General features: G+C 53.5%; 49 protein-coding genes and 2 pseudogenes. 17 read left to right on the top strand and 34 right to left on the bottom strand.

Going from position 1 to position 57,671, the window contains the following annotated elements:
- Positions 1-386 precede the first annotated feature (386 nt).
- The 3 genes and pseudogenes from JMI88_RS26280 to JMI88_RS26290 all read left to right on the top strand — a co-directional run.
- Positions 387-1,178 (top strand): annotated as a pseudogene (locus JMI88_RS26280) (outer membrane protein assembly factor BamB family protein); the annotation flags it as partial.
- A gap of 539 nt (positions 1,179-1,717) precedes the next feature.
- The gene (locus tag JMI88_RS26285; RefSeq protein WP_201364930.1) at positions 1,718-2,068 is read left to right on the top strand and encodes an MmcQ/YjbR family DNA-binding protein; all 351 of its coding nucleotides are present in this window, start codon (positions 1,718-1,720) and stop codon (positions 2,066-2,068) included.
- A gap of 50 nt (positions 2,069-2,118) precedes the next feature.
- Positions 2,119-2,682, top strand: a complete 564-nt coding sequence (locus JMI88_RS26290) for a DinB family protein (protein WP_201364931.1) — start codon at positions 2,119-2,121, stop codon at positions 2,680-2,682.
- 105 nt (positions 2,683-2,787) lie between these two features.
- On the opposite strand, the gene JMI88_RS26295 is transcribed toward JMI88_RS26290, so the two are convergent.
- The 7 genes from JMI88_RS26295 to JMI88_RS26325 form a co-directional block, all read right to left on the bottom strand.
- Positions 2,788-3,750: a CPBP family intramembrane glutamic endopeptidase gene (locus JMI88_RS26295; RefSeq protein ID WP_201364932.1), complete on the bottom strand. Its 963-nt coding sequence runs from the start codon at positions 3,748-3,750 to the stop codon at positions 2,788-2,790.
- Positions 3,751-3,804: 54 nt separating this feature from the next.
- Positions 3,805-3,960: a hypothetical protein gene (locus JMI88_RS26300; protein ID WP_201364933.1), complete on the bottom strand. Its 156-nt coding sequence runs from the start codon at positions 3,958-3,960 to the stop codon at positions 3,805-3,807.
- Positions 3,961-4,073: 113 nt separating this feature from the next.
- On the bottom strand, positions 4,074-4,268 hold the full coding sequence (locus tag JMI88_RS26305) for a hypothetical protein (RefSeq protein ID WP_201364934.1): 195 nt from the start codon (positions 4,266-4,268) through the stop codon (positions 4,074-4,076).
- A 173-nt stretch (positions 4,269-4,441) separates the two neighbouring features.
- The gene (locus JMI88_RS26310; protein ID WP_308438867.1) at positions 4,442-4,822 is read right to left on the bottom strand and encodes a sensor histidine kinase; all 381 of its coding nucleotides are present in this window, start codon (positions 4,820-4,822) and stop codon (positions 4,442-4,444) included.
- Complete coding sequence (locus tag JMI88_RS26315) at positions 4,705-5,598, bottom strand: hybrid sensor histidine kinase/response regulator (protein ID WP_201364936.1); 894 nt, start codon at positions 5,596-5,598, stop codon at positions 4,705-4,707. Before JMI88_RS26315 ends, JMI88_RS26310 begins: the two co-directional genes overlap by 118 nt.
- Entirely contained in the window at positions 5,564-6,064 is a 501-nt protein-coding gene (locus JMI88_RS26320) for a response regulator (RefSeq protein ID WP_201364937.1), read from the bottom strand. The genes JMI88_RS26315 and JMI88_RS26320 overlap by 35 nt, the downstream gene beginning before the upstream one ends.
- The gene (locus JMI88_RS26325) at positions 6,051-9,062 is read right to left on the bottom strand and encodes a PAS domain S-box protein (RefSeq protein WP_201364938.1); all 3,012 of its coding nucleotides are present in this window, start codon (positions 9,060-9,062) and stop codon (positions 6,051-6,053) included. The genes JMI88_RS26320 and JMI88_RS26325 overlap by 14 nt, the downstream gene beginning before the upstream one ends.
- A gap of 476 nt (positions 9,063-9,538) precedes the next feature.
- Here JMI88_RS26325 and JMI88_RS26330 point away from each other — a divergent pair, with 476 nt between their 5' ends.
- On the top strand, positions 9,539-12,796 hold the full coding sequence (locus JMI88_RS26330; RefSeq protein ID WP_201364939.1) for an ATP-binding protein: 3,258 nt from the start codon (positions 9,539-9,541) through the stop codon (positions 12,794-12,796).
- A 167-nt stretch (positions 12,797-12,963) separates the two neighbouring features.
- On the opposite strand, the gene JMI88_RS26335 is transcribed toward JMI88_RS26330, so the two are convergent.
- From JMI88_RS26335 to JMI88_RS26345, 3 genes are read right to left on the bottom strand one after another with little or no spacing between them, the layout of a single operon-like run.
- Entirely contained in the window at positions 12,964-14,520 is a 1,557-nt protein-coding gene (locus tag JMI88_RS26335) for a multicopper oxidase family protein (RefSeq protein WP_201364940.1), read from the bottom strand.
- A gap of 44 nt (positions 14,521-14,564) precedes the next feature.
- Positions 14,565-15,407 (bottom strand): cupredoxin domain-containing protein, encoded by an 843-nt coding sequence (locus JMI88_RS26340; protein WP_201364941.1) that lies wholly within the window; start codon positions 15,405-15,407, stop codon positions 14,565-14,567.
- A gap of 44 nt (positions 15,408-15,451) precedes the next feature.
- Complete coding sequence (locus JMI88_RS26345; protein ID WP_201364942.1) at positions 15,452-15,700, bottom strand: hypothetical protein; 249 nt, start codon at positions 15,698-15,700, stop codon at positions 15,452-15,454.
- A 373-nt stretch (positions 15,701-16,073) separates the two neighbouring features.
- On the opposite strand from JMI88_RS26345, the gene JMI88_RS26350 reads away from it, so the two are divergent.
- Positions 16,074-16,703, top strand: coding sequence for a nucleotidyltransferase domain-containing protein (locus tag JMI88_RS26350; RefSeq protein WP_201364943.1), 630 nt, complete (start codon positions 16,074-16,076; stop codon positions 16,701-16,703).
- Here JMI88_RS26350 and JMI88_RS26355 read toward each other — a convergent pair.
- The 4 genes from JMI88_RS26355 to JMI88_RS26370 all read right to left on the bottom strand — a co-directional run bounded on the left by JMI88_RS26355 (position 16,686) and on the right by JMI88_RS26370 (position 21,050).
- Positions 16,686-17,291 carry a hypothetical protein gene (locus tag JMI88_RS26355; RefSeq protein ID WP_201364944.1) on the bottom strand — a complete coding sequence of 202 codons (606 nt, stop codon included), beginning with the start codon at positions 17,289-17,291 and terminating at the stop codon, positions 16,686-16,688. The genes JMI88_RS26350 and JMI88_RS26355 overlap by 18 nt on opposite strands.
- 771 nt (positions 17,292-18,062) lie before the next feature.
- Positions 18,063-18,539 (bottom strand): DinB family protein, encoded by a 477-nt coding sequence (locus JMI88_RS26360; RefSeq protein ID WP_201364945.1) that lies wholly within the window; start codon positions 18,537-18,539, stop codon positions 18,063-18,065.
- Between the two features lie 537 nt (positions 18,540-19,076).
- Positions 19,077-20,027 (bottom strand): NADP-dependent oxidoreductase, encoded by a 951-nt coding sequence (locus tag JMI88_RS26365; RefSeq protein ID WP_201364946.1) that lies wholly within the window; start codon positions 20,025-20,027, stop codon positions 19,077-19,079.
- Between the two features lie 192 nt (positions 20,028-20,219).
- A complete protein-coding gene (locus tag JMI88_RS26370; RefSeq protein ID WP_201364947.1) occupies positions 20,220-21,050 on the bottom strand; it encodes an NAD-dependent epimerase/dehydratase family protein in 831 nt (276 codons plus the stop codon).
- 918 nt (positions 21,051-21,968) lie between these two features.
- Here JMI88_RS26370 and JMI88_RS26375 point away from each other — a divergent pair.
- Entirely contained in the window at positions 21,969-24,818 is a 2,850-nt protein-coding gene (locus JMI88_RS26375) for a helix-turn-helix transcriptional regulator (RefSeq protein ID WP_201364948.1), read from the top strand.
- Here JMI88_RS26375 and JMI88_RS26380 read toward each other — a convergent pair.
- From JMI88_RS26380 to JMI88_RS26400, 5 genes are all read right to left on the bottom strand, one after another.
- Entirely contained in the window at positions 24,803-25,501 is a 699-nt protein-coding gene (locus JMI88_RS26380) for a TMEM175 family protein (protein WP_201364949.1), read from the bottom strand. The genes JMI88_RS26375 and JMI88_RS26380 overlap by 16 nt on opposite strands.
- A complete protein-coding gene (locus tag JMI88_RS26385; protein ID WP_201364950.1) occupies positions 25,498-25,944 on the bottom strand; it encodes a DUF1269 domain-containing protein in 447 nt (148 codons plus the stop codon). The genes JMI88_RS26380 and JMI88_RS26385 overlap by 4 nt, the downstream gene beginning before the upstream one ends.
- A gap of 207 nt (positions 25,945-26,151) precedes the next feature.
- Positions 26,152-26,907 carry an SDR family oxidoreductase gene (locus JMI88_RS26390; protein WP_201364951.1) on the bottom strand — a complete coding sequence of 252 codons (756 nt, stop codon included), beginning with the start codon at positions 26,905-26,907 and terminating at the stop codon, positions 26,152-26,154.
- A 405-nt stretch (positions 26,908-27,312) separates the two neighbouring features.
- On the bottom strand, positions 27,313-27,924 hold the full coding sequence (locus JMI88_RS26395; protein WP_201364952.1) for a helix-turn-helix domain-containing protein: 612 nt from the start codon (positions 27,922-27,924) through the stop codon (positions 27,313-27,315).
- A 207-nt stretch (positions 27,925-28,131) separates the two neighbouring features.
- Entirely contained in the window at positions 28,132-28,962 is an 831-nt protein-coding gene (locus JMI88_RS26400; protein ID WP_201364953.1) for an MBL fold metallo-hydrolase, read from the bottom strand.
- Positions 28,963-29,126: 164 nt separating this feature from the next.
- Between JMI88_RS26400 and JMI88_RS26405 the strand changes: the two genes are divergently transcribed.
- Entirely contained in the window at positions 29,127-29,423 is a 297-nt protein-coding gene (locus JMI88_RS26405; protein WP_201364954.1) for an HAD family hydrolase, read from the top strand.
- Between the two features lie 47 nt (positions 29,424-29,470).
- Here the strand turns inward: JMI88_RS26405 and JMI88_RS26410 are convergent, their stop codons facing one another.
- From JMI88_RS26410 to JMI88_RS40885, 4 genes and pseudogenes are all read right to left on the bottom strand, one after another.
- Complete coding sequence (locus tag JMI88_RS26410) at positions 29,471-30,802, bottom strand: tetratricopeptide repeat protein (protein ID WP_201364955.1); 1,332 nt, start codon at positions 30,800-30,802, stop codon at positions 29,471-29,473.
- 46 nt (positions 30,803-30,848) lie between these two features.
- Complete coding sequence (locus JMI88_RS26415; RefSeq protein ID WP_201364956.1) at positions 30,849-31,094, bottom strand: isochorismatase family protein; 246 nt, start codon at positions 31,092-31,094, stop codon at positions 30,849-30,851.
- 50 nt (positions 31,095-31,144) lie between these two features.
- Complete coding sequence (locus JMI88_RS39665) at positions 31,145-31,753, bottom strand: MFS transporter (RefSeq protein ID WP_236023082.1); 609 nt, start codon at positions 31,751-31,753, stop codon at positions 31,145-31,147.
- Positions 31,753-32,144, bottom strand: a pseudogene (locus JMI88_RS40885) (recombinase family protein). The gene JMI88_RS39665 and the pseudogene JMI88_RS40885 overlap by 1 nt, the downstream one beginning before the upstream one ends.
- 244 nt (positions 32,145-32,388) lie before the next feature.
- On the opposite strand from JMI88_RS40885, the gene JMI88_RS39670 reads away from it, so the two are divergent.
- From JMI88_RS39670 to JMI88_RS26435, 3 genes are all read left to right on the top strand, one after another.
- On the top strand, positions 32,389-33,408 hold the full coding sequence (locus tag JMI88_RS39670; protein ID WP_236023076.1) for a pentapeptide repeat-containing protein: 1,020 nt from the start codon (positions 32,389-32,391) through the stop codon (positions 33,406-33,408).
- A gap of 523 nt (positions 33,409-33,931) precedes the next feature.
- The gene (locus JMI88_RS26430; RefSeq protein WP_201364957.1) at positions 33,932-34,732 is read left to right on the top strand and encodes a Cof-type HAD-IIB family hydrolase; all 801 of its coding nucleotides are present in this window, start codon (positions 33,932-33,934) and stop codon (positions 34,730-34,732) included.
- Positions 34,733-34,969: 237 nt separating this feature from the next.
- Positions 34,970-35,863, top strand: coding sequence for a S1 RNA-binding domain-containing protein (locus JMI88_RS26435; RefSeq protein ID WP_201364958.1), 894 nt, complete (start codon positions 34,970-34,972; stop codon positions 35,861-35,863).
- Here JMI88_RS26435 and JMI88_RS26440 read toward each other — a convergent pair.
- From JMI88_RS26440 to JMI88_RS26455, 4 genes are all read right to left on the bottom strand, one after another.
- Positions 35,850-37,637, bottom strand: coding sequence for an ATP-binding cassette domain-containing protein (locus JMI88_RS26440; protein WP_201364959.1), 1,788 nt, complete (start codon positions 37,635-37,637; stop codon positions 35,850-35,852). The genes JMI88_RS26435 and JMI88_RS26440 overlap by 14 nt on opposite strands.
- Positions 37,634-39,385, bottom strand: coding sequence for an ABC transporter ATP-binding protein (locus tag JMI88_RS26445; protein WP_201364960.1), 1,752 nt, complete (start codon positions 39,383-39,385; stop codon positions 37,634-37,636). The genes JMI88_RS26440 and JMI88_RS26445 overlap by 4 nt, the downstream gene beginning before the upstream one ends.
- Positions 39,386-39,884: 499 nt before the next feature.
- On the bottom strand, positions 39,885-40,145 hold the full coding sequence (locus JMI88_RS26450) for a hypothetical protein (RefSeq protein WP_201364961.1): 261 nt from the start codon (positions 40,143-40,145) through the stop codon (positions 39,885-39,887).
- A gap of 23 nt (positions 40,146-40,168) precedes the next feature.
- Positions 40,169-40,822, bottom strand: coding sequence for a metallophosphoesterase family protein (locus JMI88_RS26455; RefSeq protein WP_201364962.1), 654 nt, complete (start codon positions 40,820-40,822; stop codon positions 40,169-40,171).
- Between the two features lie 408 nt (positions 40,823-41,230).
- Between JMI88_RS26455 and JMI88_RS26460 the strand changes: the two genes are divergently transcribed.
- Complete coding sequence (locus JMI88_RS26460; protein WP_201364963.1) at positions 41,231-41,686, top strand: PLD nuclease N-terminal domain-containing protein; 456 nt, start codon at positions 41,231-41,233, stop codon at positions 41,684-41,686.
- A 66-nt stretch (positions 41,687-41,752) separates the two neighbouring features.
- Here the strand turns inward: JMI88_RS26460 and JMI88_RS26465 are convergent, their stop codons facing one another.
- Positions 41,753-41,911: a hypothetical protein gene (locus JMI88_RS26465; RefSeq protein ID WP_201364964.1), complete on the bottom strand. Its 159-nt coding sequence runs from the start codon at positions 41,909-41,911 to the stop codon at positions 41,753-41,755.
- 208 nt (positions 41,912-42,119) lie between these two features.
- Between JMI88_RS26465 and JMI88_RS26470 the strand changes: the two genes are divergently transcribed.
- Positions 42,120-42,923, top strand: a complete 804-nt coding sequence (locus tag JMI88_RS26470) for an isocitrate lyase/PEP mutase family protein (RefSeq protein WP_201364965.1) — start codon at positions 42,120-42,122, stop codon at positions 42,921-42,923.
- On the opposite strand, the gene pdxR is transcribed toward JMI88_RS26470, so the two are convergent.
- Positions 42,918-44,429, bottom strand: a complete 1,512-nt coding sequence (gene pdxR, locus JMI88_RS26475; protein WP_201364966.1) for a MocR-like pyridoxine biosynthesis transcription factor PdxR — start codon at positions 44,427-44,429, stop codon at positions 42,918-42,920. The genes JMI88_RS26470 and pdxR overlap by 6 nt on opposite strands.
- 177 nt (positions 44,430-44,606) lie before the next feature.
- Here pdxR and JMI88_RS26480 point away from each other — a divergent pair, with 177 nt between their 5' ends.
- On the top strand, positions 44,607-45,065 hold the full coding sequence (locus JMI88_RS26480) for a carboxymuconolactone decarboxylase family protein (protein ID WP_201364967.1): 459 nt from the start codon (positions 44,607-44,609) through the stop codon (positions 45,063-45,065).
- A gap of 103 nt (positions 45,066-45,168) precedes the next feature.
- Here JMI88_RS26480 and JMI88_RS26485 read toward each other — a convergent pair whose 3' ends face one another.
- The 3 genes from JMI88_RS26485 to JMI88_RS26495 all read right to left on the bottom strand — a co-directional run bounded on the left by JMI88_RS26485 (position 45,169) and on the right by JMI88_RS26495 (position 49,691).
- Positions 45,169-47,073, bottom strand: a complete 1,905-nt coding sequence (locus JMI88_RS26485; protein ID WP_201364968.1) for a sensor histidine kinase — start codon at positions 47,071-47,073, stop codon at positions 45,169-45,171.
- Between the two features lie 107 nt (positions 47,074-47,180).
- Positions 47,181-48,026, bottom strand: a complete 846-nt coding sequence (locus JMI88_RS26490) for an LLM class flavin-dependent oxidoreductase (protein WP_201364969.1) — start codon at positions 48,024-48,026, stop codon at positions 47,181-47,183.
- A 360-nt stretch (positions 48,027-48,386) separates the two neighbouring features.
- Positions 48,387-49,691, bottom strand: a complete 1,305-nt coding sequence (locus JMI88_RS26495) for an L-lactate MFS transporter (protein WP_201364970.1) — start codon at positions 49,689-49,691, stop codon at positions 48,387-48,389.
- A gap of 894 nt (positions 49,692-50,585) precedes the next feature.
- Between JMI88_RS26495 and JMI88_RS26500 the strand changes: the two genes are divergently transcribed.
- From JMI88_RS26500 to JMI88_RS26515, 4 genes are all read left to right on the top strand, one after another.
- Positions 50,586-52,163, top strand: coding sequence for an ABC transporter substrate-binding protein (locus JMI88_RS26500; RefSeq protein ID WP_236023077.1), 1,578 nt, complete (start codon positions 50,586-50,588; stop codon positions 52,161-52,163).
- 192 nt (positions 52,164-52,355) lie between these two features.
- Positions 52,356-53,306, top strand: coding sequence for an ABC transporter permease (locus JMI88_RS26505; protein WP_201364971.1), 951 nt, complete (start codon positions 52,356-52,358; stop codon positions 53,304-53,306).
- Between the two features lie 60 nt (positions 53,307-53,366).
- Positions 53,367-54,323, top strand: a complete 957-nt coding sequence (locus JMI88_RS26510) for an ABC transporter permease (RefSeq protein ID WP_201364972.1) — start codon at positions 53,367-53,369, stop codon at positions 54,321-54,323.
- Positions 54,324-54,576: 253 nt separating this feature from the next.
- Positions 54,577-54,834, top strand: coding sequence for a hypothetical protein (locus JMI88_RS26515; RefSeq protein WP_201364973.1), 258 nt, complete (start codon positions 54,577-54,579; stop codon positions 54,832-54,834).
- Positions 54,835-54,954: 120 nt separating this feature from the next.
- On the opposite strand, the gene JMI88_RS26520 is transcribed toward JMI88_RS26515, so the two are convergent.
- Complete coding sequence (locus JMI88_RS26520; protein ID WP_201364974.1) at positions 54,955-55,197, bottom strand: hypothetical protein; 243 nt, start codon at positions 55,195-55,197, stop codon at positions 54,955-54,957.
- 213 nt (positions 55,198-55,410) lie between these two features.
- A complete protein-coding gene (locus JMI88_RS26525; protein ID WP_201364975.1) occupies positions 55,411-57,489 on the bottom strand; it encodes a thiol-activated cytolysin C-terminal domain-containing protein in 2,079 nt (692 codons plus the stop codon).
- Between the last annotated feature and the right edge of the window lie 182 nt (positions 57,490-57,671).

Here is a 57,671-nt window from a genome sequence, read left to right on the forward strand (position 1 = left end):
GTCATCATCCATGACTGGTGCTCCTTTCTATATTGTGTTGCTTGTGGATTCAGGTATGACGCGGTTTGTAACAATCCCTGGCATACTTCTCATCGCGAGTTGATTGGAATCTGACACCTACAAAACAAACTACATAAGAAATATATACACAGGAGTCTGGAAGGATTAAAACAATGATGACTTATTTGTAAATTTATGGCAAATATAGTGTACTATATTGCACACAATGGCATATAAATAAAAGTAAGTCAATATGATCCTGTCTCCATCAGCATCATAGGTGCTGACGAGCATGCCGGGGGCATGACGAGCATGCCGGGGGCATGACGAGCATGCTGGGGGCATGATCTCCTCTACGTGACAATCAGTCGTACCTCTATGCTTTAGCAAGTGCAACGGGTAGTGTACGCTGGTATCTTAATATGCCATCATCATTTACAATTACACTCAGCGCGAATGGAACAGTCTACTGCATCGCCGTTAATTATCTTTACGCAGTCGATGAAGCGACTGGCAAGCTACAGTGGAAGCAACATAGCCTGGAGCTTGCAAGGTTTACACAGCTCTATCTGGTCAATGGTATTATCTATACCGTTACAGGCAATTATATAGGAGATAGTGACTCATCAGGCACAAAGAGCCGCGTGTACGCATTTGCCGCGTCCAATGGGAAGTTACTGTGGACAACTCCAATTGGTCATGGATTGCTCACTGAGAATGTGGACGTTGTTCCTATAGCCTCAACCGCCCTACTATCACAAAACGGCTATCTGTTTGTGAACTCCAACTTGAAAAATGGGCATACGATACAGGCATTGAATATGAAAGATGGAAAAGTTGCCTGGCAGGTGAATGTGCCAATGTCGACCATATATGTGAGTGGAAGAATCGCGAATCATGCCCTCTATCTGACTAACGCGAATGTAGCACTGCCACGTCAATTTGTATCAATAGACCCTCGAACAGGCGAGCTTCTTGCCTCCCGTACATTGACACAATCATACAAATCTACCGGGATTTTGGGTAATGATTCACAGCACATCTATCTCGGTATCGGATCTGAGCCTGGAATCATCCGGGCGATTACTAGCGTGCGCTTATCGGATAGTTCAATGCTCTGGCAAAAGCAGCTCACCACGCCTTCTGATCGGATTTATCAAGTGGTCATGGCTCCATAGTTGATATGTTCGCTTTTGCAAAAGCCTGGCGAGAATAAATATCTTCGCCAGGCTTTTCGTATTTGCGGAACAGTTGCTGCAGAGCTTATAGATAAAGCAAGGAAGCATGGAACTATCGCGCATTTTATTACGTAAAAGCAACAATAAAGGTGGAATCATAGGTTCGGGCCTTGCGCCCGATTGGTTCCTGCACCTGCATCTTCCTCAAACAGGTGATGCTCGCCAACAAACACCTTCGTCGGATGCGCCTGTCCCAAAAATGACGATACCGTACGTAAGGGATGGTCCGCTTTTGGGCACCTCGTGGAGCGAGATGTGATGCTACGAGGTGCCTCGTCGTAGAGATACGGGGTCCCACAAACGGTGGGACAATCGAGGGCAAGCCTCGAACCTATACAATATCGTGTTATTGGTACAATTCCAATGCCAAACACGCGCATCCCCCAATTGTCGCAATGCTTGCATTTTTCTCCTGATTGATGCACAATGAGATAAGAACATTGTTTCTAATTTAGAGCGAATAGAAAGGGATTGACTGCATGGATGAAGAATTGATTGCGCGCCTGCGTACGATCTGCCTGGCGTTGCCGGAGGCGACCGAAGGAGGCGGTGTGGGGAATCCAACGTTTCGGGTGCGCGATAAGATTTTCGCGATGCAGCATCCTGTCGATGGTCGCATGACCGTCTGGTGCAAGGCGCCGGCGGGAGCACAGCAGGTGCTGGTCGGTTCTGACCCAGAGCACTTCTTTGTGCCGCCCTATGTTGGCCATCATGGCTGGATTGGCCTCTGGTTCGATGTCGATCTCGATTGGGAGCTGATCGCCAGCCTGGTTACCGATAGCTACGTGCTGACCGCTCCCAAACGTCTGGCGGCCCGGCTCAAGCGTTGAGTAAGGGCCCCTCTATTTTCTTGAGCGCTGTGCTGTAAGGAGAATCGTTCATGACGTTACCACCCCGTTTAGAGCCCCTCCTCAAGCAATTTGATGATGCGCGGAACCGTCTCATTACGCGTCTGCAGGGGGTAACCGATGATGAGTATCTATGGGAGCCGGTTCCCAATTGCTGGAGTATTCGTCGACGAGATGCTTGCCAGACCGGCATGTCGTTTGGCAAAGGTGCCTGGGTGATGGAGTTTGAAGGACAGGAACCGGTGCCACCGCCAGTGACTACCATTGCCTGGCGTATGTGCCACCTTGCCAACGATTTTCTCCATCGTGCCGATTACACTACAGGCACCAGATCGCTCGCGGTGGATGATTATGAGGTTTTCGGAGGGGCTCTGGATGCGCTCTCATCGCTGGATGTAGCAGCCGAGACGTGGCGAACTGTGCTCATTAATACAACCGATGAACAGCTGGACCAGGTTGGTCGTAGCCAATTGCCCTGGGGATTAGATCCTCGGCTCCCGTTCCTGGATATTATCTGGTGGGTAAATCAGGAATTGCTGAGCCATGGCGCTGAGATTGCGCTTTTGCGCGACCTCTACCGTACGCGTTTGCGCTGAACCCGCTTTGGCAAATCAGCTTGCCTGGCTCTGTAGCTCGAGAAATACAGTAGCCAGAGAGGTCATTATCGGTCCTGATAACAACCTCTCTGGTTTCATGTGCGCCTAAACGGTGGCAGGTGTGGTAAGGGCTGGTTGGACTGCTTGGGCTGGTTGAAGGCGTTTAGTGTAGATGAGCCAGCCGCTAAAGATGAACCAGGGTAGCACTCCGACGATGCCCAGAGGGGCTCCTATGTAGGGGTTGCCCACCGTCATGGCATAGCCTATGACGCTTCCCACGAAATTATTGACGACTGCGTGCGCCAGAACGATTGGCCAGATACTGCCGGTGCGAACGCGTAACCAGGTGAACATAATACTATAGGGAATTGTTGATAGCAGGAAGAAGAAGACGCCCAGGGCGGGATAGAGACCGCTGAATTCGTAGCGATCCAGGACGATCAGCGGCGCGTGCCAGAGGCCCCAGATGACTCCAACGAGCAGGGACGCTCGCACGTTTCCCAACGGCATCAACCTGGGCAGCAGGTAGCCGCGCCAGCCGAATTCTTCGCCAAACGTAGCGCCCATGGTGCGTGGTAAATTGATCGTCAGGGATGCCAGGATGAGCAACAGTCCCAGGCTACTGGGCGATAGAAGTGGTTGGTTGCCTTTTGGCAATATTCTCAGCAAATGGCCCATCTTTTCGGCCAGAACCCATTGCTGCAGATGCAACAGGATTGCCAGGCCGAAGCCGAGCGCCAGCAATATAATCGGTAGCAGGTAGGCGGCGACATAGAACAGCCAGATGCGCCTGTTCCCTTTGTATTCTTTCCCTCGCAAGCGCAGTCCGGCATCTCCAAAGCCCTCATGCCGTAGCCAGCGCACCAGCAGGGCCGCCAGTGTTGGGCCAAACATGCCCAGGACGGTACGCAGCGGAAACGGCACGCCCACCAGTTTCAGCAGTACAAACGCGCTCCAGGAAAAACCAAACGTCAGTACCAGGTACCAACCGATACCTTTCCAGTTGACGGCAGTCGCCGTGTTCGGAGCGTCCGCTGGCAGAGCGTCCATATGACCCCTCGTATCCATGACAATACCTCATAGCTTTCTTTGCTTACCGCTATGTTATTTCTATATGCGAATTTATTTCTCCTCATCATGATTGGTATCTTTTTTTTGTTGTAGATATTGAGCAAAGTCCCCCATCAAGCCTCCCACAAACACCTGGAAAAGATGCATCATATCTTCGCGCGTAGCGCTGGCAAGTTCATCCTTACTCAGAACTGCATTGCCCTTCACTAGTGCATACGTTTTCTTATAGTCTAAAAGTTTCTGCTCGGCTTTTCAAGATACTGTATTGGATCCCACATCTGATTTTTATTTTTGCGCACGTAAAGTTGCGGGTGTTAGGGTTATATTTTTTTGCGCAGCCACGCGACGGCTTGTTCATACTTATCGCAGCCGCTAAAGCGTTGCATATCGCCGTTGTTATTGTTGAGCAAAAGGGTATCATTCGCATATTCATCTGAGGCTGTGATGAATTTAATCTTATAGCCAAGCTCAGATGCCAGCATATTCATCAGCAGAATTGCCAGACCTTTTCGCATCGTGTCCTCTTTTTCCAATTTTCTTTTATTCATTTATCGCTAAAAAATATACGTAGTTTTGCATATAAAAAGTAATCTTGTGGAAGTATGCAGGAGAAACGAGGCCCTTTGGTTAAGCCGCTGCAAGTGAGTGCCCACATTATGCACGGCGCGGCCGCTGTCTGCCAGCGTAGCTAGATAGCGGCTTCAATATCTTTTTCTGATGCATGCGCCCGATCCAGGGGTAGCGAAAAGCAGAAGGTTGCGCCCTGGCCCTCTTCACTCTCCACCCAGATATGCCCCTCCTGGCGCCGAATAATTTCAAAGGCAATATACAGGCCGAGCCCCAGGCCCGAAATCGATGCTTGCTGAGAGTCATCCATGCGGTAGAAAGGATCGAAGATCTTCTGCTGCAGCTGTTTGGGAATGCCGGGCCCAAAGTCCTGGACGCGCAGGGTCACAGATTCACTATCGGAGGTCGTTTTAACCACGATACGATCGCTGTCAGGAGCGTATTTGATGGCGTTCGTGAGCAGGTTGGTAATGACCTGTCCGATGCGCCCGCGATCCCCCAGATTGTTTTGTGGGATTCGCCGTCGCGTAAGATCGTGTGCTTTTCGGTTACCGGTTGAATTTCCTCGATCAGCTCAGATACCAGCTCGTCGAAATCAAAATAACTCTCGCGAAATTGAAGCTTGCCCCCTTCGATCCTGGTGACGTCCTGAAAGTCACTGATCAGCTCGGCGAGCTTATCGATCTGGGTATTCATGCGTGTCGTTGTGCGTAGGACCTGCTCGTCACCGCTGAGCTGGAAGCGTTTACGCAGAATCTGCGCGTGTGCCTTCAAGCTGGTGAGCGGTGTACGCAGTTCATGCACAACCATGCTGATGAACTCATTGCGCTTCTTCTCGAGCTTCTGGGTGGCGAGCTGATCAGCGAGCAGCTTCTCGCGTTCGTGCTCGGCTTTTTTGCGCTCGATGGCATAGCGAATGCTGCGGCGCAGCAGGTCCTCCTGCAGGCCTTCCTTGGAGATATAATCGTCTGCGCCGGCCTGCAGGGCCTGGATATCGATTTCGGATTCGCTGGCACCGGTGAGGAGCACGATCGGCTTCCCATAGCCCTGGCTACGAGCTTTCCTGATCAACTCAATTCCATTCAGCGCGCCCAGGCGATAGTCAAGCAGGCAGAGGTCATGCTGATCCCCCATCATTCGGGCCATGCCCGAAATGGGATCGCTCTCCCATACCAGTTTATAGTGAGCATTGCGCATCTTGGTGAACACTTTTCTGAGGAGAATATAATCCTCCTCGTCGTCCTCAATGAGTAGAATCGTCGTTGGCTGTAGTTCCATACGTATCCTTCTTTGACTTGCCAGGCAAAGTTACCACTTCAAACCAATATTTGCCCAATGCCTGCATGACCTCAATCAGCTTCTCAAAAGTAACAGGCTTGGTAATAAACGAGTTGACGCCCAACTTATAGGAGCGATAAATGTCCTCTTCCGCTTTTGATGTTGTAAAGACCACAATCGGAATGTCCCGTAATTCCGGATGGTTCTTGATCTCCCTGAGTGCTTCACGCCCATCTTTTTTGGGCATGTTCAGATCGAGGAGAATCAGCCCGGGCAGCGGCGCGGTCGAGGCGTCGGCATCGGCATATTTATTGCGATGAAGCAGGTAGTCGAGCAGCTCTTCTCCATCGCTGACGCTATAGAGTGTATTGAGCAATTTGCCTTTTTTTAATGCTTTTTGAGTGAGCAGAATATCGTCTTCATCATCATCCGCCATTAAAATGACGATGGAGCTAGAATTCATCATAGCGTTTATCCATATCTTTCGTTTGGTGATGTACTGGTAAGGTCACGATAAAGGTAGAGCCCTCGCCAACCTTACTGGTAGCGGTAATGGTACCGTCATGTCGTTCTACAATTTTGCGCACGACCGCTAAACCAATACCGGTGCCTTCATACTCATTTCTGCCATGCAGGCGTTGGAAGACGGTAAAGATGCGGTCCAGATATTTTTCATCGAAGCCAATACCGTTATCCTGGATGGTCAGAACGCACCTGGGTTCGTTCTTGAATTCACTTTCGGTCGAGGCATCCTGGATGATGGCTGCAACCTTAATGACTGGTGGCACATTAGGTCGATGAAATTTCAAGGCGTTGCCCAGCAGATTTTGCAGGACCTGATAGATTTGCCGTGAGTCGGCATCAATGGTAGGTAATTCTCCTATCTCTATCGTGCCATGTGTTTCCTGGATGCGCGTCTCCAGGTCGTCTATGACATCGCGGGCAATCATTTCCAGGTTGGTGGGTGTAAATGGCAGGGTTTTGGTGGCGACCCGGGAGAATGTGAGCAGGTCGTCGATCAGGACACGCATGCGACCGGCCGCGTTGCGCATCCGATCCAGGTATTCTTTGCCATCATCAATCTGCTCGCCATATTCATCTTCGAGCAGATTGCCAAAGGCTTGAATTTTGCGCAGTGGCTCCTGCAGGTCGTGCGAGGCCACATAGGCGAATTCTTGTAGCTCCTGGTTGCTGCGCTCCAGATCAGCATTAAGCTGGCGCAGTTCTTCGGTGCGCTGGGCGACGCGGCTCTCCAGGTTGGCGTTCAGGTCCTGCAGGTTATGATAGATGCGCGCACGCTCAATGGCCATGATGACGCGGCTGGCCAACTCTTCAGCGATATTGAGATCGGCCACGGTATAGGGTCCGCGCTCGGCGGAGGCGACCAGAATGACTGTGCCTTCAATCGTGTCTTCTATTACTAAAGGAACCACCATCGCCGAACCGGCATGGAATTTTTTCAGCACTTTCTGCTCGCCCTTATCTATGGTCAGGGTCCTATAAGCTTCCTGATCGAGATGAGTGATGATCTCCGATTTTTTCTGCTGCCGTACCGTGCCCAGCGCTGATGGTGTAACATCGATGACGCGGCTGATCTGCTCGAAGCTGAGCTCGCGCATGCCCTCCACCGAGTCGGGATAAGAGATACTCAAAGGTTGGATGTCTGGCTCTTCACTATGCAGGTCAATGCGACACCAGTCGCCGATGGCCGGGATGGCGTTTTTGATCACATGGACCAATACTTCCCGATAGTCGATCGAGGCAACCAGCAGCTTACTGGTGGCGGCGATAAAGCCGACCTGCTCCAGGGTTCGGGCTAGCTGTAATTCCGTCTCTTTTCGCTCGGTGATGTCGATGTGGACGCCGATGACACGTAGGGCCTGCCCATGTTCATCATAGTGTGTATCGCCTTTGCCCAGCATCCAGCGGATACTCCCATCAGGGCGTATGATGCGGAATTCAATATGATAAGGGGCACCACCCTGGATGGAGCGCTGAAGATTACTTTCGACGCGTTCCAGGTCTTCTGGATGGATGCGCTGGACCCAGCTTTCGTATTTACCCTCAAAACCTCCGGCAGGTAGACCATATAAAGCCTCTAGCTCGGGGGTCCAGATGATATCATTGGTGGGCACGAGCCACTCAAAGGTTCCGATCTGCCCGGCTTGCTGCGCCATCTCCAGGCGCTGCTGACTGGATCTGGTGATTTCACGGTTACGGATCTGCTCGGTGACCTCGACGGCATGTACCATGACGCCCTCGACAGCGCCTTCAATGTTGCGCGCAGGCTGGTAGACAACGTTGAAGTAGCCTTCTTCCTTGTGCCCATTGAGTTTACGATCGATCATGACTGGTAGCTCACTGCCGATGAATGGCTTGCCTGTCTGATAGACATTATCGAGCAGTTCATAAAGGCCCTGACCCGCTAGTTCAGGCTGTGCCTCGCGGATAGTTCTGCCGATCAGGTCGCGATTACCGACGAGCTGTAGATAGCGTTCGTTGGCAAATTCAAACCTGTGCTCGGGGCCGCGTAAGAGACAGATGAGTGCCGGGACCTGCATAAAAAGATCGTAGAGTCGCTGGCGTTCAACTTCGGCCTCGGCCCGGGCTTGCTGCTCGCTCTCCAGCAGGCGCACGCGCTCTTCTTCGATAAGTTTCTGTTCGGTGATGTCGCGTGCGATGCTGAGCACAGACACCATGTTGCCGGCCGCGTCGAACTCGGGCGATAGGCGAGCCTGATAATAGCGCAGGCCTGTAGAGCCGTCAAATTTAAGCTCGATCTCTAATGGTTGTCGCGTCTCAAATGCCTTCTGCAGTCCAGCCTGCCAGTTGGTGACATGCTCGGCAGGTAAGCCCAGATCCGCGTGAGTTTTGCCAATAAATTCAGTCTGTGGAATGCCCGAAGTTCTAGCCCCCACCGGGTTGACATAGATGAAACGAAAGTTAGAATCAAAGCGGCTAATGATGTCCTGCGCGTTTTCAGCTAGCGTCTGGAAGGCCTGCTGCTGACGATAAAGATCCTCTTCCATTTTCTTGCGCGCATCGATTTCCTGGATGACCGTGATCAAATAGATAGGCGTGCCATCTTCATTTCGTGCCAGGCTGGCTGTTAATTGTACCCAGGTCAACTGACCGTCCTTACGTACGTAGCGCTTCTCGCCGCGATAGTTTGTGATCTCGTCGGCAATCAGTTGCTGGAGCGCGGTCATGCCATCAGCCAGGTCTTCCTGGTAGGTGGTTTGCTGGAAGGTAAGGCTTTGCAATTCTTCTCGACTATACCCTAAGATATCGCACAATTTCTGGTTCACCTGTAGCCAGCGGCCATCGAGTGCCACGTGTGCCATACCGACTGCCGCCTGCTCAAAAGTTGCCCGGAACCGTCGTTCGGTTTGTCTGACTTCGGAGCGCAGTTGTGAGATAGTACTTATCTCTTCCTGCGGAGTGGGATCAGGTCGTTTCGCCATGCATTGTCTCTTTTCTTATATTTCCAGCCTTCCCGAGATGTCATCTGCCGCTTAGTGCAGGCATACTGTAACTTTGACCGAATACATTCGCACCTTCACTGCAGATCAGCCAGGGCGACTCCTTTTTTCCGCACGACATATCTCTATCTGGTTATATGTCGCCTGTCTGAAGCCAACTCTGCACTATTCTGCGAAGTCATATTAACATAAATTGTTTAACCCCTGCAAGATAAAACCGCCCGCTTCGCCATGCAAACCAGCGTCGCGGCCTGTTTATTGCATTGCCGGCCCTTGTTTTAGTACTTTTTTGCTAGTTTTTTCCCTGCTGCTGATTGCTCCCGATCAAGATTACCTCTAGCTTTTCGCGCTTCTAGCGCGTAATATTGGAACAGACAGTGGCTATGCATATGTAGCTATTTATATCGCCATTGCCAGCAACCTGCGGCCCATTTGAAATAGGAAGGTTTGTCGTGGCTGTGACCTTGCAGATATCTTTGTTTGGTGAGGCTCGTTTTTTGTGGGAAGGAGCGCCAATCGTGCTGGCGCACGCGCCGCGCGTGCAGTCTGTTCTGGTATATTTGTTGTTGCACCGAGACATGCCTCAGTCGCGCTCTCAACTGGCTTTTCTGCTCTGGCCTGATACCAGTGAGGTCCAGGCCTACTCGAATTTACGTAAGGTGTTGCACCAGTTGCGCCAGCTCTTGCCCGCGGCTGATCGATTGCTGGTGGTAGATCGCCACAGTGTACAGTGGCGGCCGCAGGCAGAGCTATCCTGGATGCTGGATGTGCAGGATTTTGAGCAGATGCTGACGCAGGCCGAACAGGCTGCTGTCACGGTGGATAAGCAGCAGGCGCTGACGCATGCCGTCCAGCTCTATCGTGGCGATTTTTTTGCTGGCTCCTATGAGGAATGGGTCTTGCAGGAGCGAGATCGCTTGCGCCAGCTCTACCTGGAGGCTGTCGGGCGTCTGACAACCTTGTTGGAGGAGGGGCGCGATTATGCTGCGGCCCTGAAGCTGTGCCAGCGCTTGCAACGCTATGATCCTTTACGGGAGGCTACGTATCGCCAGTTGATGCGCCTGTATGCGTTGCAAGGAGATCGCGCGGCCGCCCTGCGCACTTACCATACTTGTGCGACGACCCTGGAGCATGAGCTGGGCGTTGAGCCAGCCGAGAGCACCCGGCATATATATGAATCACTGCTGCAGATGGAGACACCTGCCCCTACCAGAACGTCGGCCCTGGCTGGTCGCAGCGGTGAGGCTCCGCTGCTGGGCCGTAAGCGTGAGTGGGGACAGTTGCAGGCGGCCTGGCATCAAGCTCTCAAGGGCCGGCCACAGATCGTGATTGTATCGGGGGAGGCCGGCATTGGTAAGACGCGCCTGGCCGATGAAATGCTGGCCTGGGTGAGCCGACAGGGGATGTCCACGGTCCGCGCGGCTTGCTATGCGACCGATGGTGAGATGGCTTATGCTCCGGTGGCCACGTGGCTGCGCTCCGAGCATGTCCAGGTACAGCTGGAGACGCTGGATGAGCTCTGGCTAACAGAGATTGCGCGCTTGTTGCCCGATATTTTGACGCGCCATGCCGCTTTGCGGCGCCCCGGACTGATGCGCGAGGGCTGGCAGCGCCAGCAGTTTTTTGAGTCCTTGCTCCATGCCATCATTCAACCTGGGGAGCAGGCGCGCCCCTTGCTTTTATTGCTCGACGACCTGCAATGGTGTGATCATGAGACCCTGGAGTGGTTGCATTATGTGCTCCGCTTCCAGTATGCGCAGCCTGCCAGCTTTCTGCTGCTCGGCACTGTCCGCGCCGAAGAAGTCCAGGTCGGGCATCCATTGACCACTTTTCTGGCCGCTTTGCAGCGCGACGGTCTGGTGACCGAGCTTCCTCTGGGTCCTCTGGAGGATAGCGAGATTGCCGCCCTGGCGGGGCACATCGCGGGACAGCAACTGGCCGCTCCGCTCTTTAACGATCTGTTACAGCAGACGGAGGGTAATCCGCTGTTTGTGGTTGAGATGGTACGGGCCGGCCTGCTGGCAGCGACCAGGGATAGCAGCGCGGCAACTCCCGGGCCGAGGGTCCTACCGTTGCTGGCCCATACTGCCTCCAGCCTGCCCCAAAAGGTCCAGACCATTTTGAGCATGCGGCTGGAGCAACTCTCATCTACGGCCCGTGAACTGGCGTCCCTGGCCGCTGTCATCGGCCGCAAGTTTGATTTTGATATTCTGGCCCAGGCCAGTAACCAGGACGAAGATGCGGTTGTCACCAGCCTGGATGAGCTCTGGCAGCGGCGCATTGTGCGTGAGCAGGCAGATGAGAGCTATGATTTTAGCCATGAGAAGCTGCGCCAGCAGGCCTATGACTCGCTCAGCGCAATCCATCGTCGCCAGCTGCATCGGCGTGTCGCTGAAGCCTTTGTGACCCTCTATGCAGACGACCTGGATAGCGTCAGCCAGCATATTGCTGCCCACTACGAGCGGGCCGGCCAACCTGCCAGAGCCATTCCTTATTATATGAGGGCCGGTAATATAGCTGCCAGTATGTATGCCAATGAGGATGCGATCGTGCTCTATCAGCAGGCCATCGACTTATATGAACAAACCAATGGGAAGCGCTCTGGCGCGGATCAGTCGTGGGAGTTGCTGGCTACATTGCTGGAGCGGCAAGGTAATCTGCTGGGTACCCTGGGACGACCGGAGGAGGAGCGCGCGGCCTATCAGCGGGCCCTGCTCGCTGTGCCTGAGCAGGCTATGCGCCTGCGCGCTCGCCTCCAACGCAGCATCGCTAAGACCTGGCAATATCCTGCGCAGCGCCAGCAATTACTGGCTGACTTTAATGCAGCTGAGCGCCTGCTGGAGCAGGACCCCGATCAGTCTAGCCTGGAATGGCAGCGTGAGTGGATCTCATTTCAGCTCGATAAGCTCTTGCCGCTGCAGGTTCATCCTCTGTCAGGTAGTGAGATGGCGGCCTTGATCACGCGTATGCGTCCAGTTGTAGAACAGGCAGGCGCCGAGGAGCAGCGGGCGCAGTTTGAGCTCAGCGCCGCCACTACTCAATTAGTGCAGGAACACTACCAGGCTTCCGCTGCTACCTTGACTCTCTTTCGCCAGGCCGTCCAGGCTGTGGAACAGGCCAACCTATCGCGCCTGTTGGGCTTCGCCCAATTTGGGTTTGGGACCAGCCTGCTCTACGCTGGACAACTGGACGAGGCCGAACAGCAATTGCAGGCGGCTATGCGGTCCTCGCAGAAAGTGGTAAATGCGCGGCTCTACCACCGTTGTCGTTTATTTCTGGCCTATGTAGCCCGCCAGCGTGGTCAGGTAGAGGTGGTGCGCGAACTGGTGTCCTCCGCCCAGGAGGTCTCGGGTATTGCTTTTGCGCGTATGCATACAGCCCACCAGGCGTGGCTGGCCTGGCGCGATGGCGATCTGGAGCAGGCTGAGTCCTCTGCGCGCAGCGCGCTGGAACAATGGCGGCAGATGCATCCCATCAATCCTTTTCAATGGACCGCCCTGGGCCCCCTGCTAGGGATCTATCTGCAGCAGGAGCGTCTGCCCGAGGCGATCGTCTGTGTGCAGGCCATGCTGGAGCCGACGCAACAGCAGCCACCAGCCGCCCTGCGCGACCTGTTTGCGGACGCCGTTCGATCCTGGCAGGAGCAACAACCTGAGCGGGCCCGCGAACTCCTCCAACAATCCCTTCCCCTCGCCCGCCAGCAAGGATATGTATGAGACGCGGAAACACGACGCGTATAGGTTCGGAGCTTGCCTCCGATTGTCGCCCTCCGCAGGAGCGGCGACCGGTACCCACACGCTATCTTCCCTTCTATACGGTATCGTATTCAAAGGAACGTTATAATGGGGCGAGGGGTAATCGGAGGCAAGCTCCGAATCTATTGTTAATCGGGAAAATTTCCTGTTGCGCGCCCGATACTGTAGGGGGTTGAGATGTCATACATGACCATCATGTCCATGCCCCAGTTGGCGTGCAGCAGATTATGGCAGTGTAGCATCCAGATGCCAGGATTGTTGGCGAGAAAGGCGATATCGTAACTGTCGTGCGGCTGGATATTGATCGTATCCAGGTGTATCGGACTGCCGGTCAGGGCGTGCCCGTTATGGGTCAGGACCGTAAAGACGTGGCCATGCAGGTGGATGGGATGGATGAGGTCACTCTGGTTGTCCAGATGCATCTTAACCAGTTGCCCCTCCTTGAGCATGATCATGCCAGTCTGCGGAAACACCTTTCCATTCAGTGTGTACACCATTCCCATGCGCCCCAGGGAGTCGCCCATATGATTATTTAAGGTGATGCCATAGTTGACATCGAAATGGCTTTTAGTCGTAATGGGATCAGGGGCTGGTTGCCCATACGTATCCAGGTTGAACCAGTGTGTGCTGACCGCTGGCAACTTTCCCGGGACCGTTCCCTGTCCAAGGACCACAGCGGGAGCTGACTGATATTGCCGGTTGTTGGCCGAGGTGACCAGGGTTACCGCGCCGGTTCTGGGCATCTGGAAGCGCAGATCGTAGCGCTGGGCCGCTCCAATTGGCAGCGGGGTCTGGTTCAGCCACTGGGGCGCATTCACATCATGCCCATCCAGAGCCGCTACCATAAAGGGAGCGCCCAGGAGCGTCACCGTATGCTGGTCGCTAGACGAGTTCAGCACCCGCAGGCGCACCCATTGTCCCGCTCGGGCGTTAGTCTTCACGGTCCCGGTCGTCGTATTGATGGCCAGCAGCGTCTGATTGTTGGCCCCATTCCAATCGTGCAATGTTACGCTGCTATCCACATCATCATGCACCTGCGGGCTGGCTGGATCAACGATCAACATGCCATACAGGCCTCCCGTGGTTTCGGTATAACTAAACTGGTGCGAGTGATACCAGTATGTACCGGCATCCTTAGCCAGGAAGCGATAGGTGTAGGACTGGCCCGGCTTGACCGCATTCTGGGTTACGCCAGCCACGCCATCGTCGGCATTCGGTACACTGACGCCATGCCAATGGATCGTCACGCCAAACGAGAGATGATTGATCAGCGTCACCACCACCATGTCCCCTTGCCGTACCCGTAGCGTTGGTCCGGGCGCGCTCCCATTAAAGGTCCAGGCCTGCACCGGCGCGCCATGGTCCAGCGCCAGACTGGCCGCTTCAGCTGTGAGCGTAAAATGCTTCTCTGGCGCTGTCGAGTGGGTTGCCTGCAGATCGGTCACCGAGATTGGCGCACCCGGCATTCCCATATTCAGCGCCTGCGGCACCTCTGCACCAGTCGGTAGCTCAGGAGCCTTCAGAGGTACACTGGCTGCTGGTGGATTGGGCGGACCGGCCTCAGGACGTTTCAGCACAAAGGTGTCCAGGAAGCCCATCAAGACCAGCAAGCAGGCAATTGCGACAAAGACACAGATGACTGGAATATTTCTTTTCTTCTTTTCCTCTAATAGAGTACGTTGCATTTTTCTATATCTTTCATCATTATGTCGTATAGCTATTGCAGTATTTATTTTACTGTGATCGTGAGCACCATGCCGGAATGCAGCGAACAATAGATGTGGTATGTGCCGGCCGTATTGAATGGTCCTATCTCAACGCTATTGCCGGTAATGTCCAGATTATTGACTGTAGGCGCCCCTGCGACCTTCTCGCTCTGGGGTTGACCATTAACCCAGCTACCATTGGAGAGGGTGTGGTGGAACGAGCCATCATCGACCAGTTTCAGCTTGCTGCCTTTGCTCACAGTGATCGTTGCTGGCGAGAAGTTACTGATGCCCATATGTGCGGTCGCTTCGCCGTTGGTTGTGGTACTGCTGCTCGCAGCGGCGGGGGGCTGGACCAGTGCTCCGCACAGCAACATACCTGCCAGAATGCCTAGCGCTCCGGTCAGGGTGGCAGGGAACCAGGGCAGGGAGCGCCGTGGGCGCTGCACGTAGTTCTGGACCAGAGCCGCGCTGCTGGCTGCACAGGCCAATAGTGTATTGCCAACCATCAATACTATAACTACAAACAATATATAAGAGATCCACGGCTGGGTCGTTCCCTCAGCATCTTTGGGGTGCATAAGATGGAAGACCGGGAACGGCACGTTTATCAGCAGGACATACAGGAAGACGCCGCTGATCAGGGCCGACAGCGCGGGTGCCCAGCGAATGCCAGTTGTCAGAAAGGCCGCGATGAGCAGCAGAAGCGCCGCGATAAACAGCAGGGAGATCGATAGCAACGACATCAAGCCGCATACCACGGTCAGAATGAGCAGCGTCGTCACCGCTGTCTTACCCAGAGGCGATAGTGGCTGACGCAAGAACAGACGTTTCCAGATAGCCGTCTGGTGAACCATCGTATCCATAAAAATCCTCATCATTTTTAGCAAGCACATGACTGCTTGTGTCCTTACAGACCAGGTTCCTGTCGGTCAGGTAGTTCAGCTTCCACCAGTTTTTCAAGGTTAGATAGAGCCGCGGCATCCTGCAGCATACTTTGCAGTAGCGGGGCCAGCGCCTGCCACTGGCGAAAGTAGCGCACATCGTTTCCCGTCACTAGCTGCACCTTGCCGCGCCACTCTACCTGTCCACCTCCCACCTCCTCCTGCCACACACGCAGCGTAAACAAATGCGACCTGAATTGCTGAGAAGGCTCCATCGATCTCCATCCTCTCTCCTGGCAGAAACCACCAGCACCAACAAGATCCACTCATTGATCTCATGCTATTCATTTGGATGAGCGCAGCCGCCTGGGTGGCCATTCCTTTCCCTGGAAACTGAGCCATTTCAACCGATAAACTGTGGCGGCGGAGCTAGCCGCGTCCAGGCGGCGTTTCCAAATGCTTTTTATAGCATGTCAGGATTGTAATTCAACGTGCGTTTCTCAAACGTTCCTCCAGACGTTCCTCCGGCTGACGATAGATCTCCGTACTGCCGAAGAAGCGTTCCTCCATCAGGATTGAAACAGGTGTGAGAATTGTATAATTGTCGTATAGAGAATGTGCTTGAATTTGCTTTAAAAGGAGAAAAAAATGGCTGACGAGGCAAATCAGTTTGGGCGCTGGCAACCATGGGGACCGCATGAAGTGGCGCAACTCTTTGCCGCTGTGACGGTTCCCTGGTGGATTGCCGGGGGATGGGCGTTAGATCTTTTTGTGGGAGAGCAGACGCGTGAGCATGACGATATCGATGTGCAGTTCTTGCGTCGTGATCAACAGGCTGTGCGCTCTATTTTTGGGGATTGGGATATGCAGGAGGCGCATCCGGGGTCTTCGCTTACCTGGCCGTTTCGTACGTGGGAGCTGACCAGACCTTTGCCCCGGGAGGTGCACGATATCTGGTGTCGTCCTACTCCTACTGCTCCCTGGGCTTTGCAGTTGATGGTGGCGGATAGCGCCACCGGGCGCTGGCTATTCCGGCGTGACGAGCGTATTCATCGTCCACTTACCATTATCGGGTGTCGTAGCGCTGATGGCTTTCCTTATATTGCGCCAGAAATCCAACTATTATATAAAGCTAAAGCTCTACGTTCCAAAGATGAAGCGGATTTCGATAGAGTGCTGCCATATCTGGATACTGCTCGTCGTCACTGGCTGCAACAGGCCCTGCAAATGGTGCAGCCTGGCCATCCCTGGCTGGGCAGATTAGAAGCTGGTATGTAATTGATTTATTGCATTCTTCTGACCCAAAAAAAGAAAAAATGTCTGTTGCATATAGCCTATGCTGTACCAATAAGTGAACGAGTCACGGTACATCATTTTTTCATTGATGGCAATACCTGGATGGCGGAAGAAGCGTCCAGCAGCAATATTTCCGCGTTCCCAGATCAGCGAAAAAGGTTCGTAATGACCCATGTTTTTCATATAGCGCTGATAGTCTTCTTGTCCTTGCTGGCGAGCAGTTGTATAAATAGCTTGTAGCGGAAACGCCAGGTCTTGTTCTGGTTTGAATAGCTCCTGTACTGCTTGTAGCCATTGTTCATTGCAATGCTGATAATATGATGGAGAGCAATGTGTCAAGCTCTTATAAATTTCTAGTAGTGCAACATAGCGTTTCTTGCGATGTCTCCGGTGTCTTTGTTCGATAACTTGCAAACAGTGCTGCGCACAAATTGTAGAGCTCCAGTGCTCTGGATAGGCAATATTGGGATGAATATAGGGCCAGCACCAGGCGCATTGTTCTTGTGGAGCAGCTACCGGACTATACATACTAAAATCTATATAAATAGATTGCGGATCACATTCCGCCATTTATTGCCTCCTTTCAATTTGACTTTCAATTCATTTCCTGGCAAAAAAGTCAGGCGAGCTGTTTTAATATTATATCTATTTCTTTTATAGTGTGTCAATCTAATTGATTATTACTTTGTCTTGTAACGAAGGTTATTGAAGCGAGTTACAGGCAAACTCAACTTAAGGTTAAGAATGCTAGAATACAAAGTAATAGCCAGTGCAGGATGAGCCGCAGACTACCTCATCCACCCATCAGAAAAACACATATTTTCTACACAGAGTTTCTCTGATTAGTATACGAGAAGTGGGCAGGAATGGACACGCCGCTTATTGAATAGATTGATTGGTTGAGCAATAGTATAGTTGACTTAGCCATCAAAAGTCAATCGTTCTGCTGGCAGAGCTTTTATCTTTAGTAAAGATGCTCTGCCATAAGCTAGGAAAATTTATCGTTTAACGATAAATCGTGTCATCATGAGGGGGTTGCACAGACAGAATTTGTGCAATTTATATAATATATGTATGATGCCAGGCCCCATGTATTCAATCGGACTACTCTGAGCGTTTAATACTTCTGCCGAGCACAAGAGGGGCGCACTGGCCAGGACGATATCACATACCCCGGCACTGCGAAAGAGATCAACCCCGGATTCACTGGCTGCGTAGCGACAAAACGCAAGTGGTTTGTCGCTACGTGGGAGCCGCTCCTGTGGAGCTCAAAAGAGGTTTTTTTATATTGGTGCAAAACATGCACAATGCGCATGTTTTGCACCAATATATTCTCAATCTTTAGTACATGGAATCATTATAGCCCCATGCATCGAGGGCGGGTAGCTCGATGCCCTGCTGGCTGAGTAGAGTGGCTATCTGCGAGCGATGGTCAATGCCGTGATTGATAGCCTGGATCGCTACGATGTAGGCCTGGCACTCATAGGTTCCCCCGTCAAGGTAAAAGGTCTGACTGAGATCCCTCTCCTTCGAGATGGTAATCAGTGCTTTCCCCGACAGCTCCGCGCGCCTCCGCAGTTCGTCGAAGCCTACAAACGTGGTGAGTTCCTTCAGTGGTGGGGTAGGGGTAGTTCCAGTAAAAGACCGCACATAGCCTTCTTCAGAAGCGAACAGGTGCATGAGGGTCTCGCGTACACTGCCAAATGTCCCGATCATGGTAGCGTCTAGCTGTTCATCGGTCAGCTGTTCACATGCGTCGAGCAGACGCAGGTTTGCCCAGAGGTTATATTCAAAAAAGTTGGGAAGTCCAGTGGTCATTGTCATAACTCCTTCATAATCGATCTTCTAACAATGCGCAAGAAAACGCTGGAAGCCGAAGCTCCCATATCTTGCTGCTGGCTTTCTCATCCATTACATCGCTGACCAGAGCAGAGGAAACAGCGCGCAAAATCATGCCACGCCGCACTTCCAGGCAACAAACAGCTCAACGTTCGTCGCCGCTGAGAGACACGCGATAGGTGGATGTAAGCATGGTGATATGTGTTTCCCTGTCGAAACAGGAAACAGCATGGAGTTAGCGACACACTGGCGTAGCCATCGAAACCTCCCAAAAAGTGTCAATATTTCCTTTAGGAGTATACGGGTTACCGGTAAATCCTGTCAAGAAGGGCGCCAATGATTATTCGTTCGGTTCTGTTCATTGGTACAGGTGGAAAGCTGTCCACCTGCCGGGAGCGGCAGTCCTCTGCATGCCTTTGTGATCACCATGGTTGTGATCATGGTGATTAGCCTTGGTCTCTGGCTCTCTGTGCGCCCGATTAAATAAAAAGCAAGCGCCATGCTTTCAGGTGAGGCTCAGGGAGCGACCTGTAGTACGATGCGCCCACGTCCATGTCCTATCTCGCTGAGGGCGTGGGCGTGGCTTGCCTCGGATAGCGGAAAAGTTCTGGCAACCGTGGTTTTGATCTGACCCTCAGCCATCAGCCGGGCGATGTTCTGCAGGAGGCTGTTGGAGGGGAAGGGAAATGTCGGCGCGTTTTGCATGGCACGAATGCCAAGGCGGTTGGCTTCCTGCTGGGATGGCTCCTCTCCAAGGAGTGAGATGAGGATGCCACCGCGTTTGACGACCTGCATGGAGCGCGCCAGAACCTCACCTCCTATCGTGTCCAGCACCACATCTATATCCTGTACCAACTCCTCAAATGGGGTTCTGGTGTAATCGATGACCATGTCAGCGCCCAGAGAGCGCACGAACTCTGTATTGGCCGCTGATGCCGTTCCGATGACCTGCGCGCCTCGCCACCTGGCGAACTGGACCGCGAACAGGCCGACCCCACCAGCGGCAGCATGAATGAGGATGCGCTGGCCCGGCTGGAGGTTCGCGTTTTCAAACAGTGCTGACCAGGCCACGGTGGCCCCTCCCGAAATCGTCGCCGCCTCCTCAAAACTGAGCTGCTCTGGCTTGAGGGCGAGCGTCTCCACTGCACCAGTTGTATACTCGGCGTAGGCTCCGTTGTTGGTGCGACCAAAGACCGCTTGCCCGACGTTGAACGCAGTCACGCCGGGGCCAACCTCGGCAATGACGCCGGCGAGCGCGCTACCCGGAATATAGGGAAACGTGGCGGGACGAACGCTTTTAAACAGGCCCTGGCGCATCTTCCACTCTATCGGCAAGACGCCGACGGTATGAACGCGCACCAGCACCTCGCCCGCTTGCGGCCGTGGACAGGGGATCGACTCCAACACAAGCTGTTCCGGACCACCGTACCGCTGCACCTGTATGGCCTGCATCATCTTTTCTGACATGACATGCTTCCTTCCCAATACAATTATGGCCGATTATGTTGTGCACAATTGTATTGCTGCAAAAAATTTCTTCGTATTACTAAGCAGTATAGGAGGGAGCATATCTGCTGGTCGCTGTCCAAAAGGAGAGATGTCGCCTGAACAATAGGGCAGCTCGAAAGCTGTCCCATCGTATCGAAGCATCGCAGTCGCTCAGGCGTTGCGCCAGGAGTATTCGGGCTGATAGCCCAGGAGCTTGCGGGCCTTCTTGATTGAGAGGAGCGTCTCAAACTCTTCTATCTCGCCCTTCAGGGGCACGCCGGGGAAGACCTCTGCCAGGAGTTCGCGGCTCGGGCGCTTCATGACGGTATCGGCGGCCGCGATAATAAAGGCTTCGGCCCCTCTGATGTCGGCTTCGATGCCCAGGCGACAGCTTTGGGCGACATCGCGGGCATCGACATAGCCCCACAGATTCCATTTGCGCAGCGTGGCATCCTCAGAGAAAGCCGGGAAGCGCTTATAGTCATGGGGTTCCATGATATTGGAAAAGCGCAGCCCCACAAAAGGGATGCCGCTCCAGCGACTGAACTGGCGAGCCATCTCTTCTGAGATGACTTTGGAGAGCGCGTAGCTGGACTCTGGATACAGAGGATGTTCCTCATCGATCGGCGCGTAGACAGGTTTCTCGCGCTCAAATGGCAGTCCCAGCGTGGTTTCGCTGGATGCCCAGACCACTCGCTGCAACTTTAACGTCGTGGCTGCGCTGAAGATATTATAAGTACTGAGTGTATTGTTGCGAAATGTCGCCTCCTCTGGCTGAATACCAGGGGCGGGAATCGCGCCCAGATGGACGACCGCATCGCTTCCATGCAGCACCTCAAATACCTGTCCTAGATCGGTGAGATCCGTTTTAATAAAAGGACACAGCCGCTCCTGGGGTGGCAGCAGATCTACGCTCAGAACCTCATAGTTATGCGCCAGCAGATCCTTGATCACTGCTCGCCCGGCCTTGCCACTTCCACCAGTAACAACAACTTTTTTCATTACTATTCCCTCCAAGAACGCGAACCTATTAATAATAATAATCTACATTCTTTCATGCGCAACTATTCGCATTTATCGATCAATGGCAATTCTGCAGTCATCATATTCTATCATGTTTTATGGCACAGATGCTTTTTATCGTCCCCCTTACTGAACTTTTTGCTCATCACTTGAATATATATTAATCTAGCTAATCTTTCGTATGCATTAGCAACTGTCCCCGTATCGTATTGAGTATAAATTGACGCATATCCATCTGTGCGATAATTCAAGTGGCGTCGTCATTGTGCAATTTTTCCCTCGTGGATGCTTATATATTCATTCTGTCATATTCCTCTGAAGCACATTGAGAGAGAGGTGATCGACATCTTGTCGGTCAAGTTGTCCTCTCCTAAAAGGGACTGGGGCCGTGAGTGTATGCATGGTGCGGTCTTTCCTTTTTCTTAGACGTGATTTTGAGTTCCTTCATATAGTATGTGAGACCAGAACACAGCTCTGAAACAGAATTGAACACCCCTTCCTCGTGAACACAGGGAGTTTCCTGCTGCCCGGTAGACGAGACAAGCGGGCGTCAACTCTGCCTTCCTCACTTACTTTTGCACTCTAGAACTGCTCAGCCAATCCTCGAAAGACTCGTCGTTGAGGGGCAAATCTGTTATTATAGTGGCGTTTAGACGAATGCTTGCAAAAGTGTCTACATGTCAAATTATGCAGGCATGAGTGCACAGAGACGAAAAAAAAGAAATAGAGGGAAGAAACCGTTTTGCAGCCGCTTTCTTCCCTCTGTGGCAAGCGCTACCCAAGAGGACGCCCGACAGACACCAGTATAGAGGAATTGTAGAGAAAAGCACTGTCCATCGGTTGCCATCTCACCTTCCATGGCTGTTCCTGGTCGCGTCGTGGGGAGGGAAAAAAGCTATGACGAAAACGTCGTATCGAGAGCAAGATCACACTTTCGGTCAGCAGATGTTGGCCCTGCGAATGGCGACCGGACTGACCCAGGCAGAGCTGGGAAAGATCCTCGGCGTCTCCCGACATACCGTAGGTGCCTGGGAGGCCGGGGAGAGTTATCCCAAGGCCGAGCACCTCAAGGCCTTTATCAGGCTGCTCTTTGAGCAACAAGGGTTTCAAGCAGGGAGTGAGGAGGAGCAGATCAGAGCCTTGTGGCGTTCGGCTCATCAGAAGGTGCTGCTGGATGAGCCATGGCTGAAATCGCTCCTTGAGCAGCAGGTTGTTCCCCTGGTATCAACTCTTACTGAAGAGAAGGACCCTCCTCCCGCCATCGCGGAGCAACTGCGCCTCTGGACCGTCCCCTATGCTCGCAATCCTCACTTCACCGGTCGAGAAGAGCTTCTCGACCAGCTTACACAGCACTTTCAGTCTCAGGATATGGAGACACGCACCCTGCGCCACGTTGCCTTGACTCAGACTCAGGTCCTCAAAGGCCTGGGAGGTATTGGGAAGACGCAGACTGCCATCGAGTATGCCTATAGATCACGTGAACAGGAACGCTATACGCATACGCTATGGATCGCGGCGGCGAGCGAAGAAGTGATGATCGCCAGCTTTACCTCGCTGGCTGCGCGCTTGCCCGAACTCGCGGCGCAATCTGAGACCGATCCGTATAAGCTGATGCTCAGCGTCAAGCGTTGGCTAGAACAATGCCATGATTCCTGGTTGCTGATTGTGGATAACGCCGATGATCTGGCCCTGGTACAACCCTATTTGCCGATAGAGGGCAACGGCTGCTTGCTCTTTACCACGCGCGCCAGTGCTGTCGGGAACCTGGCCTCTGCCATCGACGTTGAGACAATGGGCCTGCTGGAAGGTGCGCATCTGCTATTACGGCGTGCGCATCTGCTGGAAGGTGCCTCCGACGATCTCATGAATGATGCCTCTAGCGTGGTCGCTGAGTTGGGTCAATTTCCCCTGGCTATCGACCAGGCGGGGGCATATATCGAAGAGACGCGATGCAGTATCAATGACTACCTGTTGCTGTATCGGCAGCATCGCCATCGCCTGCTTGCTCGTCGTGGCCTCCAAATGACGGGCTATCCCGATTCGGTCGCTACGACCTGGGAACTCTCGTTTCGGCAAGTGGAGCGGATGAATTCGGCATCCGCTGAACTGCTGCATCTCTGCGCCTTGCTCGCTCCTGACCGCATTCCCGAAGAGTTGCTTGAGCAAGGAAGCCCATACTGGCCGCCTGCGCTTCAGGAGGCCACGGCTGACCTCTTTAGTTTCAATCAGCTTATTGAACCGCTCCTGGCCTTTTCCCTGGTGAAGCGTCTTTCGACCGACCGTCAGTTAAGTATCCATCGACTGGTACAGGCAGTACAGTTGGGGGGAATGTCGCCCCAGGAGCAGCGCCAGTGGAGCGAGCGATTGGTGCGCGCGCTGAATGCGAGCTTTCCCGAGCATTCAGACGAGCCCAACACATGGCCCCAATGCATGCGCTATCTGGAACAGGTGCAGGTCTGCGATGTCTTGATTGAGCATCACCACCTCCAGTTTCCCGAAGCGGCCGATCTGCTCGACCGGGCTGGCAGCTATTTCCTTGAGCATTTTATGCCTGGCCAGGCGGAACCTCTCTACCGGCGGGCGTTAGCCATACGTGAGCAGCAGTGGGGAGGCGAGCATCCTCAGACGGCCAGCAGTCTGTACCACCTGGCCACCCTGTACCGGGCGAACAGCGACTTTGCGCAGGCCGAGCCGTTGTTTGAGCGGGCGCTGGCGATTCGCCAGCAGCAGTTGGGGGCAGAGCATCTGGAGACAGCGGCCTGCTTACATGGCCTGGCGAGCCTCTATGAGTCGCAACGGCGCACAGAGAAAGGCGAAGTCCTGGCCCGACGGGCTCTCGACATTTACGAGCAGCAGTTGGGGGCAGACGACTTGGAAACAACCCCGGTCAGAAGAACACTGGCTCTCCTGTATATGCGCCAGGAACGCCTCGAGGTAGCTGAGGCGTTGTTCCAGCACAATCTGGCCATTTGTGAGCGCCAGCTGGGGCCAGAGCATCCGCAGACCGCCACGACTCTGAATGGTCTCGCATTTATCTATGTACCTCAGGGACGCTACCAGGAGGCGGAACGATACTATCGGCGCGTCCTTGCCATCCGTGAGAAGTACTTTGGTCCAACCCATTATCAGACCGCACTGGTGATTTACAACCTGGGAAATCTGTATCGAGAGCAAGGCCGTTATGAGGAGGCAGAGCCATTGGCGCAACAAGCTCTGGCGCTCTATGAGCAGCACCTTGGTCCGCAGCATGTGTATCTGGCAGATAGCTTCATTGCGCTGGCTGACATCTTGTGGCATCTCGGGAAGTACCCCCAGGCGGAAGAGCTGGCCCGGCAAGCCCTGGACCTGCATGAAGCACATCTTAGTCCTGTTCATGAATACATTGCGAAAGATCTGACCATCCTGGGCGCCATCTATCGGGAGCAGGGCCGGTACGTTGAGGCCGAGCCGCTCTTTCAACGCGCCCTGCAGATAAATGTGCGACGTTTATTAGGTTCCATCATCATCCTCTATGAGTTTGCGCTCTTGCGGGAGGCGCAGGGCCAGGACGAGCAAGCCTATGCGCTCCATCAACAAGCGCTCGCAGCATGTCAGCAGGTCGGGCGAACAGAGACCCATCCCGAGATGCTGGCCATTCGCCAGCATCTAGCGACCTTGCAGCGTCGCCTGGGGCGTCCCGAAGATGCAGCCAGTCGGGGAGGGATGCAAACCTTGAGCGCCTACGATGGAGCTCAGGCAGGATCGTGACTTTCTTTTTTCTCTCGTTCAAACCTTTGTTTCTGGTATGCTTTTCTTGTGGGTCTACGTTCATAGGTGGTAAACACCCAGAAAAGCCAGAGGGCAGAGCAAATTCCTATGCTTACCCCAGGACTCCAGAACGCGAGTAGCAGCGCGAGCAGATAACAGGGAGCGCCCAGGGCGTAGTCGCGGCTCCTGGTATGTATTAACTTTGGCGAAACAGAGTCTTTAAGGAGGTGAGACTGATGAGCGGCTAACCACCAGAGCAGGTTATACACGAGGTTGGTCATCAGGAAAAGACCCGCATAGATAACACAGACCACCCCTGCGACTGGTGTGGTGAGGTACGTTGCAACCAGCTGAGTCGGAAAGGGCACGGTTGTCACTAATAAGAGTAAGAAGCCATTGGCGAGCATGAAGAGTGTATCGGACTTATCAATCAGCTTGAACATGACGTGATGGCTTATCCACATGATGAGGATGGTGGCGAAACTAATAAAGAAGGCCAGATAGGAAGGCCAGCGCAGCAGGAGCATCTTCACCAGATGCTCCGAGGTAGGAGGATTGTCGAGTGCCGGGACTTGCAAACTGAAGACCAGTAAGGTGATAGCGACAGCAAAGACGCCATCGCTGAATGCTTCGATTCTGCTCGTTTCTTTCTCACCACGTGTTTCGTGTCGCTCTTCAATCATACTCTCTCCCCTGCACTGGCTGCTGCTTTCAATTGGACTTTCTGTTCTTCTGTAAACCCGGCGTAGATGAGAGTGCCACGAAACTGTCTGAATTGAATAAGTATTTCCCTACTGGCAGATGGCTCTATCAGGCAGAATAAGGCCGAACTGCCAGATTGAAACACTTGTTTGAACTTCTCGATGAACCAATCATCAATGTGATATTCCAGGCCCGAGAGCAACGTCTTGATCACGAACGTCCAAAGCTCAGAAGTGAATCCGTTCTCGCTGAGTGGATGAGACCACTGCTTGACGAGCAACTCGCCTGTCTGCTTGTAGGTAACCACCGCAGCATCATCGATCGGGAAGGATTCATCTTTCAGCGTCTCCTCAAACTCATCAAACAGGCGTTCAGCTCCCCTCTCATCGTCAAAGAGGAGAACGATCATCGTACTATCTGCCATACTGCTATTCCTCTTCTTTCTTCTCAATGGTCGCAGAAAAATACTCTTCCTATATCTTCAACATGTATACATTTCAAAGCCATACCAATGCCCAGAACACAGCTTTGAAACAGAGTTGAACGCCCTTGCTCGTGAACACAGACCATTTCTTACTGAGCTGGTAGACAAGACAACCTGAGCGCCAACTCTGCTTATTTCCTTATTTTCTTACTTTTGCACGATGTTGTTGCTGAGCCAATCCTCGAAACGGGTCGGGGCGATACGCGCATGCTCGCCTGGGATGAGGGAGTAATCTTCCAATTCTGTGCCATAGAAGTGTGCATGGACGTCCGTGATCACCTGACGTGTGTCTTTGTTCGCACTCAAAAATCGACGCACGATTTCATCCATCCGTATCTTTTCGGGACCAGCCAGTTCAGTCATGCCATTTACCGGCGCTTCGAGCGCGACATCGGCCAATGCGGTCGCCACGTCATCCGACCAGATCGGCTGCATAAAGGCAGGCGACAGGCGAATCGTACGTCCATCGCTGGCCGCTTCGGCAATGCCACCAATAAACTCGAAGAACTGCGTTGCGCGCAGAATGGTATAGGGTACCTGCGAAGCCTTGATCAGGTGTTCCTGAGCCACCTTTGCTCGGTAGTACCCATTCTCGGGAAGACGGTCGATACCGACAACCGAGAGCGCGACGTGATGTCCCACGCCAGCGACCGCTTCTGCTGCCAGCAGATGGCGAGTTGACGTCTCAAAAAACTCTAACACTGCCCTGTCTTCCCATGAAGGCGCATTCGTCACATCGACGACCACCTGAGCGCCGATAAGCGCTTCGGCCAGTCCTTCCCCCGTAATGGTGTTAACGCCTGTGCTCGGTGATGCCGCCACGACCTCGTGCCCACGCTCACGGAGCTTCTTCACCAGCTTTTTTCCAATAAGCCCGCTCCCACCAATAACGATAATTTTCATATGATCCTCCTACTCATAAGCCCTCAATGTGGGCTTTTTGTATGCAAATATGCATATGCACCTGTTAACTGCTCAGCAGTGCTGATCCCCTCTTTTGTAGAGCTTCTCTTACCAGCATGCTTTGAGCATTTCGCCTTGTCTGCTGCAAGTATAAAAGTTTGTGCAGAAGAAAGCACTCTGCATCACCGACCATCTCACTTGCCATCTCACCCTGCTTTGTTGTAGAGGGAAGGCGTATTCGAGGGAAGTGAAAGACGCATCGTTGAGAGGCCAATCTGTTATTATGAAGGCATGAGTTCAGAGAGACGAAAAAGAAGGCTCTCCGTCTGTATATTCAACAGGACAGGATGGAAGAGGTCAATGTTCTTTTGGCAGGTGCGGACACCGGATAACAGAGTAGCAAGTTTAGAGTATGTGCAGATCCCTCGCGCGCGCTACTGCCTGCGTACGATTCGTCACACCCAGTTTCGAGAAGATGTCGTTCATATGACGCTTGACCGTCGAGGGGGCAATCACCAGTTGCTCAGCGATTGCCGCATTTGTCGCTCCTGTAGCTAGAAGTTGCAGCGCTTCCCGTTCGCGCCCACTGAGAGGATCAAGCAGTGGTTGTGGCCTCGATTGAACGGCCTCAGGTGAGTCGGTGGAGGCAGAACTGGCGGCCAGGGCATGTGCGATCGCCTCTCTCGTCTCGCCCTGCTGTTCATACCATAGGCTGGCTCGCGTGTGAATTTCGGCAATCCTGGTTGGATGCAGCAGGGCGAGACGAGCCTGGAGCGCCTGGGCAAAGAGGTGATGGTAGCGATACCAACGGCGCTGATGGTCGAGCGGAATGAGAAAGAGGTTTCTGTGCTCGAGATCTTCAAGCATCTCTTGCGCATAACGACTGGCAACTTCCGAGGCAAGAGAGGAGTCTTGTTGAGACTGCTCCTCCTGTGGCAGATAACCACAAAGTATGCTCGCGCACAATGGAGCGCACAAGCGATCAAGGAATGCTGTGGAGAAAAGGAAAGTCTGCATCAATCCTCCGGAAACACTAAGAGATCAGCCATGGCTTCCTTCAACGGGAAGCGGTCGGCTAAACGGAGCTGGATGCCGCCTCCGATGGGAACGTTCTCGTATTGGGGAACATTCCCACCCATGATGGAACTTCTTCGTGTTTACGAGACGTTTCCATCATATTCTCATCTTTTCTTAACAACCATATGTCCCGTTCGCGTGCCTCTTTTATCCCTGTCGGATGGGAAGGACGGTCTGCAGGGCCTCGATGTAGCGGTCGGCCGAGCGCATGACGGCGTCATGGGCATCTTCTGGGACGATGGTGTCGAACCAGGCGGCGTAGATGCGGTCGAAGGCGTAGGGCTTGATGGTGTCGCGGATGCGGGCGACCTCGGCGGCTGGTAGCGGGATCAGGTTGGGATAACTATACATAAAGCTGACCCAGCGGCGATCGGCAACCACAGTGATGATGTCTCCGGTGAGCAGGGCACCCTTGCCGCTGGCGCCCTGAGGCCAGTGCAGTACGGTCCCGCCTGGGAAGTGGCCGCCCAGGCGTACCAGAGTGAGGTCACCGGGCAGTTGTTGCGTCTCGCCGGTCCAGAAGACGATGCGTGGATCTGGTCGCATCACCCACTGCTGATCGTCCGCGTGCAGGTAGATGGTGGCGTCGAAGCGCACCGCCCATTCAATCATGGCTGAATAGTAGTGTGGGTGGGAGATAGCGATGGCCGAGATGCCGCCGAGCTTCTTTACGGCCTCATAGGTCTCGTCGTCCAGGTAGGTGATGCAGTCCCATAAGACGTTGCCCTGCTCACTACGCACCAGCAGGCCACGCTGCCCGATGGCGAACTTCGGCGTAGTCCCGATCCCCACCAGGTGCGGTTCATGCTGCTTGATGGTATTGCTATATTCACCTTGCCGCATCTCCTCCAGCGTCGTCCATTGTTGCCCCTGGTGCCCGACATACTGACGCTGGTCCTGGCAGATTGGGCAGGATTCTGGCTTGTTCTCACTGGCGGCAAACTGCGTGCCGCATGTTACACAGATCCAATGTTGCATATGTAAAATTCCCTTCACTAAATCCTATAAGCGTTTCGTGTAAGAGTTCCGTGCTAACTTTAAACAGGATATTGCAATTTCAATTGGCAGGCAAAAAGGCGCATACTAAGGTTGAGCTAGATCAACGTTGTTGTATGTAATCTATCAGGAGTTGTTGATAAAACATGTATCGTCTCCTTGCTATCGATCTGGATGGAACCCTGCTGAATCCCTCCCATCGTATCACGCCCCGAACCCTGGATGTGTTGCAGCGAGCTATGGACTCAGATGTTCAAGAGGAAGAGCAACCCACTATTGGGAACATTAAAGCGCAGGGCATCATTGCTCGTGCACTCTGCCACACCCGGGTCGCTCTTTTACCTTTTAATAAAAGGCAACATCAACTGTATAGCAGTATAGAGGTTTCATGTCCATCTACGCAAGCTATGCACGAAAGACACAATATGTGTTTCAAACCTTGAAAAATAGTATTGCAGTCTTGTTCGTGATCAGCCTCCAGTGCGGGAATCTATGCGAAGCGTGAACTCTTGACGGGTGAGCTATCCCATAGCATCTGGCGAAGCCCCTTTGTGCTCAATGCTGCTGGTATAGCTGCTCCGTGAGCGGTAGCAGCCGCCTTCGCCAGGGCTTGTAATTTCGGCAAATCCTCTAATGCCTCGTTCTCCACCTGGGCTTGCAGCAGTTCTGCCGCAATACTGGCTGCATCGCGCTCATCTGGTTGGGAATGTACCATCTGCCTGGCATCGTGATCAACTCTCATCTGGCTTTCCCAGGGGGCATGGTTAACCTGATAGAAGAAGGTTGTAAAGTCAGCGGTTAAGGGAAAAGCTTCTGTCCAACAGGTTGCATGGCTCCAGAGCACCTGTCCTGGGTGATGCTGACGAAGCGAGACCAGGATTGGGCCTTCCAACAGGTTCAGATCATAAGCGGCGATCAGGCCTGGCTCTGTTTGCCCCTCATTACTCCAATACACAAGCGGAACTTGAAGTTTCAGCGCCAGAGCCTGGGCAAGAATAGTACTGCCACGCTCAGGCAAGGCAAAGACGCGCGGGACAGAGATGCCTATTTCCTTCAAGGCAGCTGCCAGGCGAAGGATGCCCTCCAGGCAGAGGCCTAGTGTATCCTGCACAAAGGCATAGCGTCCATTCATGCCCTCGTCAAAGCCATAAGGCGAGAGATGGAGCAAGAAGGCACCCGTTAAGACATAGTGCCAGCCGCGTAGATCCTGCTGGTCCAGCGAGGAAACGTCTTTGATCGCATCGGCGCGGGCCAGCATGGTAGCAATACGCCCTGCCAGTTCCTCTCGATGGTCATTTGGCTCTTGTTGGAGCGATTCAAGTAGTCTGCGTGGAGTTTCCAGATCACTGCTCATGATCGCGTTAAAGGCTAGCAGATAACGGCTCAGATAATTATGCTGTACCACCTCAGGGCGAGCCTGGAGTAGACGACAGGCCTCTGCGTTCATGCTCATAGCCTCCAGGGCACTTGCCAACTCGTTGAGTATGCCAGGCGAATCAGGAGCCAGGGCATGTGCTCGGGCGAGTGCTGTTGCCGCCAGGTCATGAAGCCTCTGTTCAAACAATTGATACCCTAAATTATACAGAGCTTGCACATCTTCAGGATTACGTATAACTGCATGCACAAAATTGGTAAACTCTTCGCTTGCCAGGTTCGTAGAGATCTCTGCAAAGACGCTCCACGCCTCCACAAAGTCGCTTTGCTCCCAGGTTTTTCCCGAATACCTCAAAACGGGGCGAAAGATCCGAAACGCCTCCTGCGGGTTCCCCTGTTGCAGCGCCTGTCGTGCTTGCTGTAACAGGATCATATCATCATTATGCATACATACTCTCACATAAAAATATTCAATGACTTCTCTATATCAGAGATTATAAACGATTTCTTGCTGCAGAACAAAATAGAGAGAAGGACTTATTCCTCAGGCTTGCTTCCGGATAGCCAGGACGGAAGCCTACAACCACGTAGATTATCGGAATCGCGGCGGCGCGCGCGGCAGCAATCGCGCCGTTTACGGGAGCGAGGAAATCCTCTGTTTGTGAATATCGGCTGACAATTTCCTCCTGCATATCCATGACTAAAAGGGCTGTATGCGAATGGACTTGTGTCTCAGACACTGCTGTTTCCTTTCTCTATACTCTCCGAGTGGGATCGGAGAACACACTATTTACTTGATCTTCAAGGCGTTTATGGACGTGGCAAGGCTTTGTTCCGCTGGTCGGCATCTTATCCAGCCAGCAAGCGCGGCGACCAGGCTGAGCATGCCTCCAATCAAGAGTGAGATCGGTGCTCCAAAGAGCACCGCCAGGCCGCCCGCGAACAGGTTTCCCAGCGGCATGCCCCCCGAGTAGACCAGCAAGTACACACTCATCACCCTGCCGCGCAGGTGAGAGGGCGCAACCGTCTGGATAGTGGTGTTGGCAATGGTTCCCATCACAACTTGCGCGAAGCCTATCCCGGCAATTAAAGGAAGCGAAAGGATATAGAAAGGGGAGAGCGCAAAAGCGATCTCAAGGGCACAAAAGATGAGAGCCGCGATAAGCAGCGCGTGAATATTCGGTTTTTGATTGCCCCAGGCAAGCCATAGCGCTGAGAACAACGCCCCTATCCCAAAGGCCGAGCAGAGAAAGCCGTACCCGATCGATCCCGCATGAAGCACGTCTGTCGCGAAGAGGGGCAGCATGACGTTGAAATTGATCCCAAACAACATGACTGCGCCAAGCACTCCGATTGCCAGTGCAAGGGATGGGACGTGCCAGACGTAAGACAGACCCATTATTCTGGTGATTCGGCTACCTTGACGTAGCGATAGAGTGTCGCGCGCGAAATCCCCCAACGCTGCACAAATTTCTGAGGTGGAATGGCTCTGATCGGCGAACATCTGCTGGGCCAGCGCCACCTTCCCATTAGTTTTGAGCTTTCTGGGCCGCCCTCCAACGCGTCCTCTGGCCCTGGCTGCCGCTAACCCTGCATTCGTGCGCTCGCGAATGAGATCGCGCTCGAATTCTGCCAGTGCGCCCATGAGGTGAAAGATGAGCTTGCCCCGGAGTGGTGGTGTCAATCTGTTCCGTCAAACTCATAAACTCAATTCCTCGCTCTTGAAGACTTCTGAGCAGTTCGATCAGATGCTTCAAGGAGCGTCCTGCCCGATCCAATTTCCACACCATGAGTCGTTTTCTGCGACAGATGGCTCTGTTTTTCTAGGAGTGTGTCGCCATCAGCTCCGCAAGCACAAAACGTCCCCTTGACGAATCTCATAACTCACCTCATAATCTAAATCTCAAAAGGTTGAGCATTCGACGGGAAGCCTGAGGCAAAGGATGCGTTTATGAAATTTGGCTATGTGCGTGTCTCCAAACAAGAGCAACACGAGGCACTCCAGATCACATTTATAATTGGTAAGGAATTGTGATGAAGAAACATTCTTTTAACTTTAGCAAAGTCGTATTTCACCCCTCGACTCTGGCTATTCTCTCAGGCTTGTTCGGTGCAGTCATAGGCTTCCTCATCAACCTTGTGAGCGGAGGAAACGCATCCAATAATATCTGGATCTCGCTCGTTTTTGCCATTATGTTCAGTCTCGGGCTCACAGCATGGCAGGCATCCGAGCAGGCAAAGACCGATAAGCAATGGATGACAATGCTTCAGGAGATGGTCTTCCAAACCTACTTCCTCACGCTTCTCACTGAGAAGCCGGAGGTATCGCAGATTGCCCAGCAACGATTGGGTCAGGTCTTGAAATCTTTAGATGCCGAGCAGCAGCTAAGTATGTTGCATTTTTTCAGCCACAATGGCCTCTCTGTTACATTTATAGGCGATGCGCTGAGAGGGAGCAAAGCCCTTGTAGGAGCGGATCTGCGGAAGATGGAACTGCCGAGCGTGCAACTGAACGATACGGATCTGCGTTCTGTGGATCTCAGCGGTGCCAATCTCAGAGATGCCAATCTCAGTGGTGCGGCGTTGTATCGTGCTAACCTCTCCGGGGCTAATTTACTCCGGGCGAGCATGAAAGACTCTGACATGAGAGGTATAGATTTACAGGGCGCCAATCTCACTGAAGCTGATCTCAGCGGATCTGCTCTGCTTGCAGACGAGGAAACTCCTCATAACGCAAACCTGACACATGCCATACTCACTCATGCGAAGTTACGAGGAGCCAGTCTCATAGGCGCTGATCTCAGTGGCGCCAACTTGCGGAGCGCTGATCTCACGAAAGCGACTTTCAGCGGAGCAAATTTGCAGGGCGCCGATCTCACTGATGCTACCCTTACCGAGGTGACTTTCATCGGAGCAAATTTGCAGGGCGCCAATCTCACTGGTGCGACTCTCACCTACGCACTGCTCGACGATGCTGATCTGCGGAACACCAGAGTGACTGATGAGCAATTGCAAGCGATCAGTACTGGCAAGAACATGAAGAGAGAGGGCTAGAATTCCTCTCGTAATTCGCAGGATGGTGGCAACAGCTTCTTTCTCTGTAAAATCGTTGGAATATGCCTTGACGCGATGACTCCAGCGACTGATTATTACTTTGGTGCTGGTCATTGTCATAGGAGGGGGCTTTCTTTTTGTGCTTTCCACATTCTGGAGAAATTCAAATCCGCAAGTAATTCATGCTGAAGCAATAGCAACAATGCTAATCCAAACTACAACGATAGCTCAGCAGCAGAAAACGATCCGGATTTACTTATCAGCGCCGGGTTGATATACCACTCGTCAACGCTGGTGGATACCAGGAATGCGGACTTGCGCCGCATACATGCAAATCCTTTCCTTCTCAATGTACACTGCCATCAAAAGTACGAAAAAGCTCTTTTCCACCCCCTTAAAAAAGAGCACTGAAAAATCTTACTGAAAAAGCGTTGCGATTTCAATTGCTGCTCAAAAAGGCGTATACTAAGGTCGAGATAAAGAAATATTGTTGTGTAAATTCTACCAGGAGTTACTTATAAATATGTATCGTCTCCTTGCTATCGATCTGGATGGAACCCTGTTAAATCCTCACCATAGTATCACGCCACGGACACTGGATGTTTTGCTGCGAGCTATGGCTTCCGGTATGCATGTTGTGATTGCTACTGGTCGCGTGCCGTATAGCGTTCATTCTGTCCTTGGAGCGCTCACCCTGAATGCTCCGATGATTACCAGCAATGGTGCTACTATTATTGACACTCGCACAAATACTATTATATCTCAGCAATTAGTGCCTGAACAATATATATTATCTGTGTTTGATGCTGCTCGTCGTTTAGATCTACAATTTTGTTATTATACTCATGATTATCTATACGCTGAACAAGTACTTTATACGGGACAAAACTGGTATCTGGCTGATGTGCCTGTCCGTTCGGTGCCTGATATTGCTGCGGTGTATCCTCAGCCCTGCATCAAAATCGGTGCTTATGGTGAGGCGGAGACGCTCCGCGAGAAGCGCCTGAAGCTTGAGCGGCTCTTTGCTGGTCAGCTCTATGTTACACAGACGGCTGCTCGCTGGTTGGAGTTTTTGCATCCCGAGGTCTCCAAGGCCAACGCCCTGCAACATATTGCGCGTCTGCTGGATGTTCAGCCCTCCGAGATCATAGCTTTTGGCGATAACCATAACGATCTGGAAATGTTGCGCTTTGCCGGTCTGGGAGTTGCTATGGGTAATGCTCATGAGGAAGTGAAGGCTGTTGCCGATTATGTTACTTTAACCAATTATGAAGACGGGGTCGCGGATGCACTGGAAAAGTTTGCCCTGGCCTTACCGCGCTAGTGTGTGTTTTCTACATCGTGCTCCATTTCCAATAGAAGAGTTTGAAGAGCTTTCCGCGCTGTTTTTATCCTGGAAACGGTGTATACTTGAATTGGCATGTAGTACAATTATAGTCATATAATATATATGAGAGGATGGAGCAAAGAATCTGGCATCGTGGTGGCGCGTGTATGTTTGTCGGCGAGCTACGTTTCTGAGTGAGTGTGTTTGAGCCACGGCAAGAAAACGAGGTGAACAATGTCTGAAGAGCAGGCAGGAATGAATCCACAGCCAGAAGATACATGGTCGCTGCTGGAAGCGCATTATAAAAATGGTCGACCGCTGGTTGGGCGTATCGTAGAGTTGATAGGGGAACACTTGATTGTTGATATTAACGGCATTCAAGGCACAATTGAGCATGCCACGCTAGGCATTACCTGGCGCGTCGCTGACCTGACGGTTGACGAGCAGCAACTACCGGAGGAGACGCTGGTCTATCGACGCCTGGAGGCACTGCGGGGACAGGAGATTCTGGTCAGGGTGCTGGCGGTTGATCGTGATCTGCATATCCTTGCTCTCTCGCAACAGATTGTGAGCAATGCGAACGATGTTCCTGAGCAGTATCCGCTGCGGCAGCAGTTGATAGAGCGCCTGAGGCTGCGGCAACAGCTGTTGGAGCATTTGCGTCCCGGCGATATCTGTACCGCTAAAGTGACCTCTATCTACGGTCATCATATCCGCGTAGATGTGAACGGCGTCGAAGGCATCGTCTTGCCCCAGCATATTACTATGCAGCAGCGCCTCGTTGATCCCTGGAAGGTCGTGCAGCCAGGCCAGACCATCAAAGTGATGATTCTGGAGAAGGATAATGATCATCTGACACTGTCCCTGACCTATGCTCAGCGGTGCGATGCCGTGCTTAGCAGGCTCGCGCCGGGTGCCACCTGCCAGGCCAGCATCTCCGCCCTGGCCGACGAAGGTATCTATGTCGATCTGGACGGAGCTCTGGCCCTGGTTCCTGTGGATCAGATTGTCTCTGGCTACATTACCCATCCCGCTGATCTCTATCATCGCGGCCAGAAAGTAACGGTGCAGATTCAAGAGATTACGGCGGATAAGCGCGTCACGGCCTCCCTGCTCAAGGCTGACTAATAGTATTATCCTGCTGTGCCTCGGCCCAGAGCAGGCGCATCTCGGCGCTGCTCGCCAGCAGCTCTTTAAGCGTGCCCTGCGCCTCTATCTCGCCCTCTTTGAGCACGATGATCTGGTCGGCGCGCTGCAGGACTGCCTTGCGGTGAGTCACTACCAGGTAGGTCTGATCGTGCCTGCTGAACAGACGTTCCCATAACTGCTTCTCCGTTTCGCCATCCAGGGCACTCGACAGGTCGTCCAGCACCATCAGCTCAGCTGGCCGTGCCAGCATGCGCGCTGCCGCTGTGCGCTGGGCCTGTCCGCCCGACAACTTCATACCTCTGCTCCCAATCTCGGTCTGTGCTCCCAGGGGAAAGATCGCCACGTCCTGTTCCAGTGCTGCCTGGTAGAGCACCTGTGATAAATCCACGTTGGTTTCATCTTGCCCGAGCAGGATGTTCTCCTGTAGCGTATCGCTGAAGAGGTGGGGCACCTGTGGTGTATAGGCTGCCCGTGGCGGCACAAAAAACGCGGCCGCATCCTGGATGGGCCTGCCATTCCAGCATATTTCTCCTCCTTGTAGAGGTAGTTGGCCCAGCAACGTACGTACCAGCGTAGTTTTACCTGAGCCAACTCTGCCAACAATCGCCGTCACAGTGCCGCGCGGTAATCGAAGATCGACCCCATCAATCCCTTTTCCACTAGCACTATAATGATACTTTAACTGTGTAGCCGTTACCATCTCTAAAGTATCGCTCTTGGAGTCTGAACGTATATCTGTCACCGGCAAGGCCTGTTTTTTGAGCGAGACCGGGTGATGCTCAACCAGCAGCCGCTCCTGCGGCCCTCTGGCCTGCATCAACGTGAGTAAGCGCGCAAACGCGATGCGCGTCTGAGCGTATTTGCCAAGGCTCTCGCCCAGACCTGTCAGCGCGCCCGTGATGTACTCCATGTAGAAGATGAACAGGGTGATATCGCCGATGCTCAGCCTGGCCGAGTGCGCGTTCAGCGCGGCCAGGAAGAGTACCAGGCCCGTTCCAATGCCCACGGTATTGCCCAGTACGGCATTGACGGTATCGTTCTGCAGGCGTTCGCGCAGCATGTGGACCAGCCGGTGCTGACTCAGGCGGCGAAAGTGTGCGACGACCAACTGCTCGGCACCCGCTACCTGGATGGCCTGGGCGGCGCCCAGGATCTCGCCGACTATGCCGGTAACCTGTCCCGTGGCCTGGCGGCTTGCCTCGCGATACTTGGAGACGCTCTTCATCCACATGCGTCCCAGTACAATTACCAGTAGCAGGGGCACCAGGACCGCCAGGGTGATCAGGGCACTGATGCGCCATAGGATGACCAGGGCTATCAGCGCGAAGAGCAGGTCACCGCTTTGATTGATGCCCGGCGCATAGGCGACGGTTTCGGTATCGTCGCGCAAGGTATTGAGCGCCTCGCCAGAGGTCATGTTCAATGCCCTGGCTCCGGGTTGCTTGAAGAGATGGGCCAGCACATTGCGGCTGAGCAGGCCGCGCACCGGATAATGTACTTTGAGCGTGTTGTCAAAGCCGATGAACTGCATGCCCATCTGCAGCATGGTCAGCGCAAACAGGGCGAGCAGCATCAAGCCCAGCCGCAGATCGAAATGTGGACGCTGTGAGAGCGTATTAAAGAGCTGCTGTAGCAAGAGTCCAAAGGCGATGGTGGCGCCGTTGGCCAGCAAAGATAGCAGTACGCTTCTGATCTCATAAAAGAGCCGGTAGCGTATCAGACTACCCAGCAATGTATAGAGTTTTATCGTCATACAGGAATCCTTCCCGACTCGTGTTGTAGCAGGTGAGCAAAGTGAGAATTGGGATTGGCAGCCAGCTCAATCCGTGGGCCGGCTTCCAGGATACGTCCATTCTCAATGACCAGGATGTCGTCAGCGCGCTGGAGCGTGGCCAGTCGATGGGCGATGACGATCCCTGTGCGCCGCTGGAAGAGCGTATCGACCGCTTTCTCGATATACTGTTCAGTCACCGGGTCCAGGCGCGACGAGGCCTCATCCAGCATCACCAGGTCCGGTTGCGTGAGAAACACGCGCGCGAAGGCCAGCAATTGCGCCTCCCCCGCCGAGAGTCCATAGTTGCCCGCGCCGAGCATGGTATCTAGCTGCTCTGGCAGCGTCTGGTACCAGCTTTGCAGGCCCACATCAGCTAGTACCTCCAGGATACGCTGGTCGCTGATCGAGCGATCGAAGAAGGTCAGATTGTCGCGCACCGAAGCCTGGAAGAGCTGGATGTCCTGCGTAATCAGGCTCATGCGCCGGCGCAGATCCCGCATGCGCAGCTCTGTCAGCGACACATTATTGACGCAGACCCGGCCAGACTGTGGATCATACATGCGAAACAGCAAGCGAGAGAGCGTAGTCTTACCGCCGCCGCTGCGCCCGACGATCCCTAGCACGCGCCCGGCCTCCAGCTTGAACGACACCTGCTGCAGCACTGGCTCGTCGTTCGTATAGCCAAAAGAAACATCCTCAAAGGCGACCGCCAGTGCGCCCGGCGCCAGCGCGGTCGTGCCCGGTCCATCCTGGATGGCCGAGCTGGTTTTGAACAAGCCATCGATTCGTCGAATGCACGACTCGGATTGATAGAGGCTCTGGAGCTGCCATTGTATCTGGTCCAGAGGCTCCATCAGCAGCGCGCTATAGACAAAGATCAGGTAGACGGTACCGGGCGAGGCGATGCCGATGCTCCACAGATAAGCGGCCAGGACCAGTCCGATTACCTTGCCCAGCGTGAAGAGGGCCTGTGAGATGATCCAGGGCGTTGCTCCCGACCAACCGGCATGGCAGGTCGTGCTATACCAGCGATAGAAGCGCTGGTAGAAGTGGCGCCAGATATAGTTGATGCCGCCGTTGCCGCGTACGTCCTCAGCGGCATCCAGCGACTCGCCGAGAAAGCCGAAGAACTCCGAACTGGCCTGCCGCGCGATCACCCAGCGATCCACGGTGGGCCTGCGCATCCAGGTCAGGGCCACAACAACCAGCAGGCAATAAAGTCCCATGCTGACACTCAAGATCCAATCGATGGTTGTCAATACGACCAGCATGCTAACCAGCAGCAAGATATGAAAGAGCATGTGCACCACAAACTTAGAGAAGAAGTTGGAGAGATCGTTGACATCACCATCGATGCGCTCCAATAGCTCTCCCTGTGTATGGCTCTTGTGGAAACCCTGATCCAGCGTCAGCACATGCGCCAGTAGATCACCGCGCAGCGCGTTGGTGGCCGTCCAGGCCACTTTTTCGCATAGATAGGCCGAGGCCACAGACAGAGCCTGGTTAAGCAGCGAGATGGCCAGAAAGAGCAGGGCTGCCCATATCAGTCCCTGTGAGAGTCCCTGTTTGATAGTCGTGTCGATAAAGTAGCCTAAAATTTTAGGGTTGATCAGCTGTAGCGCGATGCTGGCCAGTAGCAGTAAGGACATCAATAGTGTGGTCAGCCATTGCGGTCGTAGATAGCGCGCCAGCAACTCAAAGTAGCGTCGAAAGGGTCGCAAACTCACCGTGCATCCTTTCCCAATAGCAGGCCTGCAACAGAAACGCATCGAGTTTCTTATAGCCTGAAGAACGTCAGCCGTAAACCCTTTCCAGACAGTGTAGTGAGCGCAGGGAATAGTGGGGCAGAAGATGGCAAGAGGGATTCACTGGTTATTTGCCGCTATACATGTCCATTGGCAGCGGGTGTATGGTGAGTTCATTCGGGGGTGGGATGGGCCGGTGGAAAGGAGTTGAACCCTCGAAATGGCTTGGCGTGGACCATGGCGTGCCTGAGACATGCCTTCTGTACCTGCCAAATTTTCGGCTACCAACATATGCTCTCGCAACCTGCATTTATTATGTCTAGCAGGCTAGCAAGAGATTGGGCCGGGAAAACCTGGCGCACTCTCATCATAGAAAGGGAGTGGTACAGAATTAGCGGCAGTCGGGCATACGTTTCTACTCCTAATAATAACTTTTATTAAAGAATCTTCCTGTATAGGATAAAAGAAGCTATGCGATTTGTCAAGCTTTTTGCGTACAATGGGTGACATTCATTTTTTGCCCAAAGGGAAATGCGACCGTAGGTGCCGGGCTGGCCCCGGCTTGGAGCCCGCGCAGCGTGGCGACCCCGTATCCGGCCAGTTCGGCTCCCTCTCCGCCATGTCCTCGACCAGAGAGGGTCCCCCTGCGATTGCCTCGACCGAAGTGCCGGGAAACGGAGCACACGATAGCCAGCGATGTCGTGGGGAAACGGGGTCGCCTGACGGCTCCAATCGGCCGCAAGGGCCGAATCTACTGCGGGTGCTTCAGGTGCGCTGAACCTGGAAGATCTTGCGGTCGGGGAGGCGCACCGCCGTCAATGTACCGGTGCGCCAGGCGCCGGTATCGATGCCGATTTTGTGCGCTTTGAGCAAGGGTTCGGGTAGCTCCCAATGGCCAAAGACGACCGGTTTGCCCCAATTGTAATCGCGCTCCATAAAGCCTTTGGGACCCCACAACTTATCAAATGGGGCCGTTGACCAGAAAGGCTTGCCCGGTACCACACCGGCATGCACATAATAAGCATTGGCATCCTCGTAATCGATGCGCGTCGTCTGCAACCACTGCCCGATCTCTGCCGGAACCTGTCCACCGCAGTCCTTCCAGACCTTGAGTGCTCCCTCTATCAGCGGCTGCTCCTGAAAAGCTGTGCCATCCCATACTTCCAGCCAGGCATCTTCATGATTGCCACGCAAAAAGATACAATGCTCATGCTGCTGCTGCAACTCCTGCAACGTTCGAATCACCGCAGCGGAGTCCTCGCCACGATCCACATAATCGCCTAAAAAAATCAATTTATCCTCTGGTCGATAGGGGAGCGAGGCCAGCAACTGTTTTAGCAGCGTAACCTCGCCATGAATATCGCCGATCGCGTAGCTATCATACGTGCTCGCTTGATCCTGGTCTTCGATATTTGGCATGCTATTCTATGCTTCCTATAGTCTAATAGTCTAAAATTATCCCTGGCGCTTTTAATCGAACGCTCGTATCTACAATAATACGTTAATTGTTGGCATGAAGCCAGCACCGATCTAGCGAACGTGCAGGCAACGAGTGAAAATCATCTAGCAGCATAAGCCATTCTATTATAAGATGGTCAATTCGATATGTAAATATATATCTTACGTATCTCTTACCCATGGTGTCAGATGGTTGTAAATACGCAGGTGATACTTAATAATGAGACCATGCCGGACTGTAATTTGAGTATATTCAGCAAATAAGCATCTCATTTGTTTTGACTTTATATCCATGCTACTATAGAAGTAAGCCAATCGTAATTACATATGTTGAGATAGGTTGATGCAGGAAATTGAAAGGATCGCGCCTTGAATCATGCTGCTGAAGTATTTATTACGGTCGTGCCGACACTTATCTGGATCTGGGCCCTATGGCATTGTTTTCGCAACCGGGCTCTCGGTGGGGGAGCAAAGCTCCTCTGGTTTCTCTTTATCTTGTTTACTCATCTGTTCGGTGCTATCATCTACTTGATCTTTGCGCCCAAAAGGCGGGCCGCGCGCATATACCAGCGCCAGCAGCCGCCACAGCAATATTATTATCCCTCTAATCAGCAGCAGTATTACCGACCATCGCGCGGTCAGGAGCCCTACTATAGTTCGAACGAACAAGCATCCGCTCAGCCAGAGGAGTACCAGCCATATCAGCAAGGCTATGCGAGGCGGGCTGATCCCCCAACCGAACAGGCGCCCATTCAGCCATCTGGATATAATCCCTATGAATATCCCCAGGCCACCTATCCCGAGCAAACGCAGCAGCAGCAATAGAGGGTTTTTATGGTGGTCCAATTCATAAGCTGGTGACAGCGAAAAATGGCCCATTCATTATTGTCTTTATTTTTTGCGCGCAACCAGGCGGGTAAAGCCTAAGGTGCGCCCTGCATCAGCCAATAGCATCCATAGGTTCGGGCCTTGCGCCCGATTTAAACCTCGACGCCCGAAAACGCCACTCCCGTAGGTTCGGCCCTTGCGGCCGATTACCTCTCGTCGCACGATAACGTTCCTTTGAAAGCGATACCGCATGGATGGGAAGATCCGCATTTGGGTAATTTATGTTTATCTATTGTGGGTGAGAGATAATGGACTTGTTGAGATGGGGGAAATTGGTTCTTGTGTTGGGACCACCAGCATCCTATAGTTGTAACCATTGAGTTTGGCTGCTGTTTTCATACATTCAAAAATGTGGAAGGCTGGTCTATCTATGGATACAGGGATACAAAGAGAGCGGGCGCTGCGTTTTCGGGCTTTGCATCATCAGGCGCCGATGCTGGTTTTGCCCAATGTGTGGGATGCCGCGAGTGCCCAGGTGATTGAGCAGGTTGGATTTCAGGCGATCGCGACTACCAGTTCGGGGGTGGCGGCCGCGCTGGGCTATGAGGATGGCCAGCACATTACGCGCGAGATGCTGGTTGAGGTGCTGGCCCGTATTACGCGTGTCGTGAATTGTCCCGTTACGGCGGATATCGAGGCGGGCTTTGGGAATTCGATCGCAGAGGTGCTGCAGACGGTCAGGGCCGTCATTGCTACGGGCGTGGTGGGCATCAATATCGAGGATTCACGTAAGCAGCCGGGTAGCGGGCTGGTGGATATTTCGTATCAGGTTGAGCTGCTGGCGGCCCTGCGTGAGCTGGCGGCCGAGCTGGATATTCCATTTGTGATTAATGCGCGCGTGGATGTTTTCTTGTTGAAGATCGGCGAGCCTGAGAGCCGTTTTGAGCAGGCCGTGCAGCGGGCCAACGCCTATCTGCAGGCGGGGGCCGATTGCGTCTATCCAATCGCGCACCTTGAGCACGATACCATTGCCAGGCTGGTCGAGGCCATCCATGGGCCGATCAACATTATGGCTGGTTGCTCGGGGACCACGCTGGCCGAGTTTGAGCGGCTGGGTGTGGCCCGCGTTAGCCTGGCTGGCTCCTTGATGCGTTCGATGCTGGCCCATGTGCGCGCGGTCGCCGTGGACATACTTGAGCATGGATCGTTTGAGAAACTGAACGCCGGGCTATAGCTCTCTAAATGCCTGCGCCAGGATTTTGACGCCCGCCTGCAATTCTGCTGGCGTGGCGCTGGAGAAGCCCAGCATCAAGCCCTGGCGCGTGATGGCATCCTCTGGGCCTTGAATGATGGGAGTCGTGAGCAGCCCATGCCTGGCTGCCTGCTGCGCGACGCGTCGGGCATCCAGACCCGTGGGGAGCCAGGCCATCAGGTGCATTCCTGCCTGCGGCACTGCTACATCCAACCTGTCTCCTAGCTCCTGGTGGAGTGCCGCCACCAGCGCATTTCTACGCTCTAGATACTGTAGCCGCATCTTGCGCAAGTGGCGCGCAAAGTGGCCCTCGACAATAAAGTCGGTCAGGGCCATCTGTTCCAGCAACGGCAAATGCACATCGATCAGGAGGCGCGCCGCGATCAGGCCCTTCAGGAGCGCGGGTGGAACAATCAAGTAGCCCAGTCGCAGGGAAGGGGTGAGCACCTTGCTAAAGGTGCCGACATAGATGACGCGCCCACTGCTATCAAGTCCGTGCAAGGCCTCCAGAGGGCGCCCGCTGAAGCGGAATTCGCTATCATAGTCGTCCTCTATAATCCATGACTGCACATCTCGACACCATTCGAGCAATGCCAGCCGCCGATGCAGGCTCATGGTAACGCCGGTTGGAAACTGGTGCGAAGGCGTAACTACCGCCAGCCGTGCCTGCTGGCAGAGCTGTCGTCCTGCCTCGACATCGATCCCCTCTTGATTTACTGGCACCGGAACCAATCTGGCTCCGGCCGCCAGCAGTGCACCACGTGCTCTTTGATAGCCAGGATTTTCGACCCAGACCAGATCGCCCGGGTCCAGTAGCACGCGTGCCAGCAGGTCGAGTGCGCCCTGCGCGCCAGCCGTGAGTATGATCTGTTCTGGCGAGCAGTGGACGCCGCGTGTAATACCGACATGAGCGGCGATGGCTTCGCGCAGGGGAGCGTAGCCCTGGGCATTCTGGTACGTCGAGACGGCGCGCAGCGACTGGCGTGCGTGCCTGGAAATCAGCCGGGCCCAGGTCTCATATGGAAAGGACGTAACATCTGGCTGGCCGATTCTGAAGGCGACATTGTGAACACTGGCTCCGGTCGTATTCTCATCGCCCGGCCCCGATATGCTGGCGAGCAGCTGGCCACGCTGCCCCAGCAGCGCATCCTTCGGAGCTGCCTGCTGGCCTGAAGCGGTTTTTCGGCTGCTTTTGCGCACCTGCAGTATCTGTTCGGGTTGCAGGTGGGCCACGCGTGTGCCATCACCTACCTTGCTCTCGATATACCCTTCCAGCAATAACTGCTCATAGGCCAGCGCGGTCGTGTTGCGCGATACTCCTAGCTCACTAGCCAGAGTGCGCGTCGAAGGGAGGCGCGCACCGGCTTCCAATTGCCCCGAAAGAATCTCTGCGCGCAGACGTTCATACAACTGTTTATATAAAGGCGCCGTCGCATACTGATCCAGCATAATCTCAGGTTTCTTGCTCTGCATTACCCGCTTGGACATAGCTCTATTTTCCTTAGCTACTACAGACTCGACACATTAATGGCACCTTCATTATATACAGAAATGGCTCTTTTAACAACGCCATTAACATGTTATTATCTGGTCATCGAAAGCACCTGGAAATACCGCTCGGACGCGGCTGGAGTATTGATAGTATCTACTGAAGTAGCTCTATTTATGACCTCACGTATGAATTATGGAAAAGCTGCCCCCGGAGCTATGCGCGCCATGAATGGCCTGGAAAAATATATCGCTGACTGTGGTCTTGAATCTTCGCTGAAGGAGTTGGTGAGATTGCGGGCCTCGCAAATCAATGGCTGCGCCTACTGCGTGGATATGCACAGCCTGGATGCGCGGGCTGGTGGCGAAAGCGAGCAGCGCCTGTATGCTTTGCCTGTCTGGCATGAGACGCCGTTCTTTAGCGAGCGCGAGCGGGCCGCACTGCTCTGGACCGAAAAGCTAACCCTGATCTCGATTGACCATGTGCCCGATGAGGTTTATGAGCAGGTGCGTGCGCAGTTCAGCGAAACCGAGCTGGCCAACCTGACCCTGCTCGTTGCCACCATCAACGCCTGGAACCGCTTCGCCATCAGTTTCCGCAGTGAACCCGGCCATTACCAGCCTTCCGAAGGTTAACACCTCGTAGGTGCACCCCTTGCGGGCGCTTGCTTGCTTCACGCGCGAAAACGCTCCCGTCTTTTTCGTGCATGGAGGGTAAAAGCGATCACAAGGGGCGCACCTACGGTTTTCCTGTTTGCATGGATACTCTGGTGATGTCGTGGCGGGCCAGCGGCAGCGAGAACCAGAACGTTGATCCGTGGCCGGGAATGCTCTCAACCCCCACCAGGCCCCGATGGCGCTCAATCAACATGCGGCACAGATAGAAACTCATGCCCATGCTTAAATCAAGCTCATTCTGGGGTGCCGTTCCCAGGGAACGATAGAGGCGCTCCCAGATATGTTCTTGCTCTTCCAGCGCGATACCAGGACCATTATCATGAATGCTGATATAAGCCTGATCTGCCTCCACGCATATTTTTACAGTAATTGGCTGATCGGCTGGCGATTGCTGGGAGGCATTGGCCAGGTATGTTTGTATGACCTGCTTGATTCTGAGCACATCGATGTTGGCCCATAGCGTTTGTGGAGGAAGCATAAGTATAATTTGTTGCTCGGGATGCCGCTCCTGATACTGCGCTACGGTTTCACGCACGAGCGTGAGCAATTCATAGCGTTGGATATTGAGTTCAAAGGTATCGGACTGGATACGCGAGTCATCGATAAGATTTTTGATAATGCGCTCTTGCAGGCGCGCACTATCGCTGGCAGCCTCCAGCGGATCCCACAACTGCTCGATTCCTCTATGGAAGATCCCCCCAGGCTGATTGGCCTGCTTTTTGAGCTTTTCTAAGCGCCTCAGCGCTAATTGAATGTTGCCCATGGTGGCAGTCAATGGTGTTTTTAGCTCGTGGCTGGCCAGATTCAAGAACGTATTGATGATCTGGTTGGTTGCCCGCAAGACCACATCGTTGCCCGTTTCCTGATTCGCAAAGGCAAATGGCCGTACATATTCAACCATCAGCGCTGTCAGAGTCGCCACCGCCTCTACCAACTCGTTCTCTTCGGCATCGCAGGGATTATCTCTGCCCAGGACAAACATCCCAACCAGTTCTTGTTTCACGAACAGAGGCGTCCAGAAGAGATTTTCGGACGGGAAATCAACACTTTGCAAAAAAGGAATGTGCATATGTTCACGATCGACCCTTACCTGTTTATGTTGCCGCAGCTGCTCGATGGAGTCTGGATCGAGAAAATCTGACAGGCCGTAGCGGCCGCTATTTTGCCAGCGGAGCTGGGCCTGCTCTGCTGTTAGGCCGCTAAAAGCTATATAGTGTAGCTGCTGATCGGGAGATCCCAGCGAGAAAAGAAATGTGGTTTGTCCCCCCAGCAGATCACGAATTAAGTCAACCAGATGCTGGCCGATAGCATGGGCGGAAGAAGGGAGCGAGAGTGTCTCTTCTGCTGGCGAGGCAGCCAGCAGGTCACGCAGATGGGCGATAGCATTGATCAATGATAAGAGGGCCGCATTGCTCTGGCTGCTGTTTTTCTGCATCTCATAACAATCGGTAAGATCGTGAAGCTGGTACATGATATTTGTGGGCTGCTGTTGCCGCTTGATAAGGGTGCGTGTGACATCAATACATGTAGTCCGGCTTGAAGGGAGCAGACATAGCACGGTCTGTTTGTGCCTCTGGGGATCTGTCATGGCCTGCATGGCTTCAATCCCGGCTTCTGGTGAAAAGAGGCGATGTTTTAGGTCATATATCCGGCATTTGGCAAATAGTTGCCCATAGGGGCTACCAATCGCTTCCTCAGCGGAGGTGAGCCCCAGAAGCTCAAGAGTAGCTTTATTGATCCAACACACCCTGTTATCCAGGTCAGCAATAATGATAGCGTCCTCCATCTCCGTCATGGCGAGTCCAAATTCGCTGATTTGAGCGCTGGTAGCATGTACGGGCGATGAAGCAGTCAAATTACCTTCTGTTGGAACAGAAAGTGGGAATTGCTGGTAAGTGTCTGAATATTGGTTACTTTTCTGGTCGAATGATGTATCTGACTCTGATTTGACCTCGTGATCGTCCACGCCCTACCTTCCTTTTTATTCTCGACAAAGCAAGGAGCAGCTTTTATTTATAGCTTGCTTAGCCAGTGTATCATATCCGCCAGCACGGTACAAACATTCTTTAATAGTCATTCTAGCGAGGGGGGACCCTGCTTGATGCGGGTGAACGCCTGCTCGCTTTCGTTGGGACCTGGTAAAATAAATTCAACCCACCATGTGGCGCCCGCAGACTCGAATGGTTCAATCTGTGCGCGTGCCCTGGCTCGGTCGTCAGCAGCACTGTTGCCGGCCGCGACCAGGTCAAAGGGGGTGTCGCTCGTGCGGTGAGCGCTCACAAAGTTATGGATGGCCTGGATATCGTGTGGTTTGATTGAGCCATCGCCCTGCGCATCGGGCACTTTGGCGGGACAGAAGCCATCCCAGCGCGCGGCGCGCAATGCGGGAGCCTTGCGTGGCCACCAGCCACCGATCCAGATGGGGATACGGGGACGTTGAACCGGCTGTGGGTTAAATGTGACATCGTTTACCGTGTAGTATGTGCCTTGATAACTGTATGGCTGCCCACTCATCAGGCCCGCCAGGATCTCCAGCCCCTCGTCCAGCATCGCGCCTCGCTGCTTTTCATCTGCTACCTCGCCAAAGTGACGATCCTGCGCATCGCCCAGGCCAAAACCAATGATCAAGCGCCCATGCGAAAGGTGATCCAGTGTAATGGCCTCGCGCGCCAGTTTCCAGGGCAGCCGGGATGGTAGAGGCGTCACGGTAATGCCCAGTTGCACATTTTGTGTGCGCAAGGCAATTGCCGCCAGCGTCAGCCAGGGATCATAGGTGACGTTGTGCTCGCCCCAGTAGACCATGTAATCCTCCAGAAACACCCCATCCCAGCCAGCCTCTTCCGCGATCCGTGCATACTCAACCAGCCGCTCCAGATCACCATCGATACCCGATAGCGGCAGCGTTACTCCATATTTCATGTTTGCATATTCTCCTTTTATTTGCTTCAACATCCGGACCTGACGGAAAAAGTATAGCCGCTCAACCATGACATCCTTTGTCATATTTCAGGCAGATATTTTAAAGAGGAGATAGAGGTGTGTGAATGTGGATCTTCGTAGGTGTGCAAGAAAAACGGACCCCCCGTAGGTTCGGAGCTTGCCTCCGATTGCCGCCCGCCGCAGCGTGGCGGCCCGGTGCCCAAAAGCGATGGTTCCTTTTGGGCACCGCGTAAGCCGAGGTGATGGACAAGAAGGGACCTCAGCGCTGGGATACAGGGCCCCACAAACGGTGGGGCAAATCGGAGGCAAGCTCCGAACCTATGTATGTTACAAATGACGTCAGGCGTCTTTGCCCACCACAACTTCGATCGCATCGCTGCGCTGACGCTGGTTGAGGAAGCGGGCGAGCAGTGGCAGGGCGCATGACACAACCAGGATGACTACGATGACATAGATAGCGGTATGGTATTCCAGGTTTGAGATCAGGATTGGACCCAGAATGCCTCCGGCGCTCCAGGCTGTGAGCATGGCTCCATAGATGGTACCAGAGTTTTTGGCGCCGAAGAAGTCGGCAGCAAAGGCTGGCATAGTTCCGAAGCCGCCACCATAGCAGAGGCCGATCAGTGCGCCCGGGATGAGTAGCAGGGCGAAACCACCGGCTCCGATTTGTGCCAGAAACAGGAAGGCGACGATCTGAACGATAAAAATGGCCAGGAACGTAAACGGACGCCCAATGGCATCGGAGAGCCACGCCCAGACCAGGCGCCCAAGTCCATTAAAGATCGAAATGGTACTGACGAAGGCACCGGCGGTGATGGCATCCACAACGGTGAACTTCTGGGCCAACGGCGAGGCAACGGCGATCAAGGCTGCGCCAGCAGTCACGTTGAGCGCCAATATCAGCCAGAGTACGTACCAGCGCGGCTCGCGTAACGCTTCGCCGAGCGTATAATTCCGATTGGCACTTATTGCCGCTTGCGTGGTTGCTGATGGGGTCCAGCCGGCTGGTATATAGCCATCGGGAGCCCGGCGGAAGAGTTGAGCGGTACCCACTACGACGATCAGGTAGATGATGCCCAGGTAGATGAACGTCGATTCGACGCCGATCGATTTAGGTCCCAGCAGTGGTGGTACCGTTTGCGCAATGAGCAGCGCACCCAGGCCAAAGCCAGCAACTGCCAGGCCGGTGATGAAGCCGCGACGATCAGGGAACCAGCGCAGCAACATGGCCAGCGGCACAATATATCCCAGTCCAATACCGATACCGCCGATAATACCAAAGGTGAGGTACAACAAATATACATTATGGGTTGGTAGGATCAGACCAGCCAGGACAATACCCAGACCGTAGAGGATGCCGCCCGCGGTGGCGATCAGCCTGGGACCATAGCGCAGTTGCAGGTAGCCACCAAAGGCGGCCGTTACACCAAGGGCCAGCAGCGTGATAGAGAACGTTAAACTGATTGGTGCGAGCTGCGCCGCAGTCACTTTGCTGGCCGGAATACCATTAAACAGGCCCGCGATCGGTTTTGAAAATACGCTCCAGGCGTAGACTGAGCCCAAAGCCAGCTGCAATACAAATGCGGCGATTGCGATCAGCCAGCGATTTGGCTGGTTTGAGGTACCGAGAGATGCGTTACTCATGATGATTCCCTCCATGGTGTCGTATTCACAGTAACAGGCAAAGTATATCACATCAATCCACACCTACAGGTTTCTTCTGTCGTTTGGCTTTAACTTAATAATGTTTTTTTAAAAGTTACCTGGGCATAAGAAGCTACATAAACTTGACAAAATATATATGCACGTTTTACTATTTGAGTTATTCCATAGAATTTTTTGCTACTGTGCTAACCAATTGTATTGCGTACGCTTATTATTTTGCCAGGAGAAGATATAGCGGTTATTTGTTTGAGTATTGCTTAAGTCAGTTAAACATCCATCGAATTTTAGCATCGTTATCAGTAGATTCCCGGTTTTGTGGCTATTCTGTAGAATAGCACGTGTGACCGCTTTCGCCATGGGGCAAGGGTGCTGGAACATACGAAAGCAGCGTTGTTACATACTTTTTTGATAGGTATCATACTCGCGACTCATGGAGTTAGTATTTGTCAGGTACCCCACGTCTCAAGACGGGGGTTTGCACTTGGGGGTGACTTCTGCCCGTCCAGTGGAAGCCCGGACCTGACCAGACTCAGCCAGGGCCTTCTTCGGAAGGCTATCGGGCTACGATAGCGGAAGTGTCAAAGAACCTACCCTGGGATGCTTGCCAGTCCCAGGCTCTAGAACTTCTCAGTTAAACAGCGGGACGGGGTTCGACGCAGTGCTGAGAGGATGTGCAGGCTGCTATCTTTGTCGAGGCACACATCACCCGCGCAAGCGGTGGGGTTTGGCCGTTCCCACCAAAAACGGTCTCCCGCAAGGGAGACACAGACAAGCAGGAAGAGAAAAGGAGGCGTGCGTCCTCCCCATGCCTCTGCGGCAGGGGTCTCTGCACGATTGAAACTGATGACTTATTTATCTTCTAAGGGTACAAGATTGTTCGCAATCTTTCAGGCCAGAAATTTATTTATCCCACTTGCGGTCATCCTCATGACCATGATGATTTTTCTGGCCGCTTGTGGTGGTGGTGGCACGAATCAGCCGCAGACGGGCCAATCCAGGGTTGGCGGCGATCTCAGCACCGGCCTCAACTCAGATGTCGTAACGCTGGACCCCCTGAAGTCCACGGCTCTGGTGGATCGGCAGGTGATGTTGAATATCTATGATACATTAGTGAGGGTCGATGCCCAGAATATGATTCAGCCAGACCTGGCCACATCCTGGACGCAGCCGAATGCTAAAGAGCTGGATTTTACCCTGCGCACCGATGTCAAGTTCCAGGATGGCACCCCTTTTAACGCTGATGCGGTTGTTTTCAATATAAATCGCATCCTCTCCACGCCGTCCTCGCCCCGCTATAGTGAGCTATCAAGCGTGCAGGCAGTCACAGCAGTGGACCCCTCACACGTCCGTTTTACCTTGAAAAAGGCCTTCTCACCCTTACTGGCAACACTGACGGATCGCTCTGGCATGATTCTCTCCCCCACCGCCGTCAAGAAACTGGGGGCGAACCTGGGCAATGCTCCCACGGGTGCGGGCAGTGGTCCTTTCATGTTTAGCGAATGGGTCAAGAGCGACCACCTGACCATCAAGCGTAACCCGCACTACTGGCAGAAGGATGCGCAGGGGACCGCGCTACCATATCTCAACTCGGTCAAATATCGTCCCATGACTAATGAGAGCGTTGAGTTTTCCAATCTCCAGACTGGCTCGATCCAGTCCGCAGATACGGTGGGAGCAACTAATGTAGCGACCGTGAAGTCCAACAGCAACCTGATCTATAAGCAGGTTCCAGGCCTGAGCTTCTATGGCATGATGCTCAATACGAAAGTTGCTCCCTTCAACGACGTCAATGTGCGACGTGCTGTTGCCTGGGGCATTAATAAGGAAGAGATTGTATCGGGTGTGCTAAAGGGTCTGGGTAGCGTGGCACAGGGTCCTATTCCTCCTAGTAGCTGGGCCTATAATAAAGATTTTGCACCCTATACCTATTCGGTGGCGAAGGCCAAGGCGGCTCTGTCCCAGAGTGGCAAGACTAGCGTTTCCTTTACGCTTTCGATCGCCAGTGGCTCGCCCGCCCTTACACAGCAGGCGCAGTTTATTCAATCAGAATTGCAGCCGGCGGGCATCACTGTCAACATCAAGCAAGAACCGTTCGCTACCCTATTGAGCGACACCTCGTCCCACAACTTTGTCGCAGCCCTGCTCGGCTGGAGCGGCCGGCCAGATCCCGATGGCAATATGTACTCATATTTCCATACCGGGGGCGGCAATAACGACATGCAGTATTCCAATCCACAGGTCGACAAACTGTTGGAGGATGCGCGCTCCACCACGGATCAGCAGAAGCGCGCCACCGATTACCAGCAGGCGGAGCAGCAGGTCATGCAAGATGTACCCTATGTGTTCATCTACCATGGCATTGCCATCCAGGCCACAACCAACAAAGTCAAGAACTTTACCATCCTGCCCACGACCATCATGAACTTTTCCAATGTGTATTTGAGCCAATAGGTGCGCCCCTTGCGGGCGCTTGCTCTGGGAAGTAAAGCATCCCCGTGCGGACGGGCGCATCCGCGCCCGAGCCTTTTTTTATGTAGTGTTGCAGAAATTGTGCAAAGCACAATTTCTGCAACACTACATAGAATAGAAGCACGCCAGAGATGCTTTTGAGTTTTTTGGGGTGAAAACGAAAGGAAACAATGCATGACGAGATACACGGTACAGCGGCTGCTCTTTTTTTTGCCTGTGGCACTGCTGGTCAGCTTCATCACATTTTTTACTATTCACCTGGTACCCGGCGATCCTGCGCGTGTGCTGCTGGGTGAGGAGGCCACCCCGCAGTCCGTGGCCGCGCTGCGCCAGCAACTGGGACTCGATCAGGCGCTGCCGGTACAGTTTGCGCTCTGGCTCTGGCTGGCGATCCACGGTAATCTGGGTCAATCCATCCAGTTCCAGCAGCCAGTCTCTGAGCTGATAGGCCAGCGCTTGCCGGTCACAGTCGAGCTCGGTTTCTGTTCCCTCATCCTCTCGCTCTTGATCGCGTTTCCGCTGGGTATTTTTGCGGCCACCCACCGCAATAGTTGGGTCGATTGGGTGGTAAATATCTTTGCCCTGCTGGGAACGGCCATCCCCAGCTTTGTTATCGGCCTCTTGCTCCTGTTCTTACTGGCGGTCTCACTGCGCGTCTTCCCACCCGGCGGCTATGTTCCGTTTAACCAGGACCCGCTGGAAAACCTGCACGACCTGATCCTGCCCATGCTCACCCTCAGTCTGGGTTCAATTGCCGTGAATATGCGACAACTGCGCGCTAGCATGATCGAAGTTCTGAACCAGGATTACATTCGGACGGCGCGCGCCAAGGGGCTGGCTGAAAGGAAGATCCTGTACCTGCACGCACTGAGAAACGCCATCCTGCCGGTCCTGACCATCGTCGGCATCCAGGTTGGCGCGATCCTGGCCGGCACCTTTGTGGTAGAGTCTATCTTTCTCTGGCCGGGTGTGGGTCAGCTGGCTGTCTCCAGCATCCTGGCCAAAGATTATTCGGTTGTGCAAGGCATCGTACTGCTCACCGCCATCTCATACATGCTGGCAAACCTGCTGGTAGACCTGAGCTATGGTCTCTTGAATCCGCAGATCCGCTTTCACCACAACTAATCGCATATCTAACTGTATATCTACCTGGCTTGTAGACTGGTTTCCATATTGGAGGTAGGCATGGCTGTATCGACTAATGTATATGATGAAGAAAATAATGAGAACCGGGCACGTTTCACGCCGCCCACGCCCACGTTGCTTGAACGCTGGCGAGCAGGATGGACCACTATTGTACAAAGCTTTCGCCGCGATCCACGCTGGTGGTTCGCCATCGTCCTTCTGCTCTTTATCCTGGCCGCGCTCTTCGCCCCCTGGATCAGCCCCTATTCGCCGACCCTCTACCATCCCGCCATTACGGCACAGGGCCCCAGCGCCGCCCACTGGTTGGGCACCGACGCCCTAGGACGCGATCAGCTGAGCCGCGTCATTTATGGCACGCGTATCTCGCTCTCGGTCGGGGTCGTCACCATCTTCATTGGCGGTCTCCTCGGTACCATACTGGGACTGATTGCCGCCTACAGCAAAGGCTGGGTCGACCAACTGATCGCCATCGTCATCGACGCCCTGCTCTCATTCCCATCCTTAATTCTGGCCCTGGCCCTGGTTACGGCACTAGGACCCAGCATCATCAACCTGGCCATCGCTCTGGCGGTGGTGCGCATCCCGATCTATGCGCGTATCTCACGTGGGCAGACCCTGCAGATCACCACTCAGGACTACGTGGAGGCCGCGCGGGTCACAGGTACGCCAACCTGGAAGATTCTGCTGCGACACGTTTTTCCCAATATCTTCAGCCCCCTGCTGGTCCAGGCCACGATCTCTATTTCCCTGACCATCCTGGACGAAACCGTCCTCAGCTTTCTCGGCCTGGGCGTCCAGCCACCGACGCCCGAATGGGGCACCATGATCAACGACGCCCAACAATATCTGCCCACCGACCCCTGGATGATGGTCGGACCGGCCGTCACCATCATTATTCTCCTCATCAGCATGAACCTGCTCGGTGATGCCGTCCGCGATCGTCTGGATCCCCGTTCCCAGGATACCATCAGCCTGAGCACCCCCAACCAATCCTGAAGCCGTCCCAACGCCTCACAGCCTTACCTGATGAGGGATGTGAGCAGGTAAGGCTATGATATGGCAAGGACGATGTCGTGAGGAGACGTCTTTCGACAATAAAACAGTTTTCAGGCATATAAAGTGAAATATGCTTTTTATTGTATAGGATGACTGAAGATTTATAACAATGGTATAAATGATTGAGCTTGTTACTATTACCAGAGTTGCCGCGTGCTTGCTATAAATGGACTTTTTATGAAGGGAGAACCACATGGGCGAGCGGCAAAGGTGCGACGGTTATGAGAAGCGCATGCTTGTACGTGAACAAATTCTCCAGGCGATCGTGCAGATGAGCATGCAGGATGGGTCTCTGAGCGCATCTTTATATGTGATTCTTGATGCGCTTGAAGAGCAAGGCAGCTGTGACCCGGAAGCAATTGAGCAGTCACTCGAGGAACTTACCAGGTTTGAGAATGTGCTCCATGGTTTGCAAAAAGACCTGCGTACTTTGCGCAAACTCAATCAATAAGCCGACAATCTCCGGCGCTTTGCCTGGAAATGAAGGCGCTCAGGGGAATAGCGCCTTGAAAGATAATCTGGGCCTGGCAGCACCGGAGTTCATCCCGAGTGGGAGAGGGCACTGGTCACGCTAGGCCCTGCACACAATTTCATTGGCCATGACCTGAAAGTGGGCACCCGAGTAATCTTCAAGCACATAAACCAGGCCGCGACCACGCATTAAATACTTCCAGGTGATCGTTCCTTTGGCCTGACCATCATAGAACCTTACCTGCTCATTGATCTGGTAGTCGCCTTCGGTGATCAACTCTCCATATTCCTGGCTATACTGGCGATACATTTGTAGACGAAATTGAGGGGTGTCTTTGTACATAACGAGCTCCTTGCCTGAAGCAATGGCATTGTGTATAGGGGATGACTACTATATATCTCAGTATGCCAGAGCTCGCTTTATATTGACAAGCTTCATAGTACCTCTGGTTGATCTTACAGAGTTCCTAAAATCGATGGTATCTACAAGCTGGAAAAGGATCGTCTTTTACTCTAAAGACGATCCTTTTCCGCTTCATCTGATGAAAGAAAAGCTCTATTGGATGTTGTAGCCGGGGTTAAGGGTTGTGCCCGTCAGGTTGATAGTGATATGGCTCGGGCTACCATACGTCTGTTCAAAGATGGTCTTCCACGGCTCCCAGATCAGTCCCGTCTCGTCCTCACATTTAATGTGGATGTTGGTGGCCCTGGCGGGAATAGCTACCGAGTAGCTCTGCCCGGCGTTGAAATTGCCACTGGATTGTGTCTGGTGTTGCCCATTGGCATCGTACTCGACGCTGCTGCGAGCCACATACCCTCCGTGATTGTTGATCGTTACCAGTCCGCCAGGTGCCGAGGTTGGTGGAACGGTGACGCCATCCTCGCCATACGTTGGATCAAGCGTCGTGCCTGTCAGTGTGAATGTTTTATGTGATGCCAGTTTGGCCGGCCCGGGATAGGTTCGATCTAAGATTGTGCGCCAGGGCTCCCAGGCCAGCCCCGTATTTTCCTGCGCTGTGACATGAATATTGGTGGCACCAGGAGGGACCAGGACGACGAATCTCTGGTTGACATTCAGATTATCGCTCGACTGACTCTCGTGCTGCCCGTTGTTATCGTATTCAACGGTGCTGCGAGCCACATAGCCTCCCTGGTTGATGACCTGCACCTCCAGCCCACTAATCGCCAGGCTGATGGGGATGAAGAGATTGCCACCGGTGACGATAAAATTGGAGGCATAGTAGCCGTGCCCGTTGACCTCGATATAGAGGGCCCAGCCCTGAGATTCCAGCATATGATAGGAATTGGCAACCACTGCCGCCACTACTGCATCCTTGCCAACCGAGACAATCTTACCAGCGGCGCTGCCGTATTGCTGCGCCAGCCTGATGATCGGGCCGATGCGCTCGGAGAACTCACTGGCCAGCATGCCAAATTTGGAAGCCACCTGCGAGAAGGCTGACTCACTGGCTGCGGTCTCTATGCTGGAGGTCACTGCCGTCTCGGTGACCGCCTCCGCCGTCGTCTCGGTGGCCACCTCTCCCACCGTCTCGGCTGAGAGTTCCGCCGCTGTCTCCGCTGTCAATACCGCCGCTCCTTCCGCTGCCGGTGCCGCTGCCCCTGCCGTTGCAATTGTTATCGCTACGGTGACGATGCAAAGCAACCCATCGGCGATCAGCGTCGCCCAGGTGGTGAAGTGAACAACCCAGTCGGATGGTGGATAGGTTCCGCTCTGGTTTGGTTGTAGCGTCATGTCCCAGCACTTCGGCTTCCCATCCCGCCAGGGCGTCCCTCCGCAGCCCAGGTGATGCACGGCTACATAGACCGGTTGATCCAGATCATTGATAAAGGTAAAAGACGTCTGCTTCGACAGCCCACTGCTCTCCTCTTCTGAAAAGCTCGGGTTGAGGGTCGTGCCGGTCAGCGTAAAAGAGCGGGTCACAGTGCTGGCATAGCGTTGATCGAGAATAGTTTTCCAGAGTTCCCCGACCAATCCCGTTTCTTCCTCACATTTGACATGCACATTGGCGGCCCCAATTGGTAGCGGCACCGAAATAGTTCCCGGTGAGGTGAAATTGCCACTGGATTGTGTCTGGTGCTGTCCATTTAGATCATACTCGATGGTACAGCGGGCGATATAGCCTCCCTGGTTATGCACGGTGATGACACCTGGTGCTGCCTGACTCACGATATGGCCATCGCTGGCGAGAGTCCAGAGCTGGTTCAATGAAGCCGGCTGATTTTTGCTCCAGATCTGAACAGGTTGGCCGGCAACTAACCGTCCATCCTTTACATCCAGGACGAGGTTAGGATTGCTCTTATTCGCAATATAGCCGTCGCTGGTGAGAGTCCAGAGCTGATTGGGCGAAGCCGGCTGATTTTTGCTCCAGACGATGATCGGTGTGCCTGGCGTCAATGCCCCGCCCTTGATATCCAGGACGAGATTCGGATTGCTCTTATTCGCAATGTAGCCATCGCTGGTAAGAGTCCAGAGCTGATTGGGCGAAGTTGGGAAGTTTGTTGACCAAATCTCGACAGGCGTTCCCGGTGTAAGTGTTCCGCCTGTGATGTCCAGGACCAGGTTGGTGCTACCTGGGGCCGTACTGAGACTGCTGTTTGCTGCTGATTGTGTCATTTGCCTTCCTTCCTTGTGACTAATAGTATCCTCGTCTTTCCAAATATGAACTGCCCTGTTGAATGAGCCACAACTATAAAACGCAGCCTATGCTCTATTTCTGGCTATATACTTATAAAATATCACAAGCTGATCTGAAGTTATGGATTGCTTATCTTATGTGAAAATGGTCTCTTGTTTAG

The organism is Dictyobacter formicarum, from assembly GCF_016587435.1.

What these genes read in the sequence shown, in the direction of transcription:
- JMI88_RS26340 (WP_201364941.1), bottom strand. Translation starts at nt 15,407, where the DNA reads ATGGATACGATGGTTCACCAGACGGCTATCTGGAAACGTCTGTTCTTG.
- JMI88_RS39665 (WP_236023082.1), bottom strand. Translation starts at nt 31,753, where the DNA reads ATGGGTCTGTCTTACGTCTGGCACGTCCCATCCCTTGCACTGGCAATC.
- JMI88_RS26290 (WP_201364931.1), top strand. Translation starts at nt 2,119, where the DNA reads ATGACGTTACCACCCCGTTTAGAGCCCCTCCTCAAGCAATTTGATGAT.
- JMI88_RS26320 (WP_201364937.1), bottom strand. Translation starts at nt 6,064, where the DNA reads ATGATGAATTCTAGCTCCATCGTCATTTTAATGGCGGATGATGATGAA.
- JMI88_RS26335 (WP_201364940.1), bottom strand. Translation starts at nt 14,520, where the DNA reads ATGCAACGTACTCTATTAGAGGAAAAGAAGAAAAGAAATATTCCAGTC.
- JMI88_RS26345 (WP_201364942.1), bottom strand. Translation starts at nt 15,700, where the DNA reads ATGGAGCCTTCTCAGCAATTCAGGTCGCATTTGTTTACGCTGCGTGTG.
- JMI88_RS26305 (WP_201364934.1), bottom strand. Translation starts at nt 4,268, where the DNA reads ATGCGAAAAGGTCTGGCAATTCTGCTGATGAATATGCTGGCATCTGAG.
- JMI88_RS26360 (WP_201364945.1), bottom strand. Translation starts at nt 18,539, where the DNA reads ATGACCACTGGACTTCCCAACTTTTTTGAATATAACCTCTGGGCAAAC.
- JMI88_RS26520 (WP_201364974.1), bottom strand. Translation starts at nt 55,197, where the DNA reads ATGTACAAAGACACCCCTCAATTTCGTCTACAAATGTATCGCCAGTAT.
- JMI88_RS26370 (WP_201364947.1), bottom strand. Translation starts at nt 21,050, where the DNA reads ATGAAAAAAGTTGTTGTTACTGGTGGAAGTGGCAAGGCCGGGCGAGCA.
- JMI88_RS26380 (WP_201364949.1), bottom strand. Translation starts at nt 25,501, where the DNA reads ATGATTGAAGAGCGACACGAAACACGTGGTGAGAAAGAAACGAGCAGA.
- JMI88_RS26495 (WP_201364970.1), bottom strand. Translation starts at nt 49,691, where the DNA reads ATGAGTAACGCATCTCTCGGTACCTCAAACCAGCCAAATCGCTGGCTG.
- JMI88_RS26390 (WP_201364951.1), bottom strand. Translation starts at nt 26,907, where the DNA reads ATGAAAATTATCGTTATTGGTGGGAGCGGGCTTATTGGAAAAAAGCTG.
- JMI88_RS26510 (WP_201364972.1), top strand. Translation starts at nt 53,367, where the DNA reads ATGGCTGTATCGACTAATGTATATGATGAAGAAAATAATGAGAACCGG.
- JMI88_RS26470 (WP_201364965.1), top strand. Translation starts at nt 42,120, where the DNA reads ATGGATACAGGGATACAAAGAGAGCGGGCGCTGCGTTTTCGGGCTTTG.
- JMI88_RS26430 (WP_201364957.1), top strand. Translation starts at nt 33,932, where the DNA reads ATGTATCGTCTCCTTGCTATCGATCTGGATGGAACCCTGTTAAATCCT.
- JMI88_RS26525 (WP_201364975.1), bottom strand. Translation starts at nt 57,489, where the DNA reads ATGACACAATCAGCAGCAAACAGCAGTCTCAGTACGGCCCCAGGTAGC.
- pdxR (WP_201364966.1), bottom strand. Translation starts at nt 44,429, where the DNA reads ATGTCCAAGCGGGTAATGCAGAGCAAGAAACCTGAGATTATGCTGGAT.
- JMI88_RS26325 (WP_201364938.1), bottom strand. Translation starts at nt 9,062, where the DNA reads ATGGCGAAACGACCTGATCCCACTCCGCAGGAAGAGATAAGTACTATC.
- JMI88_RS26455 (WP_201364962.1), bottom strand. Translation starts at nt 40,822, where the DNA reads ATGCCAAATATCGAAGACCAGGATCAAGCGAGCACGTATGATAGCTAC.
- JMI88_RS26400 (WP_201364953.1), bottom strand. Translation starts at nt 28,962, where the DNA reads ATGCAACATTGGATCTGTGTAACATGCGGCACGCAGTTTGCCGCCAGT.
- JMI88_RS26375 (WP_201364948.1), top strand. Translation starts at nt 21,969, where the DNA reads ATGACGAAAACGTCGTATCGAGAGCAAGATCACACTTTCGGTCAGCAG.
- JMI88_RS26365 (WP_201364946.1), bottom strand. Translation starts at nt 20,027, where the DNA reads ATGTCAGAAAAGATGATGCAGGCCATACAGGTGCAGCGGTACGGTGGT.
- JMI88_RS26410 (WP_201364955.1), bottom strand. Translation starts at nt 30,802, where the DNA reads ATGCATAATGATGATATGATCCTGTTACAGCAAGCACGACAGGCGCTG.
- JMI88_RS39670 (WP_236023076.1), top strand. Translation starts at nt 32,389, where the DNA reads ATGAAGAAACATTCTTTTAACTTTAGCAAAGTCGTATTTCACCCCTCG.
- JMI88_RS26505 (WP_201364971.1), top strand. Translation starts at nt 52,356, where the DNA reads ATGACGAGATACACGGTACAGCGGCTGCTCTTTTTTTTGCCTGTGGCA.
- JMI88_RS26295 (WP_201364932.1), bottom strand. Translation starts at nt 3,750, where the DNA reads ATGGATACGAGGGGTCATATGGACGCTCTGCCAGCGGACGCTCCGAAC.
- JMI88_RS26315 (WP_201364936.1), bottom strand. Translation starts at nt 5,598, where the DNA reads ATGGAACTACAGCCAACGACGATTCTACTCATTGAGGACGACGAGGAG.
- JMI88_RS26440 (WP_201364959.1), bottom strand. Translation starts at nt 37,637, where the DNA reads ATGACGATAAAACTCTATACATTGCTGGGTAGTCTGATACGCTACCGG.
- JMI88_RS26355 (WP_201364944.1), bottom strand. Translation starts at nt 17,291, where the DNA reads ATGGCGGAATGTGATCCGCAATCTATTTATATAGATTTTAGTATGTAT.
- JMI88_RS26405 (WP_201364954.1), top strand. Translation starts at nt 29,127, where the DNA reads ATGTATCGTCTCCTTGCTATCGATCTGGATGGAACCCTGCTGAATCCC.
- JMI88_RS26350 (WP_201364943.1), top strand. Translation starts at nt 16,074, where the DNA reads ATGGCTGACGAGGCAAATCAGTTTGGGCGCTGGCAACCATGGGGACCG.
- JMI88_RS26480 (WP_201364967.1), top strand. Translation starts at nt 44,607, where the DNA reads ATGACCTCACGTATGAATTATGGAAAAGCTGCCCCCGGAGCTATGCGC.
- JMI88_RS26490 (WP_201364969.1), bottom strand. Translation starts at nt 48,026, where the DNA reads ATGAAATATGGAGTAACGCTGCCGCTATCGGGTATCGATGGTGATCTG.
- JMI88_RS26285 (WP_201364930.1), top strand. Translation starts at nt 1,718, where the DNA reads ATGGATGAAGAATTGATTGCGCGCCTGCGTACGATCTGCCTGGCGTTG.
- JMI88_RS26395 (WP_201364952.1), bottom strand. Translation starts at nt 27,924, where the DNA reads ATGCAGACTTTCCTTTTCTCCACAGCATTCCTTGATCGCTTGTGCGCT.
- JMI88_RS26515 (WP_201364973.1), top strand. Translation starts at nt 54,577, where the DNA reads ATGGGCGAGCGGCAAAGGTGCGACGGTTATGAGAAGCGCATGCTTGTA.
- JMI88_RS26435 (WP_201364958.1), top strand. Translation starts at nt 34,970, where the DNA reads ATGTCTGAAGAGCAGGCAGGAATGAATCCACAGCCAGAAGATACATGG.
- JMI88_RS26385 (WP_201364950.1), bottom strand. Translation starts at nt 25,944, where the DNA reads ATGGCAGATAGTACGATGATCGTTCTCCTCTTTGACGATGAGAGGGGA.